General features: G+C 37.0%; 51 protein-coding genes, 1 pseudogene and 1 riboswitch (1 of these 53 only partly in view). Of the genes and pseudogenes, 9 read left to right on the plus strand and 43 right to left on the minus strand.

Annotated features, from left to right (window positions below; genetic code table 11):
* Positions 1 to 239: 239 nt before the first annotated feature.
* The 12 genes from OS138_RS08230 to ribD all read right to left on the minus strand — a co-directional run bounded on the left by OS138_RS08230 (position 240) and on the right by ribD (position 10,403).
* Positions 240 to 1,553 carry an NCS2 family permease gene (locus tag OS138_RS08230; protein ID WP_002307889.1) on the minus strand — a complete coding sequence of 438 codons (1,314 nt, stop codon included), beginning with the start codon at positions 1,551 to 1,553 and terminating at the stop codon, positions 240 to 242.
* Between the two features lie 295 nt (positions 1,554 to 1,848).
* The gene (locus tag OS138_RS08235; protein WP_002317140.1) at positions 1,849 to 3,402 is read right to left on the minus strand and encodes a hypothetical protein; all 1,554 of its coding nucleotides are present in this window, start codon (positions 3,400 to 3,402) and stop codon (positions 1,849 to 1,851) included.
* Positions 3,403 to 3,542: 140 nt separating this feature from the next.
* Positions 3,543 to 3,767 carry a hypothetical protein gene (locus OS138_RS08240; RefSeq protein ID WP_002317139.1) on the minus strand — a complete coding sequence of 75 codons (225 nt, stop codon included), beginning with the start codon at positions 3,765 to 3,767 and terminating at the stop codon, positions 3,543 to 3,545.
* 19 nt (positions 3,768 to 3,786) lie between these two features.
* Complete coding sequence (locus OS138_RS08245; RefSeq protein WP_073120055.1) at positions 3,787 to 4,209, minus strand: VOC family protein; 423 nt, start codon at positions 4,207 to 4,209, stop codon at positions 3,787 to 3,789.
* Positions 4,210 to 4,354: 145 nt separating this feature from the next.
* Positions 4,355 to 5,065, minus strand: a complete 711-nt coding sequence (locus OS138_RS08250; RefSeq protein ID WP_002296773.1) for a B3/B4 domain-containing protein — start codon at positions 5,063 to 5,065, stop codon at positions 4,355 to 4,357.
* Positions 5,066 to 5,082: 17 nt separating this feature from the next.
* Positions 5,083 to 5,580 (minus strand): GNAT family N-acetyltransferase, encoded by a 498-nt coding sequence (locus OS138_RS08255; protein ID WP_002349822.1) that lies wholly within the window; start codon positions 5,578 to 5,580, stop codon positions 5,083 to 5,085.
* Between the two features lie 36 nt (positions 5,581 to 5,616).
* A complete protein-coding gene (locus OS138_RS08260; RefSeq protein ID WP_002292540.1) occupies positions 5,617 to 6,069 on the minus strand; it encodes a MarR family winged helix-turn-helix transcriptional regulator in 453 nt (150 codons plus the stop codon).
* A 134-nt stretch (positions 6,070 to 6,203) separates the two neighbouring features.
* Positions 6,204 to 6,809: an NUDIX hydrolase gene (locus OS138_RS08265; RefSeq protein ID WP_002331310.1), complete on the minus strand. Its 606-nt coding sequence runs from the start codon at positions 6,807 to 6,809 to the stop codon at positions 6,204 to 6,206.
* Between the two features lie 263 nt (positions 6,810 to 7,072).
* Positions 7,073 to 7,534, minus strand: a complete 462-nt coding sequence (gene ribH / locus OS138_RS08270) for a 6,7-dimethyl-8-ribityllumazine synthase (protein ID WP_002331309.1) — start codon at positions 7,532 to 7,534, stop codon at positions 7,073 to 7,075.
* An 18-nt stretch (positions 7,535 to 7,552) separates the two neighbouring features.
* Positions 7,553 to 8,728 (minus strand): bifunctional 3,4-dihydroxy-2-butanone-4-phosphate synthase/GTP cyclohydrolase II, encoded by a 1,176-nt coding sequence (locus OS138_RS08275; protein WP_002331308.1) that lies wholly within the window; start codon positions 8,726 to 8,728, stop codon positions 7,553 to 7,555.
* Positions 8,725 to 9,345 carry a riboflavin synthase gene (gene ribE, locus OS138_RS08280; RefSeq protein WP_002331307.1) on the minus strand — a complete coding sequence of 207 codons (621 nt, stop codon included), beginning with the start codon at positions 9,343 to 9,345 and terminating at the stop codon, positions 8,725 to 8,727. The genes OS138_RS08275 and ribE overlap by 4 nt, the downstream gene beginning before the upstream one ends.
* The gene (gene ribD, locus OS138_RS08285) at positions 9,330 to 10,403 is read right to left on the minus strand and encodes a bifunctional diaminohydroxyphosphoribosylaminopyrimidine deaminase/5-amino-6-(5-phosphoribosylamino)uracil reductase RibD (RefSeq protein WP_325070001.1); all 1,074 of its coding nucleotides are present in this window, start codon (positions 10,401 to 10,403) and stop codon (positions 9,330 to 9,332) included. The genes ribE and ribD overlap by 16 nt, the downstream gene beginning before the upstream one ends.
* 106 nt (positions 10,404 to 10,509) lie before the next feature.
* Positions 10,510 to 10,643: riboswitch (FMN riboswitch) on the minus strand.
* A gap of 231 nt (positions 10,644 to 10,874) precedes the next feature.
* Between ribD and OS138_RS08290 the strand changes: the two are divergent.
* A pseudogene (locus tag OS138_RS08290) lies at positions 10,875 to 11,939 on the plus strand (helix-turn-helix domain-containing protein); the annotation flags it as partial.
* Between the two features lie 6 nt (positions 11,940 to 11,945).
* Here the strand turns inward: OS138_RS08290 and OS138_RS08295 are convergent.
* The 4 genes from OS138_RS08295 to tdc form a co-directional block, all read right to left on the minus strand.
* Positions 11,946 to 14,498, minus strand: coding sequence for an HAD-IC family P-type ATPase (locus OS138_RS08295; RefSeq protein WP_325069985.1), 2,553 nt, complete (start codon positions 14,496 to 14,498; stop codon positions 11,946 to 11,948).
* A gap of 113 nt (positions 14,499 to 14,611) precedes the next feature.
* Entirely contained in the window at positions 14,612 to 15,943 is a 1,332-nt protein-coding gene (locus tag OS138_RS08300; protein WP_325069986.1) for an amino acid permease, read from the minus strand.
* Positions 15,909 to 17,387 carry an amino acid permease gene (locus tag OS138_RS08305; protein WP_002307870.1) on the minus strand — a complete coding sequence of 493 codons (1,479 nt, stop codon included), beginning with the start codon at positions 17,385 to 17,387 and terminating at the stop codon, positions 15,909 to 15,911. The genes OS138_RS08300 and OS138_RS08305 overlap by 35 nt, the downstream gene beginning before the upstream one ends.
* 304 nt (positions 17,388 to 17,691) lie before the next feature.
* Positions 17,692 to 19,527, minus strand: a complete 1,836-nt coding sequence (tdc, locus tag OS138_RS08310; protein ID WP_002325898.1) for a tyrosine decarboxylase — start codon at positions 19,525 to 19,527, stop codon at positions 17,692 to 17,694.
* Positions 19,528 to 19,996: 469 nt separating this feature from the next.
* Here tdc and OS138_RS08315 point away from each other — a divergent pair, with 469 nt between their 5' ends.
* Positions 19,997 to 21,424 carry a helix-turn-helix domain-containing protein gene (locus OS138_RS08315; protein WP_002325899.1) on the plus strand — a complete coding sequence of 476 codons (1,428 nt, stop codon included), beginning with the start codon at positions 19,997 to 19,999 and terminating at the stop codon, positions 21,422 to 21,424.
* Between the two features lie 91 nt (positions 21,425 to 21,515).
* On the opposite strand, the gene OS138_RS08320 is transcribed toward OS138_RS08315, so the two are convergent.
* The 3 genes from OS138_RS08320 to OS138_RS08330 all read right to left on the minus strand — a co-directional run bounded on the left by OS138_RS08320 (position 21,516) and on the right by OS138_RS08330 (position 22,688).
* The gene (locus OS138_RS08320) at positions 21,516 to 21,881 is read right to left on the minus strand and encodes a DUF1622 domain-containing protein (RefSeq protein WP_002307868.1); all 366 of its coding nucleotides are present in this window, start codon (positions 21,879 to 21,881) and stop codon (positions 21,516 to 21,518) included.
* Entirely contained in the window at positions 21,878 to 22,243 is a 366-nt protein-coding gene (locus OS138_RS08325; RefSeq protein ID WP_002287567.1) for a DUF1622 domain-containing protein, read from the minus strand. Before OS138_RS08325 ends, OS138_RS08320 begins: the two co-directional genes overlap by 4 nt.
* Positions 22,244 to 22,439: 196 nt before the next feature.
* The gene (locus OS138_RS08330) at positions 22,440 to 22,688 is read right to left on the minus strand and encodes a hypothetical protein (protein ID WP_025478763.1); all 249 of its coding nucleotides are present in this window, start codon (positions 22,686 to 22,688) and stop codon (positions 22,440 to 22,442) included.
* Between OS138_RS08330 and OS138_RS08335 the strand changes: the two genes are divergently transcribed.
* The 4 genes from OS138_RS08335 to OS138_RS08350 all read left to right on the plus strand — a co-directional run bounded on the left by OS138_RS08335 (position 22,687) and on the right by OS138_RS08350 (position 26,821).
* Entirely contained in the window at positions 22,687 to 22,815 is a 129-nt protein-coding gene (locus OS138_RS08335) for a hypothetical protein (RefSeq protein ID WP_002287569.1), read from the plus strand. The two genes, OS138_RS08330 and OS138_RS08335, sit on opposite strands and share 2 nt — an antisense overlap.
* Positions 22,816 to 22,871: 56 nt before the next feature.
* On the plus strand, positions 22,872 to 24,566 hold the full coding sequence (locus tag OS138_RS08340; RefSeq protein ID WP_002325900.1) for an oleate hydratase: 1,695 nt from the start codon (positions 22,872 to 22,874) through the stop codon (positions 24,564 to 24,566).
* Positions 24,567 to 25,336: 770 nt separating this feature from the next.
* The gene (locus OS138_RS08345) at positions 25,337 to 26,470 is read left to right on the plus strand and encodes an alcohol dehydrogenase catalytic domain-containing protein (protein ID WP_002299903.1); all 1,134 of its coding nucleotides are present in this window, start codon (positions 25,337 to 25,339) and stop codon (positions 26,468 to 26,470) included.
* Positions 26,471 to 26,500: 30 nt separating this feature from the next.
* Positions 26,501 to 26,821 (plus strand): YrhK family protein, encoded by a 321-nt coding sequence (locus OS138_RS08350; protein WP_002325902.1) that lies wholly within the window; start codon positions 26,501 to 26,503, stop codon positions 26,819 to 26,821.
* A gap of 28 nt (positions 26,822 to 26,849) precedes the next feature.
* On the opposite strand, the gene OS138_RS08355 is transcribed toward OS138_RS08350, so the two are convergent.
* The 11 genes from OS138_RS08355 to truA all read right to left on the minus strand — a co-directional run bounded on the left by OS138_RS08355 (position 26,850) and on the right by truA (position 37,015).
* The gene (locus OS138_RS08355) at positions 26,850 to 27,314 is read right to left on the minus strand and encodes a GNAT family N-acetyltransferase (RefSeq protein ID WP_002325903.1); all 465 of its coding nucleotides are present in this window, start codon (positions 27,312 to 27,314) and stop codon (positions 26,850 to 26,852) included.
* Between the two features lie 3 nt (positions 27,315 to 27,317).
* Complete coding sequence (locus OS138_RS08360; RefSeq protein WP_325069987.1) at positions 27,318 to 27,713, minus strand: MmcQ/YjbR family DNA-binding protein; 396 nt, start codon at positions 27,711 to 27,713, stop codon at positions 27,318 to 27,320.
* Between the two features lie 127 nt (positions 27,714 to 27,840).
* Positions 27,841 to 29,094 (minus strand): PTS sugar transporter subunit IIC, encoded by a 1,254-nt coding sequence (locus OS138_RS08365; protein WP_002287577.1) that lies wholly within the window; start codon positions 29,092 to 29,094, stop codon positions 27,841 to 27,843.
* Between the two features lie 28 nt (positions 29,095 to 29,122).
* Positions 29,123 to 29,440 (minus strand): PTS lactose/cellobiose transporter subunit IIA, encoded by a 318-nt coding sequence (locus OS138_RS08370; RefSeq protein ID WP_002287579.1) that lies wholly within the window; start codon positions 29,438 to 29,440, stop codon positions 29,123 to 29,125.
* Between the two features lie 25 nt (positions 29,441 to 29,465).
* Positions 29,466 to 29,786 (minus strand): PTS sugar transporter subunit IIB, encoded by a 321-nt coding sequence (locus OS138_RS08375; RefSeq protein ID WP_002287582.1) that lies wholly within the window; start codon positions 29,784 to 29,786, stop codon positions 29,466 to 29,468.
* Positions 29,787 to 30,249: 463 nt separating this feature from the next.
* Positions 30,250 to 31,665 carry a glycoside hydrolase family 1 protein gene (locus OS138_RS08380; protein WP_002325905.1) on the minus strand — a complete coding sequence of 472 codons (1,416 nt, stop codon included), beginning with the start codon at positions 31,663 to 31,665 and terminating at the stop codon, positions 30,250 to 30,252.
* Between the two features lie 16 nt (positions 31,666 to 31,681).
* A complete protein-coding gene (locus OS138_RS08385; RefSeq protein ID WP_002307860.1) occupies positions 31,682 to 32,998 on the minus strand; it encodes a PTS sugar transporter subunit IIC in 1,317 nt (438 codons plus the stop codon).
* Between the two features lie 149 nt (positions 32,999 to 33,147).
* Positions 33,148 to 33,846 carry a FadR/GntR family transcriptional regulator gene (locus OS138_RS08390; protein ID WP_002287585.1) on the minus strand — a complete coding sequence of 233 codons (699 nt, stop codon included), beginning with the start codon at positions 33,844 to 33,846 and terminating at the stop codon, positions 33,148 to 33,150.
* Between the two features lie 288 nt (positions 33,847 to 34,134).
* The gene (locus OS138_RS08395) at positions 34,135 to 35,091 is read right to left on the minus strand and encodes an aldo/keto reductase (protein WP_442784208.1); all 957 of its coding nucleotides are present in this window, start codon (positions 35,089 to 35,091) and stop codon (positions 34,135 to 34,137) included.
* Positions 35,092 to 35,204: 113 nt separating this feature from the next.
* A complete protein-coding gene (gene msrA / locus OS138_RS08400; protein WP_002325906.1) occupies positions 35,205 to 36,038 on the minus strand; it encodes a peptide-methionine (S)-S-oxide reductase MsrA in 834 nt (277 codons plus the stop codon).
* A gap of 233 nt (positions 36,039 to 36,271) precedes the next feature.
* Complete coding sequence (gene truA / locus OS138_RS08405) at positions 36,272 to 37,015, minus strand: tRNA pseudouridine(38-40) synthase TruA (RefSeq protein WP_002325907.1); 744 nt, start codon at positions 37,013 to 37,015, stop codon at positions 36,272 to 36,274.
* A gap of 194 nt (positions 37,016 to 37,209) precedes the next feature.
* Between truA and OS138_RS08410 the strand changes: the two genes are divergently transcribed.
* Positions 37,210 to 39,930 (plus strand): YfhO family protein, encoded by a 2,721-nt coding sequence (locus OS138_RS08410; protein ID WP_325069990.1) that lies wholly within the window; start codon positions 37,210 to 37,212, stop codon positions 39,928 to 39,930.
* A 164-nt stretch (positions 39,931 to 40,094) separates the two neighbouring features.
* Here the strand turns inward: OS138_RS08410 and OS138_RS08415 are convergent, their stop codons facing one another.
* The 7 genes from OS138_RS08415 to sstT form a co-directional block, all read right to left on the minus strand.
* Positions 40,095 to 40,835 carry a sugar isomerase domain-containing protein gene (locus OS138_RS08415; RefSeq protein WP_002333986.1) on the minus strand — a complete coding sequence of 247 codons (741 nt, stop codon included), beginning with the start codon at positions 40,833 to 40,835 and terminating at the stop codon, positions 40,095 to 40,097.
* A complete protein-coding gene (locus OS138_RS08420) occupies positions 40,836 to 42,086 on the minus strand; it encodes a PTS ascorbate transporter subunit IIC (protein WP_325069991.1) in 1,251 nt (416 codons plus the stop codon).
* 4 nt (positions 42,087 to 42,090) lie between these two features.
* On the minus strand, positions 42,091 to 42,372 hold the full coding sequence (locus OS138_RS08425) for a PTS sugar transporter subunit IIB (RefSeq protein WP_002292323.1): 282 nt from the start codon (positions 42,370 to 42,372) through the stop codon (positions 42,091 to 42,093).
* 12 nt (positions 42,373 to 42,384) lie between these two features.
* On the minus strand, positions 42,385 to 42,816 hold the full coding sequence (locus OS138_RS08430; protein WP_002317135.1) for a PTS sugar transporter subunit IIA: 432 nt from the start codon (positions 42,814 to 42,816) through the stop codon (positions 42,385 to 42,387).
* Positions 42,813 to 44,447: a BglG family transcription antiterminator gene (locus tag OS138_RS08435; protein WP_002333988.1), complete on the minus strand. Its 1,635-nt coding sequence runs from the start codon at positions 44,445 to 44,447 to the stop codon at positions 42,813 to 42,815. Before OS138_RS08435 ends, OS138_RS08430 begins: the two co-directional genes overlap by 4 nt.
* Positions 44,448 to 44,668: 221 nt before the next feature.
* Positions 44,669 to 45,304, minus strand: coding sequence for a DUF998 domain-containing protein (locus OS138_RS08440; RefSeq protein ID WP_002317133.1), 636 nt, complete (start codon positions 45,302 to 45,304; stop codon positions 44,669 to 44,671).
* Between the two features lie 146 nt (positions 45,305 to 45,450).
* The gene (sstT, locus tag OS138_RS08445) at positions 45,451 to 46,671 is read right to left on the minus strand and encodes a serine/threonine transporter SstT (RefSeq protein WP_002304113.1); all 1,221 of its coding nucleotides are present in this window, start codon (positions 46,669 to 46,671) and stop codon (positions 45,451 to 45,453) included.
* 254 nt (positions 46,672 to 46,925) lie between these two features.
* On the opposite strand from sstT, the gene OS138_RS08450 reads away from it, so the two are divergent.
* Positions 46,926 to 49,919: an LTA synthase family protein gene (locus OS138_RS08450; RefSeq protein ID WP_002333989.1), complete on the plus strand. Its 2,994-nt coding sequence runs from the start codon at positions 46,926 to 46,928 to the stop codon at positions 49,917 to 49,919.
* A 59-nt stretch (positions 49,920 to 49,978) separates the two neighbouring features.
* On the opposite strand, the gene OS138_RS08455 is transcribed toward OS138_RS08450, so the two are convergent.
* The 4 genes from OS138_RS08455 to OS138_RS08470 all read right to left on the minus strand — a co-directional run bounded on the left by OS138_RS08455 (position 49,979) and on the right by OS138_RS08470 (position 53,649).
* Positions 49,979 to 50,689: a DUF4767 domain-containing protein gene (locus OS138_RS08455; protein ID WP_086324413.1), complete on the minus strand. Its 711-nt coding sequence runs from the start codon at positions 50,687 to 50,689 to the stop codon at positions 49,979 to 49,981.
* Positions 50,690 to 50,915: 226 nt separating this feature from the next.
* On the minus strand, positions 50,916 to 51,458 hold the full coding sequence (locus OS138_RS08460) for a ferritin-like domain-containing protein (protein ID WP_002312676.1): 543 nt from the start codon (positions 51,456 to 51,458) through the stop codon (positions 50,916 to 50,918).
* A 4-nt stretch (positions 51,459 to 51,462) separates the two neighbouring features.
* On the minus strand, positions 51,463 to 51,690 hold the full coding sequence (locus OS138_RS08465; RefSeq protein ID WP_002300905.1) for a heavy-metal-associated domain-containing protein: 228 nt from the start codon (positions 51,688 to 51,690) through the stop codon (positions 51,463 to 51,465).
* Between the two features lie 78 nt (positions 51,691 to 51,768).
* The gene (locus tag OS138_RS08470; RefSeq protein ID WP_325069994.1) at positions 51,769 to 53,649 is read right to left on the minus strand and encodes a heavy metal translocating P-type ATPase; all 1,881 of its coding nucleotides are present in this window, start codon (positions 53,647 to 53,649) and stop codon (positions 51,769 to 51,771) included.
* A gap of 283 nt (positions 53,650 to 53,932) precedes the next feature.
* Here OS138_RS08470 and OS138_RS08475 point away from each other — a divergent pair, with 283 nt between their 5' ends.
* Positions 53,933 to 54,268, plus strand: coding sequence for a PRD domain-containing protein (locus OS138_RS08475; protein ID WP_325069996.1), 336 nt, complete (start codon positions 53,933 to 53,935; stop codon positions 54,266 to 54,268).
* Between the two features lie 196 nt (positions 54,269 to 54,464).
* On the opposite strand, the gene OS138_RS08480 is transcribed toward OS138_RS08475, so the two are convergent.
* A complete protein-coding gene (locus OS138_RS08480; RefSeq protein ID WP_142432009.1) occupies positions 54,465 to 56,060 on the minus strand; it encodes a glycoside hydrolase family 13 protein in 1,596 nt (531 codons plus the stop codon).
* Positions 56,050 to 57,671, minus strand: the 3' portion of a protein-coding gene (locus OS138_RS08485) for a sucrose-specific PTS transporter subunit IIBC (RefSeq protein ID WP_325069997.1). It continues 334 nt past the right edge of the window; 1,622 of the gene's 1,956 nt are visible here — the last part of the coding sequence; its start codon lies beyond the right edge, outside the window; it ends in the stop codon at positions 56,050 to 56,052. Before OS138_RS08485 ends, OS138_RS08480 begins: the two co-directional genes overlap by 11 nt.

Genomic DNA, 57,671 nt, shown 5'->3' on the forward strand with positions numbered 1-57,671 from the left:
GCTATTGCACCTTGTTATCGGTAACAGAATAAAACAAAAAAACAGCTGAGGAAATTTCCTCAACTGTTTTTTGAAAGGATTGATTTATGCAGGGAAGAATGCTGATTTCACAACTTCTTTATAAACGGTGTTCACTCAGCTGTCCCTCGGTATTAGCTCAAAAAACGGCAAAATATGAGGAACTATTTTTTCGTTTTTTTCTCTAATACTCAGGCCAGAACACTGATTTCACAACCTCTTTATTTCACATTCAATATCCACATGAATCCCACGAATACAAAGAACAGACCATACATGATTGGAGATACTTCTTTTCCTCTTTTAGCTGCTAACATGGTAATTGGATAGAAGATAAAACCTAATGCAATCCCATCTGAAATACTATAAGTCAAAGGCATGCCGATCAAGATCAAGAATGAAGGGATCGCAATCTCTAATTTTCCCCATTCGATTTGTCGCAAAGATTGTGCCATCAATACTCCTACCATAATCAATGCTGGTGCAGTTACTTGTGAAGTAACAACTGATAGTAATGGAGAAAAGAACAAGCCTAACAAGAAGAAAATCCCTGTAGTAATAGCTGTGATACCTGAACGTCCTCCAACGGCGATACCAGCTGATGATTCTACAAATGCACCAACAGGAGAAGTACCTAATAAGGAACCCGCAAGCATAGCTGTTGAATCAGAAGCTAAAGCTTTCCCTACGCGAGGCATCTTGTTGTCTTTCATGAAACCTGCTTGATTTGCTAATCCAACTAAAGTTCCTGCTGTATCAAAGAAAGTCACAAGCAAGAATGTCAGCACTACGACCCACATTTGAAGAGAATTGATGTCTCCTACATGTTTTAATGCAACTAAAAATGTTGGTTTCAAACTTGGTGCTGCGGCAACAATTTCAGAAGGCATTGGAATCAAACCTGTGACCAGACCTAAAATCGTTGTAGCTGCCATCCCGATGAAGATGCCACCTGGTACACGCCGAACAAGCAAGATAGCAGTTACGACTAATCCAAAAATCGTCAACCAAGTAGAACCAACGTTGAGTGATCCTAATCCTACTAATGTAGATTCATTCGAAACGATGATCCCACCTTCGCTCAGACCAAGGAAAGCAATAAATAGACCGATACCGCCAGAAATCGCATATTTCAAATCTGCTGGGATCGCATCAATGATCATTTCCCGCAGCTTGAAGATTGTGATCAAAATAAAAATCAAAGAAGCAACGAATACGCCGGCTAATGCTGTTTCCCATGGAATCCCCATTCCTAAACAAACAGAATAAGCAAAAAAAGCATTGATCCCAAGAGCAGGTGCCGTTCCAATTGGATAACGGGCTAATACCCCCATTAAAATACAGCCGATCGCACTGGCTAATGCAGTCGCAGTAAACACTGCTCCTTCATCCATTCCAGAAGCACCTAATACAGTTGGATTTACAAATAAGATATAAGCCATTGAGATAAATGTTGTAAATCCTGCCAGTACCTCACGTTTTACCGTGGTGTTCAATTTTTCTATTTCGAAGTAGGAAAGTATTTTTTCCTTCATCTTCCATCCCCCTAAATCCGAACATTATAAATAAAGTCCGTTAAAATTTCGATTTATTAATAAAACAACGTGTTTTATCATATACTAAAACAAAACATAAGTAAACAAAAAATTCGGATTTTAAGCAAAATCCGAACGTTCCATTTGATTAAAAAATCCATATTTCCACTATTTGAGATTCTTCTTTATATAGAGAGAAACATTTCTTTATTGTAAATAAAGAAGACAAACCTAACTTATTTATTAGACTTGTCTTCTTTTATCTACATTACATCGTTTAGTGAATGACCACAAACTAAGAGATTCTTTTTGTCTTCTCTTTTTCAATCAATAGTCCTATCATTATTATCGCAGGTACAAAAATCCCCATAGCGTATCGAGGACTAGATTCCCAGATCAATAAAAATGCAAAATAACCAGAAATATATATATTACTCAAAAAAACTAGTGGATTTATATTCTTGAAAAATTTTATACTGGTAAAAATAATTCCAAGATAAACTAGGTATTGAATCACCATCATTACAGCGTATAAAATCAATCCACTTGTTTTACTTCTGAATACCCACATATTCTTTTCATTTTTTCCTGTACCCAAAAATATTTCAAATGATGATTTTAGATCACCTGAGCTCCAAGTAACTGCAACCTTATTATTGATTGCAGCTAAGAATTGCTTAAAATCCATCGCATTCAATCGTTCTTTTATGATAGATAGGTGCTTTTCTTCCACTTCTTTTTTAGGCATTTTTTTATCCAAGAACATATCCCATGTAAATCTTTGATCGGCGCTAGAGTAAGCACCCACTACCCAACGATACTTGTCATCTCCAGATAAATTGTCAGGAATAGGCGTATTGTTCAACCCCATCATCAAATAATGTGTATTGGGCTGTCCATAGTGACTATTCGGATAGAGTTTTTGTGCATCGATAAATTGTTTCCACCCAAAATTTCCTAAAACTAAAAAAACTAAAGGAAGGAATGCTAGCAACCGCCATTTCCCAGTATGATAAAAAGCAAAGAATAAGATCATCGCTAAGATCAAGATAAGACCCGTCCCTTTACTTATAAAACCAATCGTGCTAGTTGCTGTTGCAATCAGTACATAAATAATGTTTCTATTCACATACTGTTTCTTCTTATTTACATATTTAGTTATAAAAAAGAATGTGGCTGAGCCAAAAAACAATGAAAGTATATCCGTATAGGCTACAGGAACGTGTAATGTTATCTGGACGGCAAATAACATGATTTGAATAGTAATCAATGTTGTAAAATTACTAACTTTCAAATTTCTCAGAGAAAGAAAAAGAAAGATGATCGTTATTAGATGAATGCCACAAAATACTGCAATGATCGGATAGTAATTCGTACCAAAGAAAAATTGTATTCCCCTAAAAATATACATCAGCAATAGGTTTTGAGGATTGGAATACATATAATTATATCCCCAATTTTCTCCAGCCTTCAATTGCTCTAAAAATTTTAGTGTAATAGCAGTATCATCGACTGGTTGATGAAAACCAATAAATCTAATAAAAAGAAATAAGCTGACTGCGTAAATAACTAACTCTAACCCAAATATATAAAAGAGCAGTTTGTCACTTAAATCCCAATCTATTCTTATTTTCTTTAATAAATTTTTCAAAATAAAAAATAGAAGAAATGCAAAAAACAGACAAAATATATTAATAACTATAGTAACTTTTGGTGAATAACTATCTCTGAATAAAGAGAATATCGCACCTATCCTTGGCGAAAAAATAGTTGATGCCATCGCCCAAATCATAAAAAAAATAACTAGTACTGCAAATAATCTATATATCCCTTTGATACCCTTTTCCATCTGCTACTCCTTTCATAACTACAATAACCATATAGTTATTTTATAAAAAATAAAACTTACTAACAAGTAGCAGTACTTTATTGTTGTTTATTTTATTTATTCGGTTGATAGAAATGAAGCTTCTATCCAAAAATTTCCGTTCATTTTTTTGTGTACCCTTTATTCATCCTTTTCTGCTCTTCTTTGATGAATTCTTTTGTATCGACAGGATTCAGATTATTTAGTCCGCCAAAACCTGTATCGACCATTTTTCCCCAGCCTTTTGTCTTCTTTTTTCCTGATTTGAGATTCTTTGCTCGAAGCTTCTCACTATGTTTTGCTCGCCGATACTTCAAATAACCTTCTAATCTTCCCATTAGATCCACTGTTTTTCCTCCTTTTTATTCAATCAGACGACTCAGCTTTTCCTATAACAAAATAATTGCCTTCAGGGTCAGAAAAATTGAAAGTCAAGATGCCATTGTTATCTGTGATTTCTCCTGGTTCTTCCATGTTCTCGTAGATAGTCTCAAATTCGTCCGTAAAAAACACTAAAGAAGGCGGTGGTCCTAATACTTCTGGTGAAAATTTCTGCACAAATACTTTTGGGAATACGCCTAATTCTAATTCTTTTGAGATGCTGAGTACAATACTCTTAAATTCTTCTGGCAATTCGATTGTTTCAGAAATTTCTGCACCAATTTTTTCTACAAAGAATCGGCAAATCATCTCTACGTCATTGACATAAAGCATCACACGTGTTTTTTGTATCATCGTTTGACCCTTCTTTCTATTTGATTTTCTTTCCTGTCTATAAACTGATTCCATTATATCACGAAAGCGCAAACACCTTGTGTTTGATACTATTCAAGAAAAATAAAGCAATAGTTTCTAGGATTGCTTTCCTCCACAAACTTTTTTTACAAAAAAAAAAAAAACGGCAATGAATGCCGCTCTTCTTTTTTCGATTCTTTTATAATTCTGCTTCTGATTCATCTTTGGTTAGTGTGTGTCTAACACTAGTTACGCCAAATGTTTGATCGATTTTTTCCTTCAACGCTTCGATTGCCTGTGCGCCACGTGCCGCTTGTTCAGCATTGATGGATTCAATGACCAGCACCGCTGCTTGTGTTTCTTCCGTCAGCATCGTTCTTTGGGCTTCACGCCAGTTGAGACAGCGACAGATCGCTCCTTGTTCATCATAGTAGATGATTTCTTCCGGAAGTGCCGGAGCATCAGAATCTGCACCTAAAGGCAGGAATGATTCGCCACCTTGGGCTTTTCCTAAATGCAGATTTCCTGCGATCTTTTCGATATCTTCTCCGCCGCAAGGTACGCCAAAAGACAAGGAAATACTATTATAGATATCTACAAGCGGATTGATTGGGAAAAATTCCCGTTCTTGATTTGCACGTTTCAGTAAAGCTTCAATAGAAGAACGTGCACCTTTTTTAGTCTTGAATGTGGTAAATGCCTGACGCCACTGAGCAATGACTTCGTTTTGGCTGAATGTTTCTTCTGTAAGGTAATTTCTTGCTTCTTTTGCTGCCTCATTCAATAATTGATGATACGTTTCTTCACTTTCTTTTGTTACGTGGTTATCGATACCATTTACGGATAAGATTTCGATGGTTGCTTCAGGAAATACTTCCCAGAAATTGGTATCCACTATTACTTTTTTCATATGTTCACACCTCTTGATTAGAATAATTGCTTGATGAATAGATAGTCTGTTTGGGGATCATCTCCCATATAAAAAACATGTTCGCTGTATTTGATAAATCCTTTTTTACGATAAAAAGCGAGCGCAACATCGTTGTGTTCCCAAACACCGAGCCAAATGGCTGTTTTTTGCTTTTCTTTTGCTTTTTCAATAGCTGTATCTAGTAAAAATGTACCGATACCTTGATGTTTAAATTTTTTTCGTACATAGATTCGCTCGATTTCTAAAAAATGATCAGCCATTTCCTCAGATTGACTCGTTCCTGTATTTAGTTTCAGGTAACCCGCAGGCTCTTGATCGATACTCACTAGGAAAAAATCGGTTTCTTTATCTTTTAGCTCTTCTGTAAGTTTTTCTGGCGCATAAGCTTGTGTCAAGTAATCAGCTAAATGCTTCGGTGAATTATCTTTTCCAAATGTATCTGTAAATGTTTCGATACTGATTTGTTGTAGTAAGTCTACATCTGAAGGCGTCATTTTTCGAATTTCGTATTTATTCACGGCTTCTTCCTTTCAATAGATCCTTTTATTGCCTTTTTTGACAAAATTCCAATCTTCGCTAACATTCTTGCATACTTTCTTTAAAAGATATTCCAATTGTTTTGCTTCTTCGTCAGAAAGACCATTTAATGCGACTGCATTGGAGTAGTTGTTTTCTCGAATGATGAAAGGATAGATTTCTGCTCCTTTTTTAGTCGGATAGAGTTTCTTGATTTTTTTATTTTCTTTATCTTCCAAACGTTCGATCATCCCATTGGATTCTAATTTCTTGATTGCTCGGGCAGTCGTTGTACGATCTACTTTGATCATTTCTGCTAGTTTTTCTTGGATGATTCCAGGATTTTCGCAAATACGTACTAAATAAAGATACTGTCCTCTTGTTAAATCGACTTCTTTGAATTCGATATTGCTGATAGAATCTAGCGCTCGGGCAATCATTCCGATGTCTCGAAGGATTTCAGCCATTTCATCCCACCTTTATTTTGTTTGTAAGACTAGTTTACCTCTTTTTGTTGCAAATGCAACTATTTTCAACAAAAAAATCAAGTTCTTTTTTAATAACTAGTAAAGTATATTCTTTTCTTCTTTTACGAAAAAGCTCAATCACAATAGATCTGGTTTTTGTTTTCTAAAATAAGTAACTGTTTCTTCGTTGTTCGCTTTTCTGATAGCTTTGGCAACTCTTCTATACTAAAAAATCCCATGTTGGAAGTTTCATTATTCTCAATAAACTTGGCCTCTTCACCGTGGATCGCACAAGCAAAAACAAGTTTATAATACTGAAAAAGCTGTGGAATATCTTTTTGTTTATTCGTATCAAAAACTGCTCGCAACTGAGTAGTTTCTACTGTTAATCCTGTTTCTTCATAGACTTCTTTACGCACATTTTCTTCAGGAGACAATCCTATTTCAGCAAATCCACCAGGAAGTGACCATTCTTTCGTCCGTTTATCTTCGATTAGTAGGACCTTGCCATCTTTTTTGATATAGGCACGAACATCTACTTTTGGTGTTGGATGTCCTTCTCCAATCGTTGTGAGCGCTTTCGTTTCTTCGAAAGTTTCTTTTCCTATTTCACTGATCAGTTCCAATGAAATCGTCCGGATCTCCTCAAAACGCTCTTTATCAAATACATCTTTTCCATAATATAGACCAGCTTGAGAAAGTGCGAGTAGTCTTTTGTATTGAGCCAACTTCTTGTTCATTCTCTTCCCTTCTTTTTTAGCAAATGTATGACTATGTAATCAAGTATAGAAGACTGACCTAATTACAGCAAATAAACATAAGGAAATCTGCAATTAATAAATGAATGTTAAAAAAATGTTCTAGAACAAAAAGACAATCGACTCTTCTGGGCTATGACAAAAGTCTTGCCACAACCTCAGAAGAGCCGATTGTCTCTATTAATTGTCACTTTTCTTTTTAAATGGCAAAATATTACAGATTATATTCAAAGAATTAATAATTCTTAAATTTTTTGTGAAAGAGAGATCATCTCAATTAACCCTTGAGCAGCTTCACTACCTTTATTCCCTGCTTTCGTCCCTGCTCTTTCAATTGCTTGCTCAATGGATTCTGTGGTTAATACACCGAACATCACGGGAATATTGGATTCTAGGTTAATATGTGCGACTCCTTTTGCTACCTCATTGGAAACCAATTCATAATGAGTAGTCGCGCCTCTGATCACTGTCCCCAACGTAATCAACCCATCATAACTATCCTTTTTGCTGAGTTTTTTGGTAATAAAAGGAATTTCAAAAGCTCCTGGTACCCAATAAATATCAATTTGTTCTTCTTTAACACCATGTCTTTTTAAATTATCCAATGCTCCTTGTAATAATTTTTGATTGATGAATTCATTAAATCGCGCGACTACAATTCCTATTCGAAGACCTTTTGGAGAATAATTTCCTTCATAAATTGTCATTTTCTTGCTCCTTTATTTTTATACTGATAAGTAGTGGTGGAACTTATCTCTTTTTGTTTTTAAATAAGCTTGGTTTTCTTTTTGCGGAACGGTTTCGATTGGTACCCTTTCGACAATCGTAATTCCATCCTGTTGTAACTCTGCCACTTTATCGGGATTGTTTGTAAGTAATCGAATGGACGTTGCGCCAATTGATTTTAAAATATCTGCTGCAAAGTGATAATCCCGTTCATCCGGAGCAAAGCCTAATTCAATATTTGCTTCATAAGTATCAAATCCTTGTTCTTGCAATTGATAAGCTTTTAACTTATTCCTCAATCCGATCCCACGACCTTCTTGACGAAGATAAAGAATAGCCCCAGTTCCCTCTTCCTCGATCATTCTCATCGCTTCATGTAACTGTTCACCACAATCGCAACGATGAGACCCGAAGACATCACCGGTTAAACATTCTGAATGAACTCGGACTAATGTAGGAGATTGACCATTTTGAATATCTCCTTTTGTTAACAATAAATGCTCCCGTTTTTCTCCGTCTTCATAAATAGTCAATTTGAAATCACCATAATCTGTCGGTAAATTTACTGTTATATGACTACTTTCTTCTAAAAAATTTACCAACTCATCAATGGTAATTAAGGGTAATTGCCATTTTTCAGATAAACGGGTCAGATCTTGCATCCTTGCCATCGTTCCATCCTCTTTTAAGATCTCGCAAATATAAGCAGCCTCTACACTATTAGCTAATTTAGCTAAATCAATCGCAGCTTCAGTGTGCCCTCGACGTACAAGCGTTCCGCCATCTACACTAATCAAAGGGAAAATATGTCCTGGTCTAAGAAAATCATTTGATTTCGAATGAGGATCAGCCAATGCTTGAATGGAAGTTGCTCGATCAAATGCGGAAATACCAGTATTCGTATGTTTATGATCCACACTAATCGTAAAAGCTGTACCAAACGCATCAGTATTATGAGCTGTCATTTCTCCTAAAGATAAGCGTTGCGCAATGTTCTTAGATATTGGCGCACAGATTAATCCTCGACCAAACTTTGTCATAAAATTAACCGCCTCAGGTGTCACATATTCGGCTAAACCAATCAGATCTCCTTCTGATTCTCTGTCATCATCATCAGCTACAATAATTAGCCCACCCTTTTTCAGCGTTTGTATTGCTTCAGTAATATTACTCATAGTAAGTCCTTCTCCTTATACATTTCAAATTTATTTCTCTGTGCCTTTACATATTTTCCAACGATATCCGTTTCTATATTCACAAGATGCCCTACACCTAAATTCCCCAGATTTGTCAAGGATTTGGAATGTGGAATCAGACTAACCGAAAAGCTTGCTGTTGTCGTTTCCGTAACTGTTAAACTTACTCCATTAATTGCAATTGATCCTTGTGGAATGATTTCACCTGCATATTTGGTTGGGTAAGCAAACGTCAAAACCAATGCATTTTGATTCTCTATTTTCTTAATCAACCTTGTGACAGTATCAATATGTCCCGAAACAAAATGTCCTTCAAAACGTTGTGTCATCAAAACTGCTCGTTCTAAATTTACTCTATCGCCAACTTTTACAGTGGAGAAAGTGGTACGTTTAAAAGTTTCAGGCATTATTTCAGCTTTAAAAAATGTTCTTGAAACCTCAATAGCAGTTAAACATACCCCATTGACTGCCATACTATCACCAATCTTGTAATCACTTAGTATACTGCTTGAAACTTGGAAAGTGAGTTGGATCATTTGCTGGTTTCGTCTAATTTCTTTGACTGTTCCTTGTTCGGCTATTAATCCTGTGAACATTGCTTTCGTTTCCCCCTAACTCGAATGTCTTCTCCAAGCTGTTCAACTTCCAAACATTCTAATTGCTGGTCTTTAGAAACTAAACGTTCACTATGAAAGGACATCGGACTTTTTCCACCAAAAAGTTTGGGCGCAATGTAACTGATGGCTTCGTCCCAAAGATTTTCTGCTAAAAAAGCATCATGGATTTTCGCTCCCCCTTCTACGTACAACGACTGAACACCTTTCTTTCTCATGGTCTCAATAAAGAAGGCAAAAGAAAACTTAGGTGTATAAAAAATTGTTACATGGGGGAATAATTCCTTTAGCTCATGGTTTTCCGTAAATATCCAAACTGGACTTGTTGTCGTTTGAAAAAGATTGAGTTCAGGACTTTTAAGAATCCGCCCTCTACGATCCAAAACGATGCGCGTTGGCGGGAAAATAGTTTCGACATCAGGTAACAAACAAGGGTCATCAACTAGAACGGTTTCACTCCCCACCACGATTCCTTGATATTCTCCTCGCTCTTTCCGTACTCTTGAGATTGCCTCTGGTCCTGTTATTGAGTACCGAGAACCTTTCTTTATAGAAATCTTCCCATCTAGTGTAACGGCTTGTTTTAGCGTGATGTAGGGACGATCCTTTTCAAAAAAATGGTTATAAAAAGGATTCAGTGCTCTACATTGCTCTTCTTCTATACCTACAATTACTTTGATTCCATGCTTTTGTAGAAATTCTCCGCCTTTTCCTGCTACTAAAGGATTCGGGTCAAGCTGGCCTATGACTACAGTCTTGATACCAGACTGAACAATGGCTTGCGTACAGGGTGGCTGTTTTCCTTGGTGGTTACAAGGTTCTAAAGTAACATATAAAGTTGAATTAAACAGTTCTTCGGGGGAATCACAATTTTGAATAGCATTTACTTCAGCGTGGGACTCGCCATAATGTAAATGTGCACCTAGTGAGATTAGCTTTTCTTCTTTTACAATTGCTGCTCCAACTAATGGATTGGTAAAGGTATTTCCCTTTCCTTTTTTTGCTTCTTCAATCGCAGCTAGCATGAAAGACTGGTGCATATAAATTCCCCCTTTCAACAAAAAAGCCCTGTGAAATTAATCACAGGGCATAACTAAACAAAACTAAAGGTAATCGATTTTAATAAATAAAACCGACCTTCAGTCGACTTTTCTTCTCCCATCCAGACTTTAACTGTCGGTGCCAGATTCTCACTGGCTCAACCACAAAAATGTGGGTCACGGACTTCGAGTAAACTCGTCACCGTCGGTCGGGAATTACACCCTGCCCCGAAGAAATATTCAATTCGCTTAGAGTATATTCTTAAAGCTCAAATGTGTCAACCTAAAAAACATAGAAATAAAAGGTGGTGTGAACGTCAGCATTTAATTAATGTTAATCGTATGAATAGACTAAGAATAACGTGTACAGAAAATGCTGATTTTTCTGTACACTATGTTTTTAATGAGAACTGAAAAAAATCACTCAGTTGTTTTTGAGTGATTTTCATGGTGGTTACGTATTTATAGTTTGTGCTAAAAATCAATCAGCGTTTAGCAAGTTACGACTTGCAGATCGATTTGACGAAATATACCGCTTCTATTCTTGGGAAAGAGCGTGCGATTCGCACTTTCTATCATCGACTGCTGATTCCTTTTACTCATAACAACTATTTTTTCGAAGATTATTCGATTCATGAATCCCATTATTTTCAATTTTTAAAAACAATAAATCGAACGGAGCTAGCGGTTGAAACAGAAGAGATTTTTGGAACATGTTGGTTCTTTATCAATACGATCCGTATAAAAGCGAATTGCCGATTAGATTCTTCTATCCATATCAACAGTACACTCTCCTCCCTGTATGACTCTGCATTGAAAAAATTGTATTTAACGGAAGGTATTTATCTCAAAGACACTGAGCTTTCTTTTGCTTCTTTCTGCTTTCTGGAAAGTTGGAATTACAACAATAACTATGGACAAGAAACCGCTCGCTGCCTGCATCATTCTCCATTTTTCGAACGCCTCGAAACGTTTGTAGAGGAACTAGCTTCAGAGCTGTCTCTTGATCAGCTAAAAAAAACGTCTCTGACTGATAACTTGGCTCTCCTCGTATTAAAATATCATGAATCGCCGATACTGATTGAAGCATTGGACCGTCAATACCATCGTTTTTTAGAAACATATGATCAGCAATATGTACACTTGTATCAGCAGAAAGAAAAATTACTGAACGATCTAAAAAAAGAAATGGAAATCAATGAACCGAATTTCTTCCTTCAACTCTTGTCCTTACTGATCCAACAAACGATTTTTTCTATCAAACCGAATTTGTTCAATGTCTATTTTATTTTCCAAGGAGAACCTTCATGGAAGGCATTCTTGCAGCAGGAATTAAAAGATTACTTGGGAAAACGTGTCTGCTTCTTACCTATCGAACTAACCGATCTTTCCACTATTTCTTTCGAAAAAACAGATATCTTGATTTCCAATTTCCCGCTGGATTCTCTAGATATCCCTATCGTATACATTTCTTCTATTCCTACGAAAAATGAGCTCAATCGTTTGACTGAACTCACTTTCAAAACTTTTTTATAGTAACGGCTAGCGACTGTATTCTCTAGCTGTTTTTTCTTTTTTGCGAAACAGTTTATTCATGATCCCTTTTTCTATTTCTACAACTAAGAATAGAAGAATCACATTTGCCCCAATCAATAACTGTTGTGTCATCGTTAAACTTACTGTACCGATCAGCTGCTGGCCGACTGGTAGAAAAATAACCATCCCTTGCAATAAAGCAAGGATACCTAATGAAAGAAAAAGCGCTTTGTTTTGCAAAAGGCCCTGGTTCAATGACGGCTTGGACAACTCTCTGCAATTGATCATGTAAACAGCTTGAGCTAAGACGATATTTTGTAGAAGAATGGTTTGCTGTAAGCTTTGCCCTTCAAACTGCATAGCCAATAAATAGGCAGGAACCATGATCAGTAGGGAGACATAGATGATCCGAAACAAATGATAACCTGATAGGATTCCTTGCTTTGGATCTCTTGGTGGGCGCTTCATGATTTCTGGATCTGGCGACTCGAACCCTAGTGCATAAGATAAAGTGATTGTCGTTACCATATTGACCCATAAAATCTGTACTGGGGACAAAGGTAGCGGGCGATTCAGCATAAGTGCCCAAATCAAGATCAATCCTTGAGCTAATGCAGTTGGCAAGAAGAAATTGATGGTTTTTTGCAAATTATCCAAAATCCGCCGGCCCTCTTTTACGGCTTTTGCAATCGTATGGAAATTATCATCTCCTAAAACCATATCAGCTGCCTGTTTGCTTACTTCACTACCTTTGATTCCCATAGCAATTCCTACATCGGATCTTTTCAAAGCAGGTGCATCATTCACGCCGTCTCCGGTCATTCCAACGATTTCTCCATTTTTCTGCAAAGCTTTAACAATTCGCAGTTTATGTTCTGGCGTCGTTCGAGCAAAGACATCGACTATTGGCACTTGCTGAATCAACTCTTCATCAGACATAAGATCCAAATCGATCCCTTCTAAAACTTTGGCAGTATGTTTTAAGCCAATTTGTTCCGCAATCGCTTTTGCTGTGTCTTTGTGATCCCCTGTAATCATTTTCACTGAGATCCCTGCTTGTTGACATTCCTTTACAGCTTTGACTGCACTTTCTTTTGGCGGATCGATCAATCCGGCGATCCCTGCAAAAGTTAATTGGGTTAAAGTCTCATGCGTGAGTTCCTGTTTCGAATCTACTTTTTTATAAGCAAATCCTAAAACACGCTGACCTTTTCTCGCAAATTCTGCAGCTGTCTGACTCCATGCTTCTTGTTCTGCAGAAGAAAGAGTTGATTTAGCAAATAATACTTCTGGTGCACCTTTGACGTAAATCACCGCTCCTTTTTCCTCCGCATGCATCGTTGCCATATATTTGTATTCAGAACTGAACGGAATCTTTGCTTCTATTTTTTTCAAAGGCAGATTGGCTGTTTCTGTGTGTCGAATCAGCGCAACTTCTGTCGGATTGCCACTTAAATTTTCTGATTTCTGTTCTTCTTTTGTTTTTAATTCCTGACAGTTTTTCATAATGGACAACACGCAGGCTTCTTCTTTTGCAGCTACATCCACAACTGTCATTTCATTTTTTGTCAATGTCCCTGTCTTATCTGAACAGATCACTGTCATAGAACCTAATGTTTCTACCGAAGGAAGTCCTTTGATGATCGCCTTTTCTTTTGCCATTTCATGTACTCCAACGGATAGGATCATGGTCAAAACAGCTGGCAATCCTTCGGGTACCATTGACACCACCAAAGCAATCATAGCCGAAAGAAGGATATGCCAATCCATACCATATCGAAATGTCGTAAAAATAACTAAGAATAGGCTCAAACAAAGAATGCCTTGAAAAATTTGTTTGTTTAATCGGTTGATTTTTTTAATCAGAGGCGTCGTTTGTTGTTCGACCGATTGCAATGCTTGATTGATTTTACCGATTTCTGTCGTGTTTCCTGTTTCTACAACGACACCGACTGCAGAACCAGATTGTACAAGCGTTCCTGAAAAAGCCATATTTTTCTGGTCGCCGATCGATTCTTCTTCTGTCAAAACGGCATGACTTTTTTCAGATGCTTCTGATTCTCCCGTCAAAATCGATTCTTCCACTAATAAATCATGTGCTTCGATTAATCGGATATCTGCTGGAACGACATCTCCGGCACGTAAGACAATGACATCTCCTTTTACCAGTTCTTTCGCAGGGATTTTTTCTTGCATCCCGTTTGATAGTACTATCGCTTCTTGTCCCATCAGCTGCTTCAAACCATTCAATGATTCTTCCGCTTTTCTTTCTTGCCAGTAACTAACGAGTCCATTGACGATCACTACGAATAAAATAATACTTCCTTCAATATATTCACTAGAAGCAAATTTCAAAAAAGAGGCAATGATCAACACGATCATCAGCAGATCAGTAAAGTGCTTTGCTATTTTTTTCCATCGTTTTGTCTGCTGCCTTGCTTTTATTTCATTATATCCTTGATCAGTCAGGCGTTTCTGTCGTTCTTCTTGCGACAAGCCTTCTGTTGATGTTTGATAGTTTTTCAATACATCTTCTACCGTCAATCTGTACCAGTTCATCCTATCCCCTCCTGTTTAATTGATACTGTTATTATACGCAGGGAAGTTTTTTCAGGCGTATCGATTATTTCAGGGGGGTCTGAAATAATTCGTTTTGCAGAATGTATCTGGGCCTAACTGATATTTCTATTGCTTATTCTTTTATATACAAAATTTAAGAATACAAACCAGATAACCAATAAAAAAGGAATAAAGCGTGTCGTGCTTTCGAATAACAAGCTGAAAGCAATTGAAGCAAAAAACACCAACAAAGCAAGATCTTTATATCTTTGTGTAGTGTTCCGTTTCTTTTCTTTAATAAATTGAACATGTGCACACAAGATCGAAGACCACACAAATAGAAAACAACTCGTTGTCATGCCTGCCAAAAGCTGAAAAAACAATCGACTATCAGCGACAAAAAAATGTAGACAAAGACCGGCAAAAAATAACATTCCTGTAATTAAAATACCGTGTAAAGGTACGCCTTTCTTAGAAAGCGCACAAAACCAATGGGGCAAACTTTTCTCTTTTGCTGTTTGATATAAAATCCTGCTAGTACTGTAGACTGCACTATTTGCTGAGGACAAAGAAGCAACCAAAATCATTAGATTGACAATTGCTGCTCCGCCTTGGCAATGGATCACTTGCAGCATAGTCACTAAAGGACTTTCTTTTAAATCTAAACAATGCCATGGAACAACAAATAAAATCGACAAAATCGTTCCTATATAGAAAAAGAGAATACGCCAAGGCAGACAGTTGATTGCTTTTTTCAAATTCTTTTGCGGATCACTTGTCTCGCCAACGGTTAAGCCGATCATTTCAATTCCAGCAAAACTGAATAAAACCATAGGAAATGAGACTACCATTCCAGCAAAGCCAAACGGTAGTAATTCATCGATCTGTCCAAAATTTTCTTTGATTCCGATAGACTGGGTATGAAAATCTGAGACACTCAATCCTATACCCAATAAGATAAAAAGGAAAATCCCCAAGATCTTGATGATTGAGAAAAAAGATTCCAATTCACCAAACCACTTGACTGCAACAAGGTTGACTGCCATTAAGATCATTAGTGCGCTACCTCCGCTTATCAAAGCTGGTACATGTACAAACCAGAAATGGATATACAATCCTATTGCTGTTAATTCCGCAAGTCCAGCTCCAAGCCAGCAAAGCCAATAAGTCCAATTGACAAAAAATGCCCACTTTTTGCCTAAATAATAGTCAACGAAATCACTGATAGAGTTAAATGTACTATTTGCTAAAAATAAATCACCCATGGCCCGCATCAAACCATAAATAGCCAAACCGCATATCAAATAAACGAGAATAACAGCTGGCCCTGCTGATGCAATTGCCTTTGCTGAACCTAAAAATAATCCTGTTCCAATTGCGCCACCTAATGCGATTAACTGGATATTTCGATTAGTTAGAGTCCGTTTCATTGCCGGTTTTTCCATCAAGTTCACCTTTTTCTTTTTCAAGCAGCATGGCGACTTCCTGTTCCCAAGAAGGTTTCTTTATTTTTTCAATACAGAGTGGTACTACAAACAAAATGACACTGATGGCTGTGACTGCAATTAGATTGATCCATGTTCCAGCTTTCATCGTCAGTCCGACAGAAAATCCGATTGCCGCAAATAAAACAATAACGACAGTCCAAACTCCAAGATTGCTCTTTTTCTCTTTTTTTCCAATTCTAAATGGTCGATTCAACTTTGCATGTGTATAACGCAATCTCAAAACTGCGATCCCCATGATGACATAGACGATACAGTAGATAACAGTAGTTGAATTTACGAGCATCAAAAATGCTTGATTGACGCCAGGAATCAGCAAATAAAAAAGTGCAAAGATTGAGATAATGACAGACTGAGTCAAAATAACGGATTTGGATACGTCAAATTGATTCGTCTTCCAAAAATTGAATTTTGGTGGATACGCACCTTTTCTAGCACTTTCTGTCACTGTCTTTGCTGGTCCTGAGGCCCAAGCAGATAATTGGACTGCTACACCAATGAAGACAAGTAAACTAAACAGATTCACAATAAGATGTGGCAAACCAAGAATTTGGCAATAAATCGAAATAGATTGCGCGATATTATTCAATTCCATTTGTCCTTTTGGTACGACATTTGCTACAACTAAAGCATTCAAAATATTGACGAAAAATATAAAAATTAACGCGGCAAATACTCCGCGAATATACGTTTTAACTGGATTTTTCAACCGAGTGATATACACAGAGGACATTTCGATACCAGTAAAAATAAACATGATCGGCGCAAAATAAACAAATGAGGATGCAGTCGTAGTATCTGGTATTAATTTGTCCCATGAAAAACTGCCTAATGTTCCGGTTGGTACGATCCCAACTTTGATCCACGCAGCAAACCCTAATAAGAGCATCATCGTCAAAGGCACGTACAATCCTAACCAAACACCGACTTTTCCGCCGATTTTTGCCATATCAAATTTCAAATTCAAAAAAGTGATGATCCAATAAACGACTAAAATAACAACTAATGTAAATTTGCTGTTCAAACCAAGCGGCACATTATCGATAATATTACCAAACAACGGAGCGAGTGCTGAAGCGACCATCACCATCCCAGGAAACATTTGGACCCATAACAGCCATGAGACAACGAATCCCCATTTTTTTCCTAGAGCATTCGATACCCAAAGTTCTGGACCACCTTTTTGGGGAAACATTCCGGCAAATTCACCAGAGATTAATGAGATTGGAAAAGCGTACAATAATACTGCAACCAGCATGTAAAAAATCATCGTCCAGCTCGTTGCTGCTACATCTGGAATATTTCGTACACTTGCTACAAGGGCGCAGGTCATTCCGATAAAGGTCATGGTCGTGATTTGCTTTGATGAACCAGTATCTTTCATCTTTATTCCTTCTTTCAATAGCGACATATGTTTTTGTTTTCTTTTATTTTTGTTCAAGAACAGAAATGACTAGGTTTCATCGATTCAGTACAAAACCCAGTATCACCGAAACATCCATTGAACGATCTTAGTGAACTGGGTTTGATACATGAAACGAACGATCCAACTTATAGAACGTTTTATAAAAAAGAATATCTTGGAGAGGAATATATGAAAAACAGGGGGAAATACAATTGTTTTGATGAAGCAAATAATTGTCTGTTCTCCATATGTCTCTTGTTATTCTTTCACACAAAAATCAGTTCTATTGGATGATTTCGTTTAGTTTCTTTTCCATTGCTTTGGCGATTTCTTTTGTATAAAAATTGAAAATTCGATCATCATTCAAATAAGGAGTCATGATAGCCGCACGTAGCAGAGTAATTTGCTGTTCTTTTTGCCATTCTTCTTTCGTTAGACCCATTCTTTCAATAAAACGAATCGGAGAATCACCGTAATCTTCTTGTGTAAATGTAGTATGAGAAGTAATAAACCGTTCACCATAAACATCGCCATCCATATAAGAAGACCGATCGAACATTTTTTCATTTAATTCATTGATAGTGTTCAAATCTGTACAGCCTTGTTCTTTGAATACCCAATTGACCATATTAAAATCAGGATGATTCAATGGATAGACTTCGATTGTTTTTCCTTTAACAGTAAAAGTCAGATGATCGAGAAATTCTCTGAATCTTTGAGCTGCCTCGATTGAAGCCCCAATCAATTGACCGTATCCGGTCACATTCAATGGCAATACACGATGTGCTGTCCAGACTGCGGCGGCGGTCGCTCCAGCTTTTGATCCTTCCAAAATATAAGCTCCTAACATATCTGGAGCCTTTACTGATTTTTCAAACACATATGGCGCGAAATAAGAAATGATATTTCTCATATTTTTATGTTTGATTACGATTCCTCCAGCAGCATAAGGGACATAGCCCATCTTATGAGGATCTATCGTGACAGAATCCGCTTCTGAAATAGCTCTGAACCCTTCATATACCTCTTTGTCAATCGTTACGCAGTGGTGGAAAACATGATGTTCTTCAAAGAATTCAGCTAAGGAAGCATACGGCACAAATTCTCCTGCTTCGTTTAGAAACAGTGAACGCGCATAGCCGCCATATGCGGCATCAACATGTAAATAGAAATAGATACCTTCATCTTTTAACCTTTCTCTTAATTGGACAATTTTATCTACACTGTCTACTTGACCTTCTTCTGTCGTTCCTACGACAGCAACCACACCTAGAATTGGGATTTTTTGTTCAGCTAATTCACGAATTGTTTTTTCCAAAGCATTAATATCCATTCGATAATCCTCTTGAACTGGGATAGCAACCATCTGATCTAAGCCGACTCCGCAAATATCTAACGCCTTCATCCAAGAATAGTGTTTTGTTTGAGGGACCAGCCATTTCCCTAATCTTTGGATATTTTTTCCGCTACGGGAAGAAGCTGCTTTGACCTCATCCATTTCTTCGTCCGTAAAGCTTTCGGTCATTTCCAAAATTTCTTCAACAGATAAATTCAAAAGTTCCCACTCAGACATTTTTTTCACTTTTTCAGGCAGCACTTCCTTGACAGCTAAAGGAATCGATTTGATGCAGCGGGCGTACCATAATCCTTCAAGATTAGCAATAGAGCCATCTGCTGCAATGTGTCCCCATCCGTCTGTCATATTGAATAATGAAGCAAAATCCTGTCCTACTTCTGCTTCCATTTGCGAAGTTGCCATAGAAGATTCCAATGCAACATTATTTGGGTTCCACAGCATCGCATAGTTGTAAGCTAATAAAGCAGGCATCAATGTTTCAGCATTCATTTGTCCCCAGTAACGGCCTGCTGAATGCCATGGGATCGATCCTGCGCGTAATCGCTGACTGACTTCATCCAAGACCTCTATCATATGGTCGCGGGTGGCTAGATAATCTGGAGTGAGCTTATCTCCTTCGCTAATTGCAGGCATATCTGAAGGAATATAATTTTCTCTCCATCCAAGATGTTCATCTACCATCTTGTTCAACAACATTTTATAAACTGGTCCATTTTCAGCTTTGTCGCCTATAAAGACGGCCTTGATATCCATATCTTTCATTTTTCTTCCCTCCATATTTTGTTGGTCAATGTCTCGCAGATACATGTGTTTATCTGTAACACCTCTTCACTATAGCGCCAAAAATGAGAAATTTTTTTTATAACATCAAATCCACGTAGATTTTTACAAACAAAAATAAATAAAGTCGGATTTTTCTGATAATTCAACGCAAAAAAGCGAACAATTTTTCAATAAATCAGTGTTCTAAAATAGATAACCTAAAAAAAGCGAACAAACAAATAAAATAACTGTCTTTCATTCACTAAACATATTTTTATTTTTTTACATTGTTAAAAATTCACAATTTATTTTTTAATAGAATTATCTGTTTTCCAAATTTTATAACATAAAAAACCTTTTTTAACGGCATTTATATATTTTTTCAGAAATTAACTGATGATTTCAAAAAGAAAACATGTCATAATATTTCCCATATTGTGCAAAAAAAATACAAGGCGGAGGCTCTACTATGATTGAAGAATATATTGAGAAAAATATTTTAAGACAGCTGTTTTTATGTGGGCAATTCTATGTAAATAAAGAAGTCAATCTAGAAAAGCTCTCCGATCTCCTGCATGTTTGCAAAACCACTTTGCTCAATGATATCAATAACATAAAAAAAGAATTTGAAGAACAGATCGCTTATACACATCGGGAAAAGGACCGTTACACTTTATATTTCTCAGAACATATACCTCGATGCAAGATCATGCAGCAATTGTCTCAAAATTCATTGTTTTTAAAAACTTGTCTGCTTTATTTGGAAGAAGATGAACCTGATTATCTTCAATTAACTGAATGTGAATTCATCTCTGTCAGCAAAGCTTATTCATTAAAAAAACAAGTATTAGCTTATTTTAATGACTGCGGGATCGAAATCGACCGCTACTCCCCTCGACTCACTGAAATGGAAAGACGTCTGCTGCTTCTTAATGTGTCGTATCGTTTAGGCGGTTTTAATTCTTGGGAGCTACCTGAATCGTTTTTTGAACGTGCCGATCGTTTCATTGAATCCGTAACGGAAAATAGTGGCAGATTTTATGATAAAGAAAATAAAGAAATCTTATCGATTGGTTTTGCTATCAGTTTCCTACGCCAGCAAGTGTGTGCTGTGACAATAGATTCAAAATTTATCGAAGAAATCAAAAAACGTCCTATTTACAATTATGTCGAATCAGCATGGGAAAACACTGATTTCCAAACCTATTATAAAAAAGAAGAATTCGCCTTTATTTTGACACTATTCAATCTTTGTAATTATGGTTTCCATTCTTATCAGTTGATTGCGGAAGACTTTCAACAGCTACACCAAGTGTTTATTGACAATACTCCCGAAATAAAAGAACTAGTTGCTACCTTTGAATCTCACTTCAATCAAGAATTATTCGGAAACCAACCATTCGAACGTGCGCTGATTCATCTGATGCGTTCGGCTTGGGATAACTATCAATTATTCATGCCAGAAAAATTTTATCTTTTAAATGAGGAACAGACAAATTTATATAAAGAAGTCCAGACAATTTTTTCCAGCTGGTCCAGCCAGTTACCTTATGATCTACGGTTGAATCCTAATTGCATGCGGGCTTTTGTGATCGAATTGAGCGGAATTCTCCGTCTGACAAAAGAACATCTGACTATCTATATCGTCACAAATTCGGATGTTCATTATCTGATTTATCGGGAAGCCTTGGAAGCTGTAACTACTTTCGATTTTCAAGTTGCACCAACAATTTATTCAAGTATATCTGATATAAAGAAGTATGCGCAGCAGTCCTCAAACCGGGTATTATGTGAACGTACATTATATACACCAGATGCGGTCCAATATGAAAATATTATTCCTATTTCGATCAATACGATCGATCGAGCTATCATTTCAGCTGTGCAAAACAAATAAGGGGCTGTGACAAAAATCATGTCACAGCCTCTTATTTGTTGAAGATGCCCATTTCTGTAACAATCTCTTGATACACGTCAGGCTCACAACCTCACTTATTTTGGACATCTACGGGTCCGATCTCTTTATTTAAAAAATAAGAAATGATGGTTCGGATAACTACCAACGCCGCTAGTTGGAAAATATCCTGCAAGGTAGGTTTGATAATCGATTCGATGATCCCAGCTGAAACAAGAATTTCCAAGCTTAGAAGTATATAGCCTCCCAACATCTTTTTAATAGCATTGTTCTCGCTGACTCGGTCGTTTTGCACTTTTGTATGGACAAATAAATATTTCAAAAAATCCTTGATTGATAGACAAACACCCCAAACCAATAAACAGATAGCAAAGATATCAAGTCCCAGTACAAGTTTTTCAAAATATGGAAGAAGAAACTGCATCAACTCTGTCGTCATCCTACCTCTCCTCTTCTTTGTTTTTCTTTGTCTTCTATTTCCTGATTCAAGAAATAAGAAATGACTGTTCGAATGATAATAATAAGTGCAAGCTTCAAAATATCTGTCCAAGTCGGCTTGATAACTGACTCGATGATATCAGCAACGACTAGTACTTCCAAGCTTAACAAAATATAACTTGCTAGCAGTTTTCTTGTATCTGCATTACGAGTATTACGTTCTGCATAGTTTTTCTTGACATGAGACCAATCAAAAAGTTTGAATAGAACAAGAACGATCCCGACAATTAAGATACCGATAGAACAAATATTTAAAATAGCAATGATCCATTCTAGAAATTCAATTAAATTTGAGCGAAACATATACGCTACCTACTTTCTTTTAATTTGTTCCTATTCTTTTATTGTAAAAGAAAGTTACCTTGTTCGTCTATTTAAAAGTTGTTCTAATGATAACGGTTCGCTTAAATTTTTCTTTTTCTTTTCACTCTCCCATTTTTCTCCCCCCATCCATAAATCGTGGAAGTATCCAAAACAACGTAGCAAGTTAAAATAAGGCTTAGTCCGTCATCAGCTTTTCAAATAAGCACTGTCTCGGTGCTTTTTTTGTACCCAAATTTCTCAAAATAGAACCATACACCTCCTCAAATCTTTTCTTCTTACCTACCCTATTTTTATTTACAGGAAAATCAGACACTTCTTCTTTTTTGTCAAAATTTCCTTTTTCTTCTCGTCCTATCATTTGGCATTCTAATAAAAACGAACTATCCTTGGATATAGAAAGAGAAAACAAGGAGGCGTTTTTCATGAGTAAAAAATTAATCAAAGTCGGCATCGGTTTAGGTTTGCTTGCCCTTGGCGCTGCATATCTAGGAAAAAAGACAGGGCTATTCGAAGATGACAGTCATTTATATGATGAATTCGAATCAATCTAGCATCCTATTTAGTTGAATCACTACGGACATACTTGGAAGACATTGGAGGAATCACAATGAGAAAAAGTAAAGCAATAATGATTGGTGCCGGTATTGCCAATATGGCAGCGGCTGTTTATTTGATTCAAGAAGGCAAATGGAAAGGGGATCAGATCACCTTTTATTCATTGGATGATCACGGTTCAAATGATGGTGCACCGACCGACACTGTAGTGGATGAATATTGGAATAAAAACCATCCATTAGAAAACCAAAAAGGCTATATTGCTCGAGGCGGTCGCATGCTTAATTACCGTACCTATGTAGATTTGATGGATCTGTTAAGTCGAATACCTTCTGTTACTGAGCCAGGGATGACTGCTGAAGAAGATACGAGAGATTTTGATGCAAAACACCGAACCTTTGACAAAGCACGTTTGATGGAAGGTGGCAAAGGAATCATTGATGGCGGAAAACTGGGATTCAATAATAAAGACCGTATTCTTCTGACTAAACTGATTGCTATGCCTGATTCAGAAGAAGAAAAACTAGACAATATCACTATCGAAGAATATTTCAAAGATGATCCACACTTTTTTGAAACAAACTTCTGGTTTATGTGGGAAACAACATTTGCTTTCAGAACACGTAGTTCTGCTCAAGAATTGCGTCGCTATATGCATCAAATGATTTATGAATTCACTCAAATCGAACATCTAGTGGGCGTCAATCGAACACGTTACAATCAATACGAAAGTATTATGCTTCCTTTGATCGAGTACTTGAAAGAACAAGGATGCAAAATCATTTTGAACCGCCGTGTCACTGACTGGGAATTCAAAGAAACACCGATGCAAGATGAAATCACTGTGACTGGTTTGAAAATGACCAATACACTGACTCAAGAAGAAGAATACGTTGTGGTCGATGAAGATACAGCAGTTATTTTCACTAATGGGTCCATTACAGATTCAGCTACTTTAGGAGATTACGAAACACCAGCTGTAGAAAATATGGATTATGGTGCAGCTTCTAGTCTCTGGAAAAAAGCCAGCGAACGTTTCTATAACTTAGGAAATCCCGACAAATTCTTTGCTGATCGAGATGCAAGCGAATGGGTCAGCTTTACCCTGACGACGAAAAACCATTTGTTGTTGAATGAAATCACCCGTATCACGACTCAAGAACCAGGAAATGCCTTGAATTCATTTATTTCAACCACACCGATCACGCCGTTAGGCCAAAAAGATGTCAATATGTCTATCGTCGTGCATCATCAACCGCATTTTACGTCTCAGAAACCAAATGAAACAGTTATTTGGGGTTATTTCCTTTATCCAAGACGACGTGGCGAATTTGTGGATAAACAGTATATTAAAATGAATGGAAAAGAAATGCTAGAAGAACTGATCGGACAACTTTCAAAAGTAGATCCTGGACCAGTGAATATTCGTGAAAAAGAAACAGAAATTTTCGACAGCGTAATAAATAATATCCCTGTCTATATGCCTTATGCTTCCGCGTTGTTCAATAATCGTGCCAAAAGCGATCGACCAAAAGTCATTCCTAAACATTCGACCAATCTGGCCTTTACAGGAGAATTTGTCGAGCAGCCTTATCAGATGATCTTTACTGAACAAAGTGCTGTACGTTCTGGAGAAATCGCTGCTTTCCATTTTGCGGGTATCCCTATGTCCCGTCTTGTCAAAACACCACGTTACGACAAAGATATTCCTACTCTAGCTCGTGCCGCAAAAAAAATGTTTGAATAATCAAGAGGTTGTGAAATCAGCTTCCTGACCTGAGTATTAGAGGAAAAAACGGCAAAATAGCTCTTCATATTTTGCCGTTTTTTGAGTTAATATCGAAGGACAGCTGATTGAACACTATGTACCAAGAGGTTGTGAAAAAGCTGCCCTGCATCAAGTAATAAGAACAGCCAAGCTAAAACTGCTTCTTATGTTTTTGACTTGGTTGGACTTATTACCGCAGATGCAAGCTTTTGAACACCGTTTACCAAGAGGTTGTGAAAAAGCTGCCCTGCATCAAGTAATAAGAACAGCCAAGCTAAAACAACTTCTTATGTTTTTGACTTGGTTGGACTTATTACCGCAGATGCAAGCTTTTGAATACCGTTTACCAAGAGGTTATGAAAAAGTCGTTTAGTTTCGAGTATGAAGAAAAATTTTGTGAAAATGGTTCCTCACGTTTTGCATAAATTTGACTTAATACCGAGAAACTGATCCCTTCTGTCATAACCTCTTTTTATTTATGTCTGTTTCTTTTTGAAAACAACCATTTTTTCAACGTTTACTCTCTTGCCAATCCAACATCATCTAACGGATACCACTATTTCAATGATTACCATTACACTAAAAAGTCGGAAACTCACCTCTCCGAACACAAATACATAAGACTATAGAATGTTTCATTTAAGAAAAAAAGCGTTTCATTATCAAAAAGGTAAGATCTCCTTTAAAATGAAATTATCTGTAGTACTAATAATGCAGACAATTTTATGAATCTGAAAGGAGCATCTCCAATGAAAGCAGTAACTTGGCAAGGAAAACAGAAAATGGAAATCAGAAACGTAGATGATCCAAAAATATTAGAACCAACAGATGCAATCATCCGTATCACAGCAACAGCCATTTGCGGCTCCGATCTGCATCTTTACCATCATGGTGAAGCAGTTTTGGAAAAAGGGTATGTTGTAGGACACGAACCAATGGGAATCGTTGAAGAAGTGGGATCTCAAGTTCAAACATTGAAAAAAGGGCAACGTGTGGTTATCCCTTTTAATATTAGTTGCGGTCATTGTCATTTCTGCCTGAATCACATGGAAAGCCAATGTGATGAATCAAATCCAGATCAGTTATATGGCGGGCTTTTCGGATTTGGCAAGTTGAACGGTAATCATTGGGGTGGTCAAGCGGAATATCTAAGAGTTCCTTATGCAGACTCTACTTCATTTGTTGTACCAGATAATGATCTTCCTGATGAAAAAGTTTTATTTCTATCAGATATTTTGCCCACAGCTTATTGGAGCGTTGAAAACGCAGGAGTAAAAAAAGGCGATACAGTTGTGATTCTAGGTTCTGGTCCAGTCGGTCTATTCGCTCAAAAATTCGCTGTTATGGCTGGAGCAGAGCGCGTGATCGCAGTAGATCCAGTACAGCACCGTCTAGATAAAGCGGCTAATTACAATGGGGTGGAAACTTATTTCTTAGAAGACACGGCACAAGCTGGAACGGAATTGTATGAACTGGCTAAAGGTGGCGCAGATGTCATTATCGATTGTGTAGGAATGGACGGATTAGAGCCTGTCAAAGAAAAAGCGAAAAATTTAGTAAGCTTACAAAGCGGCACAATCTCTCCATTACAGATGGCATCGCAAGCTGTCAAAAAATTCGGAACAGTCCAAGTAACTGGTGTTTATATGACTCCAGCTTCTTCTTACCCGCTGCAAGAATTTTTTATGAGGGATATCGCTGTCAAGCATGGACAGGCACCAATTATCCATCTAATGCCAAAAATTTACGAAATGATTGCAGAAGGACTATTCGATCCTACACAAATCATTACTCATTCGCTGCCACTATCAGAAGCAGCACAAGCATATGAGATCTTTGACAAAAAAGAAGATAAAAATATAAAAGTTGTTTTGAAACCTTGAATTCAGTAAAAAATACAGGTGATTTTCTTTATGCCCAAAATCAAACGAAATACCCATGAGATCGAAATAGGAAAAGAAGAAGATATCGAAATACGAGGACGTCGCTTCCGCTTCTATTTCCAAAATCGTTACACATTGATCTCACTGGCTGTCGATTTATTAACCGGGATTTTCTATATTTTTGGAAGCCTTGCTTCCTTAACTAAAATCCCCAATCGATATGGCACCTATTTTTATTTGGCTGGTGCTATTTTCTTGACGATTCGTCCTATTCTCAGAATCGTAAGGAACATTTTTATTTACGACGAAAAAAAAGCAATGAAGAGAACAAGCAAAAAAAAAGAGGCATGAGATTTGAAAAAATCTCATGCCTCTTTTTTCACCCTATCGTATCACTTTGATACAGACGAGCGGTCGTCCCACTTTCTTCCTTGACCATTGTCAAAAATGTCCACTCGTATCGTTCATAAAACGTGGTATGATCTGTAATTAAGTAAAGTTTTTCGTACCCAAGTTGATGCATTTCTTTTCTGATTTCCGCTAATATCCGCTTGGCTATCCCCTGCTTACGCTTTTCCGGTTCAACAAACAGGGCACAAAGATTTGGTGTCAAATCAGGGCGGTTATGGAAGTCGTTTTCAATGACGCCCGCTCCTCCGACGATGGTTTCTTTTTCATCTAAGACCACATACCATTGAGGAATACTTTCCTTATTAGCGATTCCAGCACGAATACTTTCCTCATACACAACAGCAGGAACTCCCCATTTTGATGAAAACCACTTCGCACTTTGTTTTACTAATTCTGGGTGTTCTCTTAATTTGATCCAGTTATATGTAACCAATGTTTAAACCTCCGCTAAGTTTTTGATTTTCTCTTGTTTCTTTTTAGAAAAAGTGGCTAGAACCAATTCGTAAGAAATGAGGATCATTTTCTGGATTTCCTCGTCTGATACTTCCTCTTTTGCTAACAGGATCGAATTCCAATGTTTCTTATTTGCATAATAACCGGGGATAATGGTTTCAGGATACATCGTTCGTAATTCTTCATTTTTTTCAGGAAAGTGCTTTAATGTGATCAATGCTTCTTCCTCTGCTTCTTGACTCATCATTCCAAACTGCTTGCCTGCTAAATCAAAGTAAAGCGTGCCCCAATCCTCACGAAAATATACACTTGCCCCAGGCAAAGGATTACCGTATGATTGGAATAGTTCGATCCTTTTTTGAATATCTGCTGTATTCATATGTCACCTCCGACTGAAATAAAACGTTTACAAAAATTATACAAGTCTTTATGAAAATTAGCAATGACAACAATAGTGATGTAAAAAAAAACGGAAAACAATCACTTGTTCTCCGTTTTTTGATTAATCAAGCATCTAAAGCTTCTTTTCTTCTTTCTTGGATCGTAGCTACCTTGACGAACGGTAGATAGATCAAAATAGAAAGAACCAAATTGACAGCGGCTAGTACACCACCTGCAATACTTTTTGTTGCCAATACACCGCCAATAATTGGTGGAGTTACCCATGGAGGCATAACGGTAGCTGCTGGCACTAAACCTGTAGAAGTCGCAAAGTAAGCAACACTAACTAAGACCATTGGTGTCAAAATAAATGGAATGAACATGATCGGGTTCAACACGATAGGTAACCCAAACATCGTTGGTTCATTAATATTGAAGACACCTGGCGCAATCGACAAGTTTGTTACAACCATATATGGTTTGTTTTTACGTCCTACTAAATAAATAGCTAACAGTAAACCTAAAGTTGCACCTGTTCCTCCTAAGTTGACAAAGCTGTCAAAGAAAGGTTTGTTCACGATAAACGGTGCGCTATGTCCAGCTGCGATTGCATTAACGTTTGCTTCAATGGCTGGCGCATTGATTGTTTGCATCAAAGGATCGACCATATTCGCTCCGTGTAAACCAAAGAACCATAAGAATGGTGTGATAAATGCAAGCAGTAAGGCAGATGGATAAGAGTTTGCAAGTCCCATAAATGGTTCTTGGACCACTGTATAGAAAGAACCTACGATATCATCAACACCGAATGCAGCAAAAATTGCAGCAACTAAAGCAAACGCAGAGATAGTGATCATTGCTGGTAGTAATGAAGCAAATGCTTTTGCAACTGCCGGTGGCACACCATCAGGCATTTTGATGATCAATTTTTCATTTCCGCTTAAACGTACAAAGATTTCTGTTGAAATAATCCCAACAATAATAGCAATAAACAAACCGTTTGAGCTCATACCTAATGCTCCGCCTAAAGCGAAGAAAGAGCCTAAAGAAATCACACCTGCGGAAACACCGTCTTTTCGGTAGCCGTTAGCTAAATGATAAGCAAGCAAGAAAGCAATCAAGACAGAAAGAATGGCAAATGTACCGTTCCAAGCAGCAGCCCCGAATCCTTTCCATGATTCACCACCAAAAATTGAGTTCATCAATTCTTGGAACCCGGGAATCGGTAAGTTATTGATCATTACTGCTAATGCTCCTAAGATCATTAACGGCATACTCACCATAAATGAGTCCCGAATCGCAACTAAATGCCGTTGTGCACCAATTTTTGATGCTACAGGTATAAAATGTTTCTCCATAAATGCAACAAATTTATCCATAAATCTTCCCTCTTTTCTTTACTGTAGATTACGCGTTCAATCGACGATACAGATCAATGATCTCTTTTGCTAAATCTGTAAAAGCTATGGATGTCATCAGATGATCTTGACTGTGGACCGTCAAAAGCGTGACTTCAACGTGATTTCCTTGTGCTTCTTGTGTCAGCATCTCTGTTTGAGAGTGATGTGCCTGGACTAAAGATTCCTCTGCATCTTTGATTTTTTCATCTGCTAAAGTGAAATCACCTTTTTTTGCAGCAGCAATCGCTTCCATTGCATCGCTTTTCGCATTTCCGCCAAACATGATCAGACCCATGATGGCTTCTAGATTTTTTTGATCTTCCATTTATTGTATCCTCCGATAATTTTTATTATTTGTTTATTAGTTTTTCTGCTTGGTCGAGTACTTTTTCACCATTCATCATGCCATAGTCAGCCATATTGATTACATCTAAAGGAATGCCTTTAGGTGCTAGCTTTTCAGCAAATTGATTTTGCATAAAGCGTACTTGCGGTCCTAAAAGTAAAACGTCTACATTTTTAGATTCTAGTTGATTATCCGCATCTGAAGCAGATACAGCAAAGATGTCTGCTTCCATTCCTTTTGCTTCTGCTGCCTTTTGCATTTTTGTGACTAGGAGACTTGTACTCATTCCAGCTGAACATACAAGCATGATTGTTTTCTTTTCCATTTTAAACACGTTCCTTTCTATACTTACACTTGTATATAAGCAAGTAGCGTGCCAACTTTAAAAGCGCTTTAAAAAGTTGATATCATCACATTTAAGGTCTATACCAAGTTGCATACACACTAAAAAAGAAAGCGCACACTAAACACACAAATTAATTTTTATTACCTTTTTTCTTTTAACGTGCACAAAAAAAGTTGTGACACAAGACTTGTCACAACTTTTTTCGAATAAACGGTATTCAAAAGCTTGCATCTGCGGTAATAAGTCCAACCAAGTGAAAAACATAAGATGTTGTTTTTACTTTGCTATTCTTATTACTTGATGCAGGACAGCTTTTTCACAACCTCTCAATAAACGGTGTTCAATCAGCTGACCCTGGGTATTAGCTCAAAACGCTGGATTCACAACCTCTTTTATTTCAAATAACCAGTAAATACAATGAACGTCTACAAAAAACTTCTATTTATTTATAGATTTCGTCAGGCAAATCCAATTCTCTCTTATCAATCAAAGTCTGATACCACGAAGCAGATTTTTTCAATGTTCTGCTTCGTTCATCGTTCAATTCGATTCGAACTAATCCATATCGATTCTTAAATGCATTCATTGGTGACACACAGTCAGTGAATGCCCATAACATATAGCCTTCGCAATTTGCGCCTTCTTCTGTTGCTTTGATCAAATAACGCAAATGCTGTCCGATAAATTCGATACGGTAATCATCTTGCACGATTCCTTTCTCATCCATATACTGTTCTTCATATTCTCTTCCCATACCGTTTTCTGTTATCAGCCAAGGGATATTATGATAATTTTCTTTTAGATACATGGCTATATCATACATGATTTTCGGATAGATTTCCCATCCCCTGGAATTATTCATTTTCTTCCCAGGTAAATCAAAGACTTCATAATATCGTTCTGGATGGAAAGGTGTCTCTTCATTCCATTGATAACGAGGGGCGCGAACGCGTTTAGGATAATATTGATTGATTCCAAGGAAATCTACTGTATGATGCTGAATCGTTTCTAAATCCTCTGTTGCAGGATCGAAATAAATCGATTGTTTTTGACACAACTCCAGGAACTCTTCTGTGTAGTACCCTTTTACCATCGGATCAAAAAATACTCGATTATAAAACAAATCATACATATAAGCAGCTTTTTGGTCTTCTGGAGAATTGGATCGAGCATAGACCATTTCAGGATTTAAAATACAGCCAATCCTTCCACCGTAATTTCCGCTGCGGTAAATCTCTACTGCTTTAGCCGTTGCTAAAACTTTATGATAATTCCACATCATCCACTTTTTTGTGTTTTGTTCATGCGGCCAGCGAACAGCATCCAAATAGCAACGCGTTTGGGGAACGATTGGTTCGTTGAATGTAAACCAGTTTTTTACCCTATCACCGTAACGATCAAAGGCAATTTGAGCATACTTAGCATAAAAATCAACTACTTTTCTTGAAGACCAGCCATCATATTTTTCCAAAAGAAAAGCTGGGACTTCATAATGTTCCAAACAAATCATCGGTTCTATGTCTGCTTCGATCAAAGAGTCGATCATTTCACTTATATGCTGAGCATATTCTTCATCTACTATACAGTTCTCATAATCAGTAAAAAAACGAGCCCAATTGATAGAAGTCCGATAATGTGTCAGATGGATGGATTTCATCAGATCCACATCCTGCTGGTATTGTTCCATAAAATTAGTTGCTACGGCTGGGCCATACCCATTATGCCAAACAAAATGTTCATTTTTATACCAGCTATCTATAAATGAATCCTGTCCTTCTTTTTTTCCTTTCCAACCTTCCGTTTGCCAAGCAGAAGATGCAGCACCAAGAATAAAATTTTTTGGAATAGTAATTTTCATGATTTCCTCCTGTTTTTTAGACCCCATCATTTTCCACACGATTTGCTACTTTTACGAATGGCAGATAGATCAAAATAGAAACAATAATACAAACAAGTTGCGTAATAACTGCACCGATATTTCCTGCTGTTGCCAGATAAGCATTGACGATCGGCGGCATCGGCCAAGGGACCATTACAACTGCTTTCGCCGCAAACCCTAAAGCGGTTGCAAAATAACCAATCGTTCCGGTGATAAGAGGCGTTAAGATAAACGGAATAGCTAAAATTGGATTCAGCATGATCGGCATACCAAAAATAACTGGTTCATTGATGTTGAAGATCCCAGGAGCAAGGGATAACTTGGTGATTTGTTTCATATCTTCCCGTTTTCCAACTAACAATACTGCAATCAGTAAACCGATCGTGACTCCAGACCCGCCCATACTCATATACATATCCCAAAATGGCATAGTAATAATGTTCGGTACTTCTTTTCCAGCTTCAAAAGCTTCCGTATTTACAGCAATTGCCGCTAAAAGCAACGGTTCCCGTATCGGCTTCACCATTTGATTTCCATGGATACCAATCACCCAAAAGACTTGCGCAATAAACATCAATAGCAAAATACCCGGTAACCCTTGTACGACACCTTCTAATGGGCGTTGTACGACATTGTAAATGATATCATAAAGGTACATTCCTGTAAGTTCTTTGATGATAAATCCCGCAGCCGCGATACCCGATACAGTCAGAATCGTCGGGAATAAAGCAGAAAAACTAGCAGAAACATTCGTTGGCACGGTATCAGGCATTCTCAGCTGTAGTTTCTTCTGTTTCCTCAACCAGCAATAAAGTTCAATAGAAAGGATGGAGACCAACATTCCCAAAAATAACCCTTTCGTATCTGTATATTGTTTAGCCAATACGTTTTCTACTATAACAGTCTGATTTTCATTCACTAATTCATAAACAGTTGGATTAACAGATAAATAAGACATCACTGCGATGATACCAGGGAATACACCATCCACTTTATTCAGCTTGGCTAATTCGATCCCTATCAGAAAAACAGCATAGATGGTCAAGAAACTTAGTGTGACATAGCTGATGGCAGATGCGATAGGCTTTAATTCTTCTAAAAAACGCAAGAAACTTATCTGTGCTAAGCCATTTTCCGAGTCAAAGACCATTGCTGAAAACAATGTGCCAAAAGCACCCGTAATAATTACCGGAATCAATGCAGCAAATGCGTTTTTTATCACCATGATATACCTTAAATTATTGATTCTCGTTGCCACGTTCCCTAAAACATTGGCTAATTTATCCATAAAACTCATTCCAGATCCCCTCATTCCTGCTTCTTCTCCTTGACGTCATCTCTTTTTGACTATTAGTCAGCGCTTACATTTCGATGAACAGAAACTATTTACTCCTCTTTTTTACCAAATATAAAACAAAAAATCATCTGATGTATTTATCATAAAATACATCAGATGAACTGTCAATTAGTTTCTTTTTCTCCTATTATTTTCTGTAATTCTCTCCGATTTATTGCCATATGGACAGTCATTGCGTCAAACGCAGCAAGTGCGTTCCGCCTTTCGATGGCCTGAACGATCTCTGTATGAATATCGATCGTCTCGATTTTCAGATGCTGGATATCATAATTTTTATTAAACAAAGCAATCGATTCATTAATGATTGGGATAATATGCAGCAAGGCTACGTTTCCGCTAGCTTCTGCAATCATCGTATGAAAATCGATGTCTAATTGAACATGTTCTTGTGTGCCTTCTCGAAAAGAAGTTTCAATCTTTTGCGTTAATTTTTTCATTTGGACGATTTGATTCTTCGTTGCATATTCCGCTGCCAAACCTGCCATCTTAGGCTCCAATAAATATCTCAGTTCAAATAAGTCTCGTATCATCCGATCCTGATCTTCAATCAAAGAAAAACCGAGTGGGTCATTGGCAATCCCTCGCTTATCACTGACAAATGTCCCCGCTCCTTGCCGAACTTCAAGGATATTCCTGGAAGCTAGAGCCCGCACAGCTTCTCGCACCGTGCTTCGCCCCACCTCTAAATAATCGGACAATTCATATTCATTCGGCAGTTTATCTCCTACTTGCAACTGCATTTCCTTTAAATATCTAAGGATCTTGTCAGTAGTTACTTCTACTAGGGTTTTATTTTCTTCCAAACCACATACCTTCTTTTCATCTGATGTATTTTTTCGTAATTATTATAACACGTTTGAATCATCTGATGATTTTTTGTATACAAAATTGATTAATCCGTTCATAGACATACAAACGAAGAAGATATTTACCATAAAAAAGACTAGGATAAAATTCACTCCTAGCCTTCGATCATTTTTATTTTGAACGACAAAAAATATGATGTTCAATAACAGACGATCTTCATTCGATTCTTGATGTCATCTTTTGTTTTTTTTAATATATGGATAAAAAGTTTGATTACATCGTTTCTATTCTAGAATTTGGTCGATTCTCAATTCTTCTTCTGGTGAGAAATCTAAATTATCCATCATTCGAACACTTTCTTGTAACTGACTTAACCGACTTGCTCCGACCAGTACACTTGTAACAGATTTTTGTCGCAAATTCCATGCAAGGGCCATTTGCGCTAATGATTGTCCTCGTGATACGGCGATTGTTTGCAGTGCTTTGATTTTTTCCAGAGTTGATCCAACTTGTTCTTCTGAAAGGAATGGTATTTCCTTACGATGTGCTCTAGAATCTTCAGGAATACCATGTAGATAACGATTTGTCAGCAACCCTTGAGCAAGCGGACTGAACGTGATTGCCCCTAGCCCTTCTTCTTCTAATACTGGAGATAGATCGTCTTCTAGTAGTGCACGAGAAAACATATTGTAGCGCATCTGATGAATAATGAACGGTGCTTCTTTTCTTTTTAAAATTTCAGCCATTTTTTTTGTATCTTCTCCATTATAGTTGGATATACCAATATATAATGCTTTTCCTTGTCTTACAAGTTGCATCAAAGCTTCTGCTGTTTCTTCCAAAGGTGTATCAGGGTCTGGGCGATGATGGTAGAAGATGTCAACATAATCTAGCCCCATTCTTTGGAGACTTTGGTCACAACTTGAAATGATGGATTTACGAGAGCCCCATTCCCCATATGGCCCTTCCCACATATGATAACCTGCTTTGCTAGAAATAATCAGTTCATCACGGTAGGCTTGAAAATCTTCTCTAAAAATACGCCCAAAGTTTTTCTCTGCAGCTCCAGCAGGGCCTCCATAATTATTCGCAAGGTCGAAATGGGTAATTCCCATGTCGAATGCGCCTCTTAAAATCTCTCTTTGGTTATGGATAGGATCATAATCACCAAAATTTTGCCATAATCCGAGAGATAAAATCGGTAATTTCAAACCTGAATGACCGGATTTACGATATTCCATTTTTTCATAACGTGCACTATCTGCAATATACAATTTTTCTCCTCCTCATCAAATCTTTTTAAAACGCTTTCTTGTTTTCTATTTTTAGTTTACTACATTTTAAAGAAAAGGAGTTAATCAAAATGATTTTTTCGTATATTTTTTTGCCATTTGTTTTTTACTCGTTGATAGATCAGAAATTGATTACGTGCTTGCTGGATTTTTTTATAACGTTTCGGTTGTTTTTTGTAAAATTGCTGATGATAGTTTTCTGCTGGCCAAAACGTACCGGCTGGTTCGATTTTTGTGACGATTGGTTGGTGGAAAGTTCCTGAACTGTCTAGTTTCTGTTTTGATTGTTCCGCTAATTCTTTTTGTCGTTCGTCTTGATAAAAAATCACTGGACGATATTGCTTCCCTCTATCTTGAAATTGTCCAAATGTATCTGTGGGATCAGTAATTTGCCAATAGATTGTCAGCAACTCGCTATAACTTATTTCTCTTGTGTCATAAATGATCTCCACAGCTTCCACATGACCTGTGTAACCACCACTTACTTGATCATAATTTGGTTTTTCAACATGTCCGCCCGTGTATCCTGACAAAACAGATAGGATCCCTTTTTTCGATTCAAACGGCTCGACCATACACCAGAAACATCCCCCTGCAAATACTGCACGTTCTTGATAGTCAGCATCTTGCATGGCATGCTTGGAAAAGTCATATTTTTGCTCCTTATCAAATCCTTCCGTAAGCAATAAATAAAAGTCCATTACATCAGGCGTCAGATTCATTCGGATAGCTAATGGACGTAGTGTTGCTTCTAGTTTTGATAACTGTTCTTTAACGGATATATTTTCTCTTGTGTCATTCTTTGTCTGAATCAATACTTTTCGTTCCCAATCTCGTGTATTCGGATTCAAAATCAGATTATAAAGTGTTTGAATGAATATTTGTTCCTCATCCATAGATTCTCCTCCTTTCCGAAGAAGACAAGCTAGTGACTTTAGCTGTAATTTATCATAAAGTGAGGAAATAAGCGATTGAATCGTATTTATTCAAAGAAGATAAGCAGCTTCAGATGATATAAGATGATCTTTATCTTAAAAAGCATACTCTATGGTTTGGTTTAACTAAAAAACGACCTCTGAAAAAAGGGATGTTCTCCAATTCTCAGAAGTCGAGTAAAGATGATTCTTTTTTATGAGCGATAATAAACTTCATCCAAAAACAGACCTTGTGCAGGGACGGTTTCTCCTGCATGTTGCCGCACTTTGCTTTCAAATATTTCATCGATTGTTTCTATCGGCATAGCACCTGTGCCGATTTCTAGTAATGTCCCCATGATAATCCGCACCATTTTATATAAGAATCCGTCTCCGACAAAAGTAAAATGAAGCATTTCTCCCTTTCGTTCGATAGATAATTCATCAATCGTACGCACTGTGGATTTTTTTGATTTTTTCAATGCAGAAAAACCAATGAAATCATGTGTACCCATCAATTTTTCGCAAGCTGCATTCAGCTTATCCATATCCAACTTTTGAGGGAAATAAAAGCTGTGGTTTCGCTCAAACGCTGAAGGAATCACGCTGTTCCAAACATAATAGCTGTATTTTTTGCCCACCGCATTATATCTTGAATGGAAGCGCTCAGGCATTTCTTCGATTCTTTTGATGACAATATCCCGCGGAAGGTAACGATTCATAAAGTCGATCATTTCTGCCAGTCCAATTTCTGTGTTTGTTTTGAAATTTGCTACTTGTCCTCGCGCATGGGTGCCAGCATCTGTTCTTCCTGATCCAATAATTTCTATCTCTTCATTTGTCATCTGATGCAATACTTTTTCGATTTTTCCTTGAATGGTTTTATCGTCATCTCCAAGTCTTTGCCAGCCTGAATATCTTTTTCCGTCATATTCAATTGTCAACTTGATGTTTCTCATATTTATTTAACTCCTTTATGATCAGTTACAATTTATTTGCTTCATGAGTATAACATAATCTAAATAGCGTAGCTTGCAAACTATTGATGTCTCCTTGATTTTCAGATACTCATTTTAAAATAATGCTAGTTTTCCTAATTCTCATTGTCTATACTTGATATATATTCTTTAATTTATTATCGGAGGAACTTGTTTTGAAAAAACTGTTAAAAAAAGATGCTTTCACTTACTATTCTATTTTAAGCATCTGCTTATGGGTCGTTATCGTTAGTCTTTATATGTGGTGGCCTATTGCTGGAAAAGCCCCTGTTGAGCTATGGGATGGTCAATCCCAACACTTTGTTTCATTTGTTTATTTTGGCGAATATATTCGGGAAATAATCAAAAATATTTTGATTGATCATAACTTTTCTATCCCAACTTATGATTTTAGTATTGGTTATGGTCAAGATATTTTAGGAACGTTACATTACTATATCATTGGTGATCCTTTTTCACTATTAGCAGTATTTGCTAAACCAAAGTATGCAGAATTTGCCTTTTCATTAGCAATCATGTTACGCATTTTCTTTTCCGGAATCTCTATATCGATCTTTCTTCGATATAAGAAAATGGCCAATTATCAAACTTTTATCGCCACATTCATTTATGTATTCTCTGGTTTCGCACTAAGTTCTGCTTGGAAACACCCTTACTTCATCAATCCGATGATTTATCTACCATTGCTATGTTTGGGGCTTGAGTATATCTTCGAGAAAAGAGGATATAAACTCTTTACGTTTATGATTTTCATTTCTGTTATCAGCAACTTTTATTTCTTTTATATGCTTTCTATCTTAATCTTTTTATACGCTGTTTACAGATATTTTGAACTTTATACTTTAAAAGACTATAAAGTGTTGTTTTCTCTTTTATTCAAATCTATTGGTAGTTACGTATTAGGAATAATGATGGGCTCCGTTATTTTCATTCCCGTAATTAATCAATTTTTCAATGCTGGACGCGGGGAGATTCATTCAACGCTCTTACCTTTTTACACGAAATCATTTTATTTGAATTTTGTGAAAAACTTTATTTCACCAGTTTACGGAGGAGAAGCCACAACTGTCACAGCCTTTTTCCCAATCATCATTTTTGTATTATCCGTTATTTTATATCGTTCTAAGCAAAAAAATAATTTTGCAAGACTTGATCTTTTAGCCATTAGCTTGTTGACTATTTTCTTATTCTTTCCATTTTTTGGTAGTCTTTTCAACGGATTCTCTTATAGCACGAATCGTTGGATGTTTGGTTATGCATTCTTTTGGGCTTTTCTAACAGCAAAATACTTACCTGTTTTAGTTGAATCCGCAACTGATTTATCAAAAAGAAAACGGTTTGTGCATATTTCTTCTATTGTTTTCTTTTTCTTTATCCTTTTCACTTTTGCAAACTATAAACGAAATGTACCGCCTTATATCGGTTTGATCTTCCTGTTGCTCTATTCAACTATCTTCTTATTGTTTGCTAATTCGAAAAAAACAAAAATCGCGTTGAGTATACTGGTATTTTTGAATGCTCTAGTTTATGGAGCCTTTCAAACAAATATCAAAATCAATCCCCTTATCATTAACAGTTATACTGATAAAAATATCGTAGAAAATGATTATTGGGCACCAAAAAGTTCAGCTATCTCAGATATTATCAATAAAGATACTGACTGGTCTCGGTATGAATTGTCTAAAACTGGAAATCCTCGTTCCGAAGAAAACAATGCTTTGTTAAGGGGAATAAATAGTACGAATTTTTATTTTAGTTTAGCAAATAAAAATATTTTTTCCTTCAATAAGTCTATTGAGAACAATATCAACAGTGACTATGAATATTATGGGCTAGATAGTCGTGCAGAATTAGGCACTTTAGCAAATAGCAAATATTACGCAAAACTAAAAACTGACACTAATCAAGATATTCCTTTTGGTTATACTTATTTACAAACAATCAATAAAAATGGTCAAGATGTAGAAATCTATCAGAATACAAATTTCCTACCTTTTGGCTATACGTACGATTCCTATATCAAACAAAATGATACTCAAACTAGTTCATTAGCTATTATGGATAGTATGACAAAAAGTGTTATTATAAATAAAGATATCTCTGGTCTAAAGAAAAATCAGATTACCGATAAAGGAATCAAAAAACTGAACGATCATATACAGCAAACGGATGGAGTAGAGATAAAAGGAAATCAGTATATCGTTTCTAAGAACAATGCAACTGTTACGTTCTCTGTAGACGCTCCATCTGATTTGACAAATAATTATTTGTTTCTACGGTTTAAGAGAATAAACTATCCTAATACACAACCAGGATTATTTCTTCCAACTGAGACTGCCACGTATTTAAAAGTAACTTATGGACAACTGTCAAAAGAGTTTAATTTTCGAAATCAATATCAAGGATGGTACGTAGGGATCAAAAATTCCTTACTTAATTTAGGGACAGTGCAACCTAATCAAACTATTCAAGTCAGCTTTAGAAATCAAGGAGTCTATACATTTGATTCTATTGAGTTATATACGCGTGACTATAGTCAATTAAGTACGGAAATAGCTAAATTAAGAGAAAACACACTTCAGAATGTTCATTTTTCGGCAAATGAAGTATCTGGTGAACTAAATCTGGAAAAAGAAAAACTGCTTTTATTAACCATCCCTTATGAAAAAGGATGGACTGCTTATGATAACGGTAAGAAAATACCAATTATCCAATCGAATTATATGTATACAGGATTACTCCTCAATCCAGGTAATCATCAAATCAAACTGATCTATCATACACCTGGTTTAACGACAGGTTGGATACTCACTATCGTTGGATGGATCATCTTCTTATTCACTATTATCTTGAAAAAACGATTTTCTTTTAAATAATTCAAGAAATTGTGTCAGAAGTGGGCAACTTCAAGAAATTTGGGTTTATTTCCAAAAGATACTTCCGGAACACCCTTTGTTCGAAATAAGGGACTGTGACAATACTTTTGTCGCAGTCCCTTTTTATTTCACTTATATTCTAAAAGGTAAATTGCCATTATGAATTACATGAATTCATAATGAATCACTTCTTTATATTCCTCATATAATTCTGCGTTTCGCAGATCGCCCCCATCTAAATTCGCCGAATAAAATATAGGAGGATGTTTTATCCCATTTGCAATAAGCTGTTCGCAAACTTCCACGATGATCGTATTGAGGATGGCTGCACCGATTACAGTAGAGGAAGGACCAGCTTTTTGTACGATACCTGTCAGCTCACAGCAAGCATCTCCTATATCCCCATGGTTATCGATAACTATATCAGAAACCTCAAACAATCGTTTCCCTGATGAATGACGACTAGTCACCGATCGTGAATATTGGACATTCGTCAAACTAATGATTTTTACGCCCTTCGCTTTGGCAGCTAATGCTAAATCAATAATGATTGGGTTTCTTCCCGATACTGAGTGAAGGATCAATACATCTTGATTTTTAAATGAAACTGTTTTTGCTAAATTCGTTCCATATCTTTCTAAACGTTCCATTTGACTGGTAAAGGTGATAGGGGAACGATCTAGCATCACTTCTCGTCCAAAGATAGCATTGATGGTCATCATCCCACCTGCCCGATAATACATCTCTTCCGCTAAGATACCAGCATGACTAGCACCAAAAATATAGACCGAACGTTTTTGCAGATTCGCTTGGGTCAATACATCGATTGCTTCTTTGATTGACTTTTTTTCTTCCTTTTCAACCAAATCTAATAACTGTTTGATTTTATCCATATATTTGAACATCTAGAACCCTCCAAACAAACCGCTGAATCCTCTACCGATCATTCCCCATAACGACAAATCATTTCCGCCGAAAATCAATATCCAGCTTTGGATTGTCGTACTAAAAACAATAGCTGAAAAAACCGCTAATACGACCATGACAAATGAAGCTGCGATTGTTCCGACAACCGCTCCACGAAAGCCACCTTGACCTTCACCGATGACTGCTGCACCACCACATTCAAAGAAACTTGTGATTACTAATGGCACAAGCAACACGCCGAATAGATGGAATGAATTCGCCAAAACAACTAAAATCGTAGAAGTGATCATTGCCACGATAAAACCGATAATCACTGCATTTGGTCGATAATTGAATAAAATAGGCACATCAAATGCTGGTTTCGCTCCCGGTACGACTTTTTCTGCAATCCCTTGAAATGCTGGAATGATTTGATTGATCAGTAGTCGGACACCATATAGCATAATGAGTAGTCCTGCACCAAAATTCAACCCTGCTTCAATCGAAAACATCAGGAGATTATCCCCTTCTGGTATCAAAACAGGTGCGATGATCCCAACTACGGTATTCATCAAGAACATGACTAGTGCACCTGTAATTGAGATTTCTCGGAAAAATGAAAGATTCTCAGGTACTTTGATATCTTCTGTCGATTTTTCTTTATTTCCTACTCGTTTTGCTACAAATCCTGAAACTAAAGACAAAATACCCGTTGGATGACCAATCAGGAAAGAATCATCTCCCGTAGCATCCCAGACATATTTGCGCATGATCCACGGCATGAAAGACCAATAACAAGCCGATAAAATCCCGCTGATTCCAATCAATGCTCCCCCTGACAGTCCTGCTTCCACACCAGTTGCTACAAATACGAAAGGAAACCACCAAAGCATATGACCTGTTAAAAAGATCGTCTTCACAGGTGTAAACCGAGCAATCAATAAATGGATAACCAATCCTAAAAACATAGCTAATCCGACCGTCCCGCCATATTCTGCAGTAAACGTCACATCAGATAGTCCTTCTGTCACTTCTACACCCAACTGTGTTTGGACAGCTATATTGATTGGAGAAATCGTTCCGACCAGCATATTGACTCCGGCGGTCAAAGCAACCATACCAAATGCAGCGGTCAAAGCTCCCTTAACCGTTTCTGAAAATGATTTTCGCTGGATGATCAGCCCGAGCATCGCAATCAAACCTAACAAGACGGGCGGATTCTTCAAGATGTGTTCACTAATGAAATTCATTCTTTTATTCCCCCTTATCAGCTAGATATTGTTCCAATTGCGCCTTTATTTCTGAAGTATCCATATACTTTTTAATAGGATAAACAGGCGCTTTTACAGAAGCTTTTAGTTCTGGAAGTAATTCATGACTTGTAAAATAAACATCTGCCATCGTTGCTTTGGCAGTGGATAAATCTGTATTTTCCACTGTCGCCTTTAAACCAAGCTCCTTAATTACTTTATCAAGAGACATTTTCAAAACCATAGAACTCCCCACACCAAATCCACATACTGCTAAAATTTTCATTTTTCTTCCTCCTTATGCAAATAACTGAATGATCGTTTCTTTATTTCCTGATAAAATCGTTTGATATTTTTCATTGTCCATAAATATTTCCATGATATCTTTTAATCTCTCCAGATGGCTTTCGTGGTTTTTGGCAGCTAAAACCAAAAAAATATGGATTGGTTTCCCTTTCATATCTACAGCATCTTTTACGACTAAAAGACTCATACTTTGCTCGTTTACTCCAAGACCTGGTTTTGCGTGCATCAGCGCAAAATAATCAGCCAACACCATATATGGTCCATTTTCCTCTACACTTCTGATCATGTTTTCTAAATACGTATGCGTTATCATTTTGTTTTTTAATAATGGATTGCTAGCGATTTCGACTGCCTTAATCCAATTTTCAGCCGTTTCTATTACTTGGATTTGATTTTTCGGCAGCAATTTATTGATACTACTCATTCTCTGACCTCCAACATTTTTGAAATAAACCAATTTTTATCCTCTATTCCTTGCATGACCATCTTCATCACAGGTTCGACTTCTTTCACATCTTCTTCTCGGATCATTAGCAGAACAACGATATCTGCCTTTTGATATCCCCATGAAAATGGCTTGTCTGCTATCAATACAGCAACCGAAGTTTGTTTAACGACATTGGGATTGCCATGAGGAATAGCAAAACCATTCTCCAAGTATGTTGATTGGATTTCCTCACGCTCAAAAATAGAGTGGAGAAATCGCTGTTTCGAATCTTCATTCTCAAACTGTTGCTGATCAACCAAAAAACGGATAGCAGCTTCTTTTGAACCAAAGTGATCAAAATAGACATTAGAGGAAATAAGATTTTTCACTTTTTCAGATATCGAGCCTTCGATGTTTATTTGTTCGTTATCTATGACCAGATCGATATAATGATTCATGATACGTTTCATATCTCTAGTAGTAACCATTGGCGAGATTCTTACTACTGGTCTAATTTGTTTAGGTATATCGACAGTGGAGAAATCTACGTCAAACAAATCTAGTCTGTTCAATTTATCGACAGATACTGTTTCGATACTATCGATATCAGGTAAGATTCTTCTGATTTTTGCAGAAACAAATGAACTGGTCCCCATGCCATTAGGACATACGAATAAGAGTCTATTTAATCGTTTGACACGCTCGATTGCTGCTTGGAAATGGATAGCTACAAAACCAACTTCATCTTCGGACAAGCTTACTTGATAAGGCCAACGAAAATCATTTAACGCAAACCAGACAACGCCATACAAAGAAGGATAATTTTGTTTTATCTCATCTATCAAAGGATTTACGATGGTCGTTTGAGCCTCAATACGTAAAAGTAGCTGATACAGATGTACAAGCAGATCTTCTTCTAAACGACTATCTTGGGTAAGATCTATCTGAATGCCTCTACTCACTTTTTGGATCAATTGCCGGATTTTTTCTCGAAATACTAAAGGGATCGTTTCATTTTTCATGAAAAAGCGTAAACCACTTCCCACAATAACATAAGTCAAATACTGTACTTCTTCTTGCGAAAATTGGTAAATACGCTGTTCCTCTAACTGATGTAGCAATTCACAAACGAGGGGATATTTGTTGAATTCTAAAAAATACTTTCCATATTGATTTTTACCTTTTAAACTGATTTTCTTCCCTTCTCTTGAACGTTGGATCATCAATAAGATCGAAACAATGATACTTGAAAAGTAGCTTTCTGGTATCTCAATTTGCTTGTCTGCAATGCTCTCGCGAAAAGATCGTTCGACTATTGCTAGAAGCTTTCGATCCACTATTTCTCTTACGATCTCCAATTCATCAAAATGATTCAGGATCATACGCTTCAGTACCTTCTGAACCTGTATTTCATTTCCTTCAAAATATGTCCCGAAACGATCAAAACTGAGATTCAACCCTTCTTTCGCAAATACATATTTGATGTAAGAAATATCATTTGCGATACTGCTTCTGGAAACATAATATTCTTCAGAAAGTTGCTGGTAGCTTACATGCTCGAAATTGGACAGTCTGTTCAGGATCGCTACTCTTCGTAGTTTACTTTCTTGATATTGTATTACACTCATTTCCATCACCTTCTATATTCACTATAATTTTTTCTTATAAGGAGAACTAGACCAAATAAAAGATTAAAATAACCTGAGAAATCATACACTACTCTTTCTCAGTTAATATACGCCAAAACAGAAGCTATACAAGAAAACTGTGGAACTATATATTTCAGAAAAACAAAAAAACAGCCACCGGATGAAGTATCCGCTGACTGTTCAATTTGACGGCTCAAGTTTTACTGTTTGAGATGCAAGATACTCAACCAGGCAATAGGCACATAATTAAAGAAAAAACTGATTCTTTGGCAAAATCCTATTTTATTCAGTAATGGCCAAGAATTTATAGAAGGAATTCTTGCCAGACCATAAATCGCCGCAAAAAGCAAACTGATCACAGACAGTCCAAGGTATATGTGGCTTACGTCCATTTGCCCATTTTTTCGATAGATCAATAAAAGAAGAACTGGAAACAATAAAAAACCACTGTAACCTAAACCTGATCCGATATTATGGACCCATGTCGAGACATTCCACGAAGATTCATGGGTATCGATACTGAACAAACCTGTAAAGATACAATCACCTATACCATAGAACGCGATGGCTGCTGTAACTAGGGTAGCTAACACACGAGATGTACTTACAAATGCAGCATACAATGCAGGCAATGACAGGATGAAAAAGATCCCTGAAACCACAGACCAAATAAGAAACGCTTTTCTTACAGGACTGGAAACCTCTCCAAATACACTGATCACGCTCTTCATTTGATCTAATTCAGGATAATACAATCCTAATACGTACGGAGTCAAAAAATCACTCAGCACGCCTAATAATAAAAAGAAAAAACCAAATTTACGTAAAAAATCCATGATACGCCTCCAATAACAATTACCTATGCTTTTAATTGTTATTATAAACGACTTTATCTTGATTTAACAGAAACCTCTATTTACACGAACATCTATATAACTCATTAAAAACTCGAATCATTTTAAAAATACTAAATATCTAACGTTCAACGTTCACTTAATCCATCTAAACAATCTTTCAATTTGATTTTTTCCCCACTTCTTTTACGCGCGCCTAGCTCTCCTATTGCAGTAAACAACAGATCACTTGACGAATTTAAGGCAGTTTCCATTGAATCCTGGATAACACCGATAATAAATCCAATACCAACGATTTGCATCGCGACATCATTAGAGATACCAAACAAACTACATGCTAATGGAATCAATAACAGTGAACCGCCCGCAACACCTGAAGCTCCACAAGCAGCTAAAGCAGACAAAATACATAAAAGGACTTTCAAAACAAAAGGTGCTTCAATCCCTAAAGAATGTACAGCAGTCAACGTCATCAAGGAAATGGTAATCGCGGCACCGCCCATATTGATCGTAGCACCTAACGGGATCGATATGGAATAAGACTCTTTTGTCAATTTCAATCTTTCAGCCAACATCATGTTTATCGGGATATTTGCGGCAGAACTTCGGGTAAAGAAAGCGGGAAGTGCGCTTTCTTTCAAACAAAAGAAAATCAATGGATAGGGATTTTCTTTAATAAACAAAAACGTGAGGAATGGGTACACAACTAATGCGACAAACAGCATCGTACCGATCAAAACAAGTAAAAGCTGCAGATACTCTGCCAATCCAGCGATTCCAGTCGTAGCAATTGATTGATAAACCAATCCTAAAATCCCTATCGGAGCAAATGCAATAATCACTTGTACGACTTGTGACAACGCTATAGATATCTGATCCACCAACTCTTTTGTCGATTCTGAACGTGCTCGAAAAGCTAGTCCCAACAATACAGCCCAGAATAAGACGCCAAGGTAATTCGCATCAATAAGAGATTGAACAGGATTTTGTGTGACATTCGTCAACATAGTAGATAAAACACTTTCCAAACTTTGCGGTGCTTTTTCAGATACTGTTTCTTGTAAAGTAATAGGAACAGTAAAAATTGAACTTACAATAACTGCTACAAGTGCAGAAAGCAATGTTCCCACTAAATATAAGATCAAAATAGGCTTCACAAATGTCTTATTCCCAATTTTATGCTTGGCAATTGACGCCATCGTCAAGAAAAAAACCAGAATAGGTGCGATTGCCTTCAAGCAACTGACAAACAACGTTCCCAATATTGAAATAAATGTCCATGTGGGGAAAAAGATACCAAACAATATTCCGACTAAAATACCAACAACAATACGTTGAACTAACGACATATCCAAAAACTTCTCTAACAAATGACCACCCTTTCACAATTTTAACAATCATTGTATCATTTTATGCAAAGAAACTAAAGGTATAATTTTCTAAAAATTCTAATAATACAAACAACCATTACTTGCTAATTTTGCACTTTTTCTGTCTACACGTTGTTTTTTGAGATATTCTAAGTTAGGATGTTATTAATGGGCAACTTCTCAGGAAACGTTTTCTTATGTTTTTGTCCAATTTTTTTGTGAGGTGTTTATTCTTGAAAAAAATAAAGAAGGAGAGTTATGGCTTCCTGACAATCTTTGTCGCTTGTATAATGATGATTTTACAGCGTATATTGATTTCAGCAATCACTATTCCTACATATGCAACAAACCCTGGTCGATTCTACATCTATACATTTTTACAAACTTCCGTTGTTATTGGTACAAATTTGATCCCACTTTACATGGGTTACCAATATCAAAAAATCGCCCGTTTAAAAGTTTTACATTATTTAAGTCGTTTTGCCTTTATATTCCTAATAGCCACACTAGCTTGCAATATCTTTTTTTACGTACAAACTGGCAGCTTGAATATTCGTGATTATTGGCTTATCCTAACACCTATCAGTCAGAATTACTTTACTTATGCTGTTTCTTGTACTTTGCTTTTTTGTAGTATTCCTTATACAGTTGGATTTTTAAATAAATTATCGAAAACAACAATTAAATATCTACTATTATTTTTAACAATTGGATTAGTTGGCTGCTCTACTCTATTTAATAAAGACCCGTTTGCATTACAGAATGGACAGAGTATTTTATGGATTTTTTATTTATTTTTAATGGGTTATGGTTTGAAAGAATGGAACTGGAAAGAAAAGGTCCGCTATAAGCTTCCTCAAGTATTTATCAGCTTGATTGTTTTATTCGGTTTGATTATTTTGATGACACAAATTTCACTCATCATCAGAGGAAATACAGATACAGCGCTGAGGTTTTCTAAACCATATTCTCTCTTCGCAATGTATTATACTTTCTCTTCGTTTTTATTTTTAGAAATGCTATCTGATAAATTAGGTATAAAAGGAAGAGGAAATTTTCTTGCTGTATTTTTGATTGTCACTCAAGTTATATGTAATTTCCCTTTAGTTTCTTATCGCGTATCTACATTTATGAAACGTGAATTTCCAAACTCAGGGAAGGCATGGCTGATAAATATCGGGCAGTTTTTTATTTACTATTTATTAGCAGTGTCCCTCCTAGTTATCTTTTTATTTTATATACAAAAAATCCGTTTCATTCATCGTTTCATCGAATACTTCGCTTTTGATTCGATTGAACAATTAACACAACGTTGGAAAAAAAGAATTCATTGGCTTTTTGTTCATAAAAGTTATTTTTTAGTTGCAGCATTTTTTTACTGCTTTACCTTCGTGCAGATTTTCGTTTTAGAACCAAAAGAAGGTTGGAAAGAAACTATCCAGGTTGCCTTAAAAATATTTACTCAGCGACAAGCACCCATGATCCTGACAATCATCATTATTATGGGATTTTTCTTCTTACTATTGTTGATTTCCAATCGTTTTTGGTACGCCTTGACTGCTACCTTGATCATTAACTTACTGCTCACTATTTCGACAGTAATCAAAATGGAAATGCGGGAAGAGCCTGTCTTTCCTTCAGATTTAAAAATGCTGACCGGATTGTCAGAACTATTATCGATGGTTAGCCCAGTCTTATTAATCGTGGGCGGATTGATCCTTCTCCTATTATTGATTACTAGTATTATTGTACAACGTAGACTACAAAAACAGTATTCCTTGAAGATTCATTGGAAACGTCGATTTATCAGTATCGCTGTGTTATTAGGATGTTTTTCGGGTGTCTTTTTCATTAATCACAAAAATTCGCCTTCTTTCTTGCTGTTTAATTTATTTAAAGTAAACAAGACTTTCTTTAACCAGCAAGGCGCCGTAAAAGATAACGGACCAGTCATTCAATTCCTAAACAATATCGACATTAAAATCATGGAAGAACCTGCTGGCTATTCGAAAGAAAAAATTAATGGAATAATGAAAAAGTACAACACAAAGGCAGATGAAATCAACCAAACAAGAAGTGACTGGTTAAACAATCAGACGATCGTTCTCAATTTAAGTGAAAGCTTCAGTGATCCTGCACGTGTCCCTAATCTGACAGTACCTACAGACCCTATTCCTTACATCAAAAGCATTATAACAGAAGGAACAGGAGGATTGATGTTATCCGTCGGTTATGGTGGCGGAACAGCTAACATGGAATGGGAAGGACTGACAGGCTTGAGTATCAGTAACCTGTCTGCTTCGTTAGTTACACCTTATACCCAGCTAGTGGAGCGTCAGAAAATAAGTCCAAATATTACCGATCTATTCGATGAAAAAATAGCCATCCATCCTTTTACAGCTGCTCTTTATCGCAGAAAACAAGTGTTTGATAAATTTGGTTTTGACAGGTTCTATTATTTAGACAGTCCGGATAAATTAACTTATACGGATAAAATAGAACAAAGCCCACGCATATCGGATGATTCAGCATACAAAGAAACCTTGAAAGCTTTACAAAGCAATACAGAAACGTCGCAATTCATCCAATTATCCACTATGCAAAACCATATGCCTTATGATGATTACTATAGTGAATTGAACTACACTGCTGAAGGAACTGCTGTCATTCCTAATAGAAGAAAAGAATTACAAACTTATATGCAAGGCCTTCACTATACCGATACAGCAGTAAAAAAATTCATCCAAGAAATCGACAAAATCGATAAACCGATTACCTTTGTTTTTTATGGTGACCATTTACCCGCAATCTATAGTGGGAATGATTCGAAAAAATATGGATTAGAACAGCACCAGACAGATTATTTCATTTATAGCAACAAGTATAGTCGTGAACAAGCAGCTACGTTAAATAAAGAAGTTGTTGCTCCTAATAACTTTGGTGCTATGGCTCTTGAGCATGCGAATATCAAAGTAACTCCTTACTATGCGTTGTTGACAGAAGTATCTAATCATCTACCTGCATTAACAATTGATCCTACAGAAAGCTTGTCTAATCGTTTTAATGGAAAACAGGTCTTTGTTACAGAGGATAGTCAAATTATCCAAGAAAAAAATTTGACTGAGAAACAAAGAGAAATTCTAGAAGATTATCGTCTGATACAATATGATCTTGTTGCAGGTAACCAGTACAGTGCAACATGGGCGACACAAAAAATAAAAGACTAACAAATAAACTGAGCAAGGGGTTGTGATAAAAGACATGTCACAACCCCTTGTTTATCTCACTAATTTGCTTGTCCATAAACGATTTGATTAAAGCCATTTTTCAATTCATTATTCGCTGTCTCGTTAAAATAAAGATAATTATCGGGATTCCCCTGATTTTGTTGTGTCACCAATACTTTTGGCTGATTTTGCTGAAACCCGAATAGATAGACGTGCTTTTTCAGATATGGTTCTGTCTCTGCATCGGAATAGACGGCTGTGATTTGATAGTCTGCTTGACCTGTCCCACTTTCTGACCATTCTGCAGAAACAGGCACTCCACCAATAGCCATCTTCCACTCCCCGTTCAAAATAACTTGAGGGACTTTAAGACCATATAAGTCCACACTCATTTGATTCGTATAGCTTTTGTATTGTTGTCCCATTGTTTGGCCCCATGTAGCCATAAATGCCTCTAATTGTGCGGATTTGTCTGCATTCCACAGTGTTTGTTCGACTTGTTCGCTGCTTTCTGAAGATGAAGCCTCTACAGAAGAACTTGAAGTAGATGTTTGAGTTGTTTCAGTCGTTTTGGAAGACTCTGACGAAGTAGAGGTATCTGCTGTTTCTGTACTTGCTGCAGTTGGCTTGCTCTCTGTGCTAGTTGTTGTAGTAGTTGCAATTGTTGCTTTCGCTGTTTCTTTTGTTGATTCTTTTTTCGATTCATTCCCGTTGGTACAACCAGCTAACAAAAAAGCTAGACCAATTGTTACTAAAATCCTTTTTTTCAATTAAAAAACTCCTTTCGATTACTCCCACTTCTTTATTCTATCAAATAAGCAATGTGATTTTATTGTTTTTTCGTATTTTCTCATCAATCTTTCAAATCTTCTAAAAACTGAGAAGCACCCGCTGATGTCTTACAGACAACATCAGCGGGTGCTTCTTTTATTTTAATCTTCGTGATTTTCCAATTTACCTCACGCTTTATATTTGTATTTGAAGAAACATAGACTTTTAGTCATCATCGTCTTCCTCATCCAAATCTTGTCGGACAGTTTTTCCTTGGAGTCTTTGTACTTGGTAGATGATTTCTTTATTGAAACTTAAAAGTTCAACAAGCAATTGTTGCAAGCCATATTTTTCTTCTTTTTCAGCTAATTTGATTGCCCGTGTGATAAAGACATTTTGGAAATCAAAATCTTTTGCAAAGTTTTCCAACATTGTTGAGGCTGGTAAATATTTGTTTTGACCATGTTCGTAAATTTTTCCATAACGCATGACTTCTTCTAAAGTAGACGGAACGATTTCATTTTCAATCACTAACTCATGAGAGATTTTATTGAACCATCTCGCTTCTTGATCAGCATATTCTGAAAAAAGGGTACTTAATTCTTGCGAAGATGTACCCAAAACATACAATTGTGCTTGGATCAATTTCATTTCTTCTAATTTAAAATTTGCTAATACATGCCCCACCATGGCGCCAGCAGTTGGTTTATGATGGTCGATATCTGCTTGTTTTGTTTCTTGAGCAAATTTTTCTTCCACTATATTCATTGATTTACGCCTCTTTTACTTTTGTTGATTGGACTTCATAACCTAATTTTTCCACAACTGCAGCTAATTGTTCAGGGTGGACTTCATCTGGATCAAAGTTTGCTTTGATTTTGCTCGCATTAAACAAAACTTTCGTATTGCTTACCCCAGGCTGTTGAGAAACCGCATGTTCGATTTTTTGCATACAGCTTGGACAAGCTAGTGTATCTAATTGCATAATCATTTTTTTCATCGTAGTTCTTCCTTCCTTTTTCTTGATAGTCTTATTCTAGATTACAGCTTCCATAAAAAAATTGATTCTTATCAAGTTTTACGATTTTTCTTCTTTGCTTTCGTGTCCAAAATACAATAAACGCATCGCGTTAAAGATAACGATCAAGATACTAGCTTCGTGAACGAACATCCCACTAGCCATGTAAATAAACCCGGCAAATAAGCCGATGAGTAAAAATAAGACGACACCAATGGCAATCACTACATTTTCACGGGTATTTAAAACAGTTTTCTTAGCCAAGCGGTAGGCATGAACCAACGATCCAAAACTAGATTGCATCAAGACAACGTCACTCGTTTCGATAGCAACATCCGTTCCTGATCCCATAGCAATCCCGATATCAGCCGCAGCCAAAGAGGGAGAATCATTGATTCCATCTCCAATGAAAGCAACGCGCAATCCTTGTTCTTGGTATTTTTTCACAAATTGAACCTTTTCGTCTGGTAATAATTCAGCATGGACTTCATCAATGCCTAACATATCAGCTACATAATCAGCAGTCATCTGATTATCACCTGTCAGCATCACTAAATGTTTTGCTCCTGCTTGTTTCAACATAGCTAATTGTTCAGCGACTTCTGGTCGAATCACATCTGACACACCAATGATTTGAGTGATTTTTTTGTCGATTGCTACAATAATGACTGAGCTGCCTCTTTGTTGTAATTGATGTAAATCTTGTACTTGCTTTGGTGTGAGAGAAAGTTTGTGAGCGGCAATCAATTTGGTGTTGCCCGCACAAACTGTATGACCATCAATCTCAGCTGTGATTCCTTGTCCCTTGATCGTCTGATTATCTTTGACTGCTAATTGTTGAAAATCAATGTCTTTCTCCTGAGCATAATGGATCACGGCGCGCCCCAGAGGATGATCGGATAACGTTTCTAATCGAGCCACTAAAGCTAAGCTGTCCCCTTCATCCTCTGTATAGTTCTTGATAGTGGATACAGCAGTAGTTCCTTTGGTCAATGTACCGGTTTTATCAAAGACAAAAGTATCGATTTTGGAAAAAGTATCCATTGCTTCACCGCCTTTGACTAAGATGCCCCGTTTCGCTCCATTACCGATTCCTGCTACATTCGAAACAGGCGCACCAATGACTAAAGCGCCAGGACAACCAAGAACCAAAACAGTGATGGCTAAACGAAAATCACGACTGATCAGACCAACAAGCAACGCAATAAGTAAAACAGTTGGAGTATAATACTGAGAAAATTGATCAATGAATTTTTCCGCATGTGATTTGGTATCTTGTGCTTCTTCGACTAATTCGATAATTTTGGCAAAGGTCGTATCATCTCCGACCTTAGTTGCTTCGATCGTCACGTAGCCATCTGCTAAAATCGTTCCAGAAAATACGTTATCTCCACTGATTTTGACGACTTGTCGTGATTCACCCGTCACTGCGGCTTCATCCGCATACCCTTTCCCGTCAATGACTCGTCCGTCCACAGGAATAGCTCCACCAGTTTTTACTAAGACGATATCGCCTTCTTCCACGTCATCGATTTCCACTTCTTCGGTCGTTCCATCTTCTTGGACAACGCTGGCAGTCGATGGGGCCATCTCGGTCAAAGCCTTGATTGATTCCCGCGTTTTGGTCAATGTTTTTTGTTCCAGATAACTACCAAACAAAAACAAGAATGTAACGATAGCTGACTCCTTGTATTCTCCGATCATAAAGGCACCAAGCACAGCAATAGTAACGAGTAAATCAATTGAGATAACTTTGACTTTTACTGCCTGATACGCATGGATTATAATAGGTATGACCGCAATAATAGAAGCTATAGCTAGAGCAATGTTATAGAACAAGACAAATCCAGTAAATTTCCCGATAAAACCAAAAATAATCAACACAGCTGATAAGGCGGTGATATGATTTCGATGCTCTTGGATCCACTTTTGTAATTTCATCTTTCTCCCTCTTTTCCTTTTCATTCTTACGAGACTAAGTATAGAGACTTATCCATCATAAAAAATTGACCACTATCAAGTTTAGTCAAAAAGGCGGTTTTTTTTGGTATACTGAATTCCTACAGTCATTAAACGATCATATAGAAAAAGGAAGCGCCGAAACGCTTCCTTAGGTAGTTCTATTTTTCTATTCAAAGATAAGATGCTTTGCCATCTTACGACCGAAGAACAACAATCAAAAAAGAGCAGCAGCCACTCATTCACAAGAAATATCGTTTTTGATATGGGAATTGAAGCAGTGGACAAATACCTCTACTTATTAGCTGGGAATAAGATCCAAAAAAGCTTAATGGATTTTATCCAAGAATTGGAATATACTTTCCACAAAAAATTCACTTATTCCATTCTTTTAAAACTTTTGATTCATACAGCGTGTCTAATTGAGCGTACATTGATAAACGGTCATGAACTTAAAATTATATCAGAAGATGACACAAGGCCCTCTCATGAACCAATTTTTCATGTAAAAAAGGCCTTCAAAAATATTGAAACAGAATTTGGGATCACTGTTTCTTATGATGAATGTTTCTTTATCTATGATATTATTGCATCTAAATAATCCTTCGGTTTATGTAAACGAGTATTTTTTAAACTTATTGTTTAAGAGTGATAATATTTCACCTTAACAATTAAAGGGAGACAATTAAAGTTTGTCTCCCTTTTTGCTGGCTAAATTGTTTTCTATAAACAAATCGAATAACTGTTTCATTGAACTATCTACCTCATAACAAAGATTCATCTATAGAAAAAAACACTTAATAGATCAGCGCGCTAAAAGCTTCATATGGGAGTAAATTGTTAGTAATTTTCTTTTTGTAATTTTGGATCAAGACTTGTTTGACACGATACTTACCGATTGGAAAAGTAGTCTTTTGATCAGAAAAATTAACTACAACTAGTATTTTTTGGTTTTTTAAACTGCGTAGATATGCTAAAACATTCGGTTCCTCTGTCTCAATGACTTGATATTTTCCATAGACAATCACAGGTAATTCTTTGCGCAATTCGATCAGTTTTTGATACGTATAAAACAAGGAATTTTGAGCAGCTAATGCTGCTTCTACATTGATCTCTTCTGTATTCCCCACTGGCAACCAAGGAGTGCCTTCCGTAAAGCCACCATTTTTGTGATTGTTCCATTGCATCGGATGGCGAGCATTATCTCGCCCCTTCGAGTTGATTGATTGGATCAACTCTTCCTTCGAATAGCCTTTTTTTATACGTTCTGCATACATTCTTTGGCTTTCAATATCATCTACCTCATCAATACTCTTTACTGGATAATTGATCATGCCGATCTCTTCTCCTTGATAGATATAAGGAGTACCTTGCATAAAATGGAGGTATATCGCTAGCATTTTTCCACTGATTGTTCGATATTCTTGATCGTCCCCCCAGCGAGAAATGATTCGTGGGAGATCATGATTATTCCAAAATAAAGAATTCCAACCACAACCACCTAATTCAATCTGCCATTTAGAAAAAGTCCGATGTAATTCCTGTGGATCTAAATCCTTTAGATCCCATTTTCGCTTGCCATTCTGTTTGTCTAGATTAATATGCTCGAATTGAAAGACCATTGATAATTCTTTGCGTTCTTCTTTTGAATACAGCTGCGCAATCTTGGGCGTTGCCCCCCAAGTCTCTCCCACTGTCACTACATCATAATGACCAAATGTTTTTTGGTACATTTCTTGCAATAAATCATGTAAAAGAGGACCATTTTTAGTAATAGATTGTTCCGGCTGTTTTCCAATCAGATCAATGACATCTAATCGAAATCCGCCAATCCCTTTCTCAAGCCAAAAATTCATCATGTCATAGATTGCTTGTCTCATCTTTGGATTTTGCCAATTCAAATCCGGCTGCTTTTTCGAATGCAAGTGCAGATAATATTGATTCACTTCGGGCACATAGGTCCATGCTGAACCGCCAAAGTTCGACTCTAATCCATTCGGTTCTTTACGCCAAACATAATAGTCGTGATAGGGACTGGTAACACTTTTTTTTGCCGATTGAAACCATGGATGTCTGTCTGACGTATGATTGATAACAAGATCCATGATGACTCTTATTCCCCTTTGTCGTGCTTCTTTTATCAGTAAATCCATATCTGCCATCGTTCCATATTCTGCGCCTATTTTTCTGTAGTCACTGATATCATAGCCATTATCATCATTAGGTGATTCATAAACCGGGCTTAACCATATCGCATTGATTCCCAGTTTTTCTAGATAATCTAACCTTGAAAGAATACCAGGAATATCTCCAATGCCATCTCCATTTGTATCTTGAAAACTTCGAGGATAGATTTGATAGATTACTGCACTTTTCCACCATTTATTTTTCATCTGTTTCACTCACTATCAGAATATCTTCACCACTTTTGACCGTGTTTTTTTCAAGAATTTTTACATTAGCATATGCAGAGGAATTAGTGACAATTTCCATAATTGTATCGTCGTATCCTTCTTCTTTAAGCAATTTACGATCAAATGTACCGAGAATATCCCCTTTTTTCACTAATTCACCATATTGTCGCTGTGTCGTGAATCCGGCCCCTTTTAGATTCACTGTATCGATACCGATATGGATCAGTACTTCCGCTCCTTTCTCTGTTTTCAAGCCATATGCATGTTTAGATTCGTGGACAACTGTCAATATACCATCTGCTGGAGCATGGACTACCCCGTCATCTGGTTTGACTGCTATACCTCTTCCCATCATTTCAGTGGAAAAAACTGGATCTTTTACCTTCGTTAAAGGGAGAATCTTCCCGCTGACTGATGAAGCTAAAACTTCATCTTGCGGTTTCCTAGTCGTTTTAGGAGCTGAACTGATTGACTCAGCTGCTTCTGTTCCTTTTGATTCACCATCTGCTAGCAGTTCCATATGTTTTTTTCCATAGAAGTAAGTGCTTAAAAAACCGATCACTATACTGATAACAATTCCGATCATGAATGAAGGAATCGAACGAGGTGCAATGGAAATAAAGCCAATGACGCTTGCCGGTCCCATCGCAACTGCTAATACGTGGAACAAGCCGATAAAGAATGAAGCAATTCCTGCAGCAATCATTCCACAAATAAACGGAAATTTCAGTTTCAAATTCACACCGAATATCGCTGGCTCAGTAATCCCCAACATAGCGGAAACACCTGCAGTGGTAGCTAGACTCTTTTGCTTTTTATTTTTTGTCAGCAGCATAATCGCCAAAGCAGCCGCTCCTTGCGCTACATTTGCCATTGAGGCAACTGGAAAGATAAAAGAGCCACCCGTTCTGGCAACATCTGCTAGTAAAGTAGTCTCGATTGCTGGAAAGCTTTGATGTAATCCGGTAATGACTATCGGCGAATAGAAGAGACCAAAGACACCTAAGCCGAAAGCTCCAGTAGTACTGTATAACCAGCTTAATCCATCAGCTAAGCCGTCTCCGACAGTACGCATCACCGGCCCTACTACTGTAAAAGTTAAAAAACCAGTAATAATAATAGCTAGCATTGGAGTAAATGTGTAGTCGAAAGCATTAGCCAACCGTTTATGGAAGAATTTTTCTAAAGTAGCTAAAATCCAAGAAACTGCAAGGACTGGAAGAACAGATCCTTGATAACCGGCTTGTGCCACATTCATTCCAAAAATATTCCAATAAGGCATCGATCCTTCTGCAATAGCATTCGTCACACTGTATCCATTCACTAAATCCGGCATGACCATCGCCATCCCCATTGCTGCTCCAAGATACGGATTGCCTCCAAAACGTCGAGTTGCTGAAAAACCTACCAAAATCGGTAAAAAAGCAAACGGCGCTGAAGCAAGTAAATTAATGATGCCAGCAAAATCTTTCACTGATGGATACAACTCAACCACTGACTGAGGACCAAACAAATCCTGTGCCGTCAAAACATTATTCAGAGCCATCAACAGTCCACCCGCAACCAATGCAGGGACAATCGGAACGAAGA

The organism is Enterococcus sp. E5-37 (assembly GCF_035726925.1).
Taxonomy (GTDB): domain Bacteria; phylum Bacillota; class Bacilli; order Lactobacillales; family Enterococcaceae; genus Enterococcus_B; species Enterococcus_B faecium.

Excerpts from the sequence above, each read along its gene's own strand:
- OS138_RS08435 (WP_002333988.1), bottom strand. The coding sequence starts at position 44,447 with ATGAGTGTAATACAATATCAAGAAAGTAAACTACGAAGAGTAGCGATC.
- OS138_RS08380 (WP_002325905.1), bottom strand. The coding sequence starts at position 31,665 with ATGAAAATTACTATTCCAAAAAATTTTATTCTTGGTGCTGCATCTTCT.
- OS138_RS08250 (WP_002296773.1), bottom strand. The coding sequence starts at position 5,065 with ATGAAAAAAGTAATAGTGGATACCAATTTCTGGGAAGTATTTCCTGAA.
- OS138_RS08235 (WP_002317140.1), bottom strand. The coding sequence starts at position 3,402 with ATGGAAAAGGGTATCAAAGGGATATATAGATTATTTGCAGTACTAGTT.
- OS138_RS08265 (WP_002331310.1), bottom strand. The coding sequence starts at position 6,809 with ATGAACAAGAAGTTGGCTCAATACAAAAGACTACTCGCACTTTCTCAA.
- ribE (WP_002331307.1), bottom strand. The coding sequence starts at position 9,345 with ATGTTCACAGGATTAATAGCCGAACAAGGAACAGTCAAAGAAATTAGA.
- OS138_RS08335 (WP_002287569.1), top strand. The coding sequence starts at position 22,687 with ATGAGTAAAAAATTAATCAAAGTCGGCATCGGTTTAGGTTTGCTTGCC.
- OS138_RS08360 (WP_325069987.1), bottom strand. The coding sequence starts at position 27,713 with ATGAATACAGCAGATATTCAAAAAAGGATCGAACTATTCCAATCATAC.
- OS138_RS08365 (WP_002287577.1), bottom strand. The coding sequence starts at position 29,094 with ATGGATAAATTTGTTGCATTTATGGAGAAACATTTTATACCTGTAGCA.
- OS138_RS08255 (WP_002349822.1), bottom strand. The coding sequence starts at position 5,580 with ATGACGCCTTCAGATGTAGACTTACTACAACAAATCAGTATCGAAACA.
- OS138_RS08295 (WP_325069985.1), bottom strand. The coding sequence starts at position 14,498 with ATGAACTGGTACAGATTGACGGTAGAAGATGTATTGAAAAACTATCAA.
- ribD (WP_325070001.1), bottom strand. The coding sequence starts at position 10,403 with ATGCACCAGTCTTTCATGCTAGCTGCGATTGAAGAAGCAAAAAAAGGA.
- OS138_RS08440 (WP_002317133.1), bottom strand. The coding sequence starts at position 45,304 with ATGGATTTTTTACGTAAATTTGGTTTTTTCTTTTTATTATTAGGCGTG.
- OS138_RS08345 (WP_002299903.1), top strand. The coding sequence starts at position 25,337 with ATGAAAGCAGTAACTTGGCAAGGAAAACAGAAAATGGAAATCAGAAAC.
- OS138_RS08340 (WP_002325900.1), top strand. The coding sequence starts at position 22,872 with ATGAGAAAAAGTAAAGCAATAATGATTGGTGCCGGTATTGCCAATATG.
- OS138_RS08395 (WP_442784208.1), bottom strand. The coding sequence starts at position 35,091 with ATGGAATATCGTAAATCCGGTCATTCAGGTTTGAAATTACCGATTTTA.
- OS138_RS08320 (WP_002307868.1), bottom strand. The coding sequence starts at position 21,881 with ATGACGACAGAGTTGATGCAGTTTCTTCTTCCATATTTTGAAAAACTT.
- OS138_RS08315 (WP_002325899.1), top strand. The coding sequence starts at position 19,997 with ATGATTGAAGAATATATTGAGAAAAATATTTTAAGACAGCTGTTTTTA.
- OS138_RS08480 (WP_142432009.1), bottom strand. The coding sequence starts at position 56,060 with ATGAAAAATAAATGGTGGAAAAGTGCAGTAATCTATCAAATCTATCCT.
- OS138_RS08260 (WP_002292540.1), bottom strand. The coding sequence starts at position 6,069 with ATGGCTGAAATCCTTCGAGACATCGGAATGATTGCCCGAGCGCTAGAT.
- OS138_RS08385 (WP_002307860.1), bottom strand. The coding sequence starts at position 32,998 with ATGAGGGGATCTGGAATGAGTTTTATGGATAAATTAGCCAATGTTTTA.
- OS138_RS08375 (WP_002287582.1), bottom strand. The coding sequence starts at position 29,786 with ATGGAAAAGAAAACAATCATGCTTGTATGTTCAGCTGGAATGAGTACA.
- OS138_RS08420 (WP_325069991.1), bottom strand. The coding sequence starts at position 42,086 with ATGAATTTCATTAGTGAACACATCTTGAAGAATCCGCCCGTCTTGTTA.
- OS138_RS08460 (WP_002312676.1), bottom strand. The coding sequence starts at position 51,458 with ATGAATATAGTGGAAGAAAAATTTGCTCAAGAAACAAAACAAGCAGAT.
- OS138_RS08430 (WP_002317135.1), bottom strand. The coding sequence starts at position 42,816 with ATGAGTAGTATCAATAAATTGCTGCCGAAAAATCAAATCCAAGTAATA.
- OS138_RS08370 (WP_002287579.1), bottom strand. The coding sequence starts at position 29,440 with ATGGAAGATCAAAAAAATCTAGAAGCCATCATGGGTCTGATCATGTTT.
- OS138_RS08305 (WP_002307870.1), bottom strand. The coding sequence starts at position 17,387 with ATGAAAGATACTGGTTCATCAAAGCAAATCACGACCATGACCTTTATC.
- OS138_RS08470 (WP_325069994.1), bottom strand. The coding sequence starts at position 53,649 with ATGAAATTACAAAAGTGGATCCAAGAGCATCGAAATCATATCACCGCC.
- OS138_RS08275 (WP_002331308.1), bottom strand. The coding sequence starts at position 8,728 with ATGAGTAATATTACTGAAGCAATACAAACGCTGAAAAAGGGTGGGCTA.
- OS138_RS08350 (WP_002325902.1), top strand. The coding sequence starts at position 26,501 with ATGCCCAAAATCAAACGAAATACCCATGAGATCGAAATAGGAAAAGAA.
- OS138_RS08300 (WP_325069986.1), bottom strand. The coding sequence starts at position 15,943 with ATGGAAAAACCGGCAATGAAACGGACTCTAACTAATCGAAATATCCAG.
- OS138_RS08425 (WP_002292323.1), bottom strand. The coding sequence starts at position 42,372 with ATGAAAATTTTAGCAGTATGTGGATTTGGTGTGGGGAGTTCTATGGTT.
- sstT (WP_002304113.1), bottom strand. The coding sequence starts at position 46,671 with ATGTCGTTAGTTCAACGTATTGTTGTTGGTATTTTAGTCGGAATATTG.
- OS138_RS08330 (WP_025478763.1), bottom strand. The coding sequence starts at position 22,688 with ATGAAAAACGCCTCCTTGTTTTCTCTTTCTATATCCAAGGATAGTTCG.
- OS138_RS08465 (WP_002300905.1), bottom strand. The coding sequence starts at position 51,690 with ATGAAAAAAATGATTATGCAATTAGATACACTAGCTTGTCCAAGCTGT.
- OS138_RS08230 (WP_002307889.1), bottom strand. The coding sequence starts at position 1,553 with ATGAAGGAAAAAATACTTTCCTACTTCGAAATAGAAAAATTGAACACC.
- OS138_RS08475 (WP_325069996.1), top strand. The coding sequence starts at position 53,933 with ATGGGAATTGAAGCAGTGGACAAATACCTCTACTTATTAGCTGGGAAT.
- ribH (WP_002331309.1), bottom strand. The coding sequence starts at position 7,534 with ATGACAATTTATGAAGGAAATTATTCTCCAAAAGGTCTTCGAATAGGA.
- OS138_RS08415 (WP_002333986.1), bottom strand. The coding sequence starts at position 40,835 with ATGTTCAAATATATGGATAAAATCAAACAGTTATTAGATTTGGTTGAA.
- OS138_RS08245 (WP_073120055.1), bottom strand. The coding sequence starts at position 4,209 with ATGGAATCAGTTTATAGACAGGAAAGAAAATCAAATAGAAAGAAGGGT.
- tdc (WP_002325898.1), bottom strand. The coding sequence starts at position 19,527 with ATGAAAGATATGGATATCAAGGCCGTCTTTATAGGCGACAAAGCTGAA.
- msrA (WP_002325906.1), bottom strand. The coding sequence starts at position 36,038 with ATGGATGAGGAACAAATATTCATTCAAACACTTTATAATCTGATTTTG.
- truA (WP_002325907.1), bottom strand. The coding sequence starts at position 37,015 with ATGAGAAACATCAAGTTGACAATTGAATATGACGGAAAAAGATATTCA.
- OS138_RS08325 (WP_002287567.1), bottom strand. The coding sequence starts at position 22,243 with ATGTTTCGCTCAAATTTAATTGAATTTCTAGAATGGATCATTGCTATT.